A 56,297-nucleotide genomic window follows, 5' to 3' on the forward strand; every position below is an offset into this window, starting at 1 on the left:
AAGCCGGCTTTCTCACTGATATCGCAAAAGGTGAAGTGACATGTGCATTGATTTCACCTGTAAAAGCGACCGAGTTACTCGGAACGATGATGGGTGGCTACAATGTGCAATCATTGATCCAGCTACTCGATATTGAAGAAACAGCCGCGACTGCTGAAAAAGCCTTATGCAAAACATTGATGGTTTACGATGCCTACCATGATGTGGTTGAAAAAGCAGAGAGCAATGAATACGCCATGCGCGTATTACAATCTTGGGCTGATGCAGAATGGTTTACCTCTCGTCCTAAATTAGCTGAACAGATCACGTTAACCGTATTTAAAGTGCCAGGTGAGACGAATACGGATGATCTATCACCCGCGACAGAAGCCTGGAGCCGTCCGGATATTCCACTGCATGCTAAAGCCATGCTTGTCAGCAAAATGGATGACCCTATTGGTGACATAGAGAAGTTGAAAGAAAAAGGCCATCCACTTGCGTTTGTCGGTGATGTTGTGGGTACCGGGTCATCACGTAAATCAGCCATTAACTCTGTGTTGTGGCATATGGGACATGATATTCCCTATGTGCCTAACAAACGCCAGGGTGGCGTTATTCTCGGTAATAATATTGCACCTATCTTCTTTAATACTGCGGAAGACTCTGGTGCAATGCCAATTGAATGTGATGTCCAGAATATGGAAACTGGCGATGTCATTACCATTCTGCCTTATGAAGGCAAAATATTAAACGAAGCGGGTAATGTCATCAGCGAATTTAGTATGCGTCCAACCACGCTGGCTGATGAGGTCCGTGCCGGTGGCCGTATTCCATTAATCATTGGTCGTGGTCTGACAGATAAAGCCCGAGAAACCCTCGGTTTAGAGCCATCAGATATTTTTGTACGCCCAGTCGAACCTGTGGATACGGGTAAAGGCTTTACATTAGCGCAGAAAATGGTCGGTCGTGCTTGTGGTGTTGAAGGTGTTCGTCCTAACAGTTACTGCGAGCCCAAGGTCACCACCGTTGGTTCTCAGGATACAACCGGTGCGATGACACGTGACGAGTTAAAAGAGCTAGCCTGTTTAGGTTTTTCTGCTGATCTTGTTATGCAATCTTTCTGTCATACGGCTGCCTATCCAAAACCGGTTGATATTAAATTACAGCATGAGTTACCGGACTTTATCAGTACACGTGGTGGCGTTTCATTACGTCCTGGTGACGGTATTATCCACTCCTGGTTAAATCGTATGATTTTGCCTGATACCGTCGGTACTGGTGGTGACTCACATACGCGTTTCCCAATTGGTATCAGTTTCCCGGCTGGCTCAGGTTTAGTGGCGTTTGGTGCAGCTTTAGGGGTTATGCCGTTAGATATGCCCGAGTCCGTACTAGTTAGATTTAAAGGTGAAATGCAACCAGGTATCACATTACGTGACTTAGTTAATGCAATCCCATACGCTGCTATTCAACAAGGATTGCTGACTGTTGAGAAAAAAGGTAAGAAAAATATTTTCAATGGTCGTGTGTTGGAAATTGAAGGTTTACCTGATCTCAAAGTAGAGCAGGCATTTGAATTATCTGATGCTTCGGCTGAACGTAGTGCAAATGGTTGTACCGTGCGTTTGAATAAAGAACCTATTATTGAGTTCTTAAATTCAAATATGGCGCTGATGGAATGGATGATTGCGGAAGGTTATCAGGATGAGCGTACTTTGCGTCGTCGTATTGATAGTATGAAAGCCTGGTTGGATGATCCACAGCTATTAGAACCCGATGCTGATGCAGAATACGCTGCTGTCATCCAAATTGACTTGAATGAAATTAAAGAACCTCTGTTGGCTTGCCCTAACGATCCTGATGACATCAAACCGTTGTCTGAGCTTCAAGGTAATAAAATCGATGAAGTGTTTATAGGTTCATGTATGACCAATATCGGTCATTACCGCGCTGCAAGTAAAGTGTTGGAAAATATGCGTAACTTGCCCGTTAAGTTATGGATTGCTCCGCCTACCAAAATGGATAAATTCCAGCTGACCGAAGAGGGTGTATATAGTACGTTTGGTCGTGTTGGTGCTCGTACTGAAACACCGGGTTGTTCCCTGTGTATGGGGAATCAGGCACGTGTAGCTGATGGCGCGACTGTTGTTTCGACATCTACACGTAACTTCCCGAATCGTTTAGGTAACAATGCCGATGTTTATTTATCTTCTGCTGAGCTTGCAGCGGTGGTAGCAAGTATCGGACGACTGCCAACCGTGGCTGAATATCTAGAAGCGGTTGCAGGGATTAAACCAATGGCAGCGGAAATTTATCGTTATCTTAATTTCCATGAAATGGATGAATATCGACGTGCTGCCAGTTAACCTATAGTGGCATCAAGCAAAAAAGGCTGTTTTCTTTATTAGAAGCAGCCTTTTTTATATCCAGGGTAGTAAATGAATACATCTGTACAAGTTATTTCAAACTTTCAATTGGCGCTGGCATTTATCCCGGTCATTGTGGTTTTACTGATGATGGTGCGCTGGTCATTAAAAGCTGGCTTTGCGGTGTATGCATTAATTCGCATGCTGATTCAGTTATTACTGGTGGGGTATGTATTAACAACGGTATTTGCTGCGGAACAATCATGGATCGTCATGCTGGTGATGTTAGTCATGGTTAGCACTGCCAGCTGGATTGCATTGGGAACGGTCAAAGACCAACGGCGCGCACTTTATCCCGTTGTTTTCATCAGTATTTTACTAGGTAGTGGGCTGACATTGCTGCTAATTACGCAAAGTGTGATCGGTCTTTCTCCCTGGTATGAACCACGGTATATGATTCCATTAGCCGGGATGATTTTTGCTAACGCGATGAACAGTGTGAGTTTGGCAGCAGAGCGGTTATCTGCAGAATTATCACGAAATATCGATTTCATCACCGCCAGGTATGAGGCTTTTCAGGCTGCTTTTATACCAACGATTAACTCGATGTTAGCTGTTGGTTTAGTGTCTTTGCCAGGCATGATGACCGGACAAATCTTATCAGGGGTGTCTCCCATCACAGCTGCTCACTATCAAATTGTAGTGATGTGTATGATTTTTGGTGGTTCAGGTTTATCGATTGTATTTTTCTTATGGCTGTTTAAAGCACGAATGAATTAAATTTCACGCGACAGTGCTTCGGTAGCGCTAAGGAGTTTTCCGCTTTGAAATAGAAACTGCCAGCGTCGTCCACCTTTTTGTTGCCATAACACGGCAGCACGAATACCCGTAAGAAGCAGAGCTCTTACCCGATTAATATTATCAGGCTGTTGTAGAAAGCCGGGATCACCATAGACTTGAATGCGTGGTTTTAACTCACTTAAGGTACGTTGATAAATATCAGCAAAACGAGCAATTACTTGTGGTGACAGTATTTCACCGAAGTAATCTATCTGAGAGGGCACCTGCTGAATTTCGCGATCTATTAATGCCAGCATTTCAGGTTGCTTGGCTAATTGACGTTCAAGATGAAGCAGGCTGATAACATAACGCAATAGGTTTACATCTTTCTTGTCTTTTTTCTTGGAAAGCTGGGTGTTGAGTGCCTCAATTCCTGTTCGTAATTGACTGACTGAACCATACACAGATTCAGTATCTGGCGCATTCTCAACCAGCAAACTTTCCAACATGACTTTCATATCAGCACTATTTACCTGACCGGTTTCAGCGACTTGTTGAACTAGTGATGCAGCTTGCACGACGGCTGTAATAGCAATGGTTCGATCACGTAAACGGGGACTTATACTCATGGATGGATTCCTGGTGCATCAGTCGAGACAATAATCCCACCACCCAGACAATCATCGTCCAGATAGAACACAACAGATTGGCCCGGTGTCACCGCACGTTGTTTTTCATCAAACTCAACCTGAATATGACCGTTCTCATCCTGAGTTATCGTACAAGCTTGATCGGGTTGGCGATAGCGTGTCTTTGCTGCTGCACGACATGGGAACTGTGGCGGATGGCCAGCTACCCAAGAGAGTTCGTCTGCGGTTAAGTTTTGACTCCACAACCAGGGATGATCTCCCTGAACAACGTATAGAATCTGATGATCCATATCTTTACCAGCGACGAACCAAGGTTCGCCAGTGCTATCTTTTCGACCACCGATACCCAGTCCCTGACGTTGACCTAATGTGTAATACATAAGCCCCGCATGCTGACCTATCTTTTCACCTTCTGGTGTTCGCATCTCACCAGGCTGAGCCGGAATATAGCGGCTTAGGAACTCACGGAAATGACGCTCGCCGATAAAACATATACCCGTACTGTCTTTTTTATCATGATTAATAAAACCGGCTTCTTCAGCAATACGTCTCACTTCGGTTTTTGGCAAATCACCCAGCGGGAAGCGTGTTCGTGATAATTGTTCCTGACCAAGCGTATATAAAAAGTAGCTTTGATCTTTTTTGTGGTCTCTGCCTTTTAACAGATGAAATTGGCCATTTCGTTCTTCAACACGTGCGTAGTGGCCGGTAGCAATGATGTCGCCGCCAAGCTCAATAGCATGATCGAGAAAGGTTTTAAATTTGATTTCACGATTACAAAGAATATCTGGATTGGGTGTACGACCGGCACGGTATTCGTCTAAAAAGTGTTTGAAAACGTAATCCCAATATTCCATGGCAAAGTTTGCTTCATGAAAGGGGATGCCAACAGTTTCAGCAACAGAGCTGGCATCTTTACGATCTTCTTCGACAGTACACTCACTTTCATCAGCGAAGTCGACCCAGTTCTTCATGAACAGGCCTTCAACATGCTCAAATTGCTGTTTTAGCAATAATGCGGCGACAGAAGAATCGACGCCGCCGGAAAGTCCGACGACTACTTTATTTTCATTGCTCATATTTAGTTACGTAAAATATCCAAAGGATAGCGGTGACCGTCAATATAGTCTTGGAAACAATCGCTTACAAGTGTACTACGCAGATCCGCTTGTCTGCGGCGTACCTCTTCAAAAGGTAACCAGAGGGCCTGGTGGATATCATCATCCAGCGGTTGGTCAGGATCATGATTCGACACTGTTCCTGAAAAACAGTAACGAATATAGGTTTCGCCCTTACGCGGGTGAATCCAGCGATATATTCCGACCAGTGATTGCGGATGAAACGTCCAGGCAGTCTCTTCCTTTGTCTCACGAATCACTGCGTCGATAAGACTTTCGTCTGGTTCGAGATGGCCGGCTGGCTGGTTTAATGTCATTTTGCCGTTGATTTCCTCCTCGACCAGAAGGAATCGATCGTTCTGTTCGACGATGGCGGCGACTGTTGTTCGAGGCTTCCAAATCATCTCGCCATTTTATCACGTCATTGGCATTAACGGAGAGCCATTGACCTGGCTCCAGACTATTTAGTTGCCACGGGCCAATTGCCGCTCGTACTAAACGAAGTGTTGGATGTCCGATAGCTGCTGTCATACGTCTGACTTGACGATTACGTCCTTCTGTAATTTTCAGCTCCAGCCATTGTGTTGGAATAGATTTTCGTTCACGAATCGGTGGCTGTCTATCCCAGATAGTCGGTGGACTTATCAGACGTGCTTTTGCAGGTTGAGTGAGTCCGTCTTTTAGTTCGATACCTGTGATTAATTGTTCTAACGCCTTAGTGTCTGGAATATTTTCTACCTGAACCCAGTAGGTTTTTTCTAATTTAAATCTGGGATTCGCTATTAAGTGTTGTAACTGACCATCATCAGTGAGTAATACAAGTCCTTCACTGTCACGGTCCAGTCTCCCAGCAGGGTAAATATGTTGGAGATTGATATAGTCCTTTAGCGTCTTACGACCAGCTTCATCGGTAAACTGTGTCAGCACATCAAAGGGTTTGTTAAAAAGTATCAGCTTAGTCATGATTAGTGTGTGAACGCGTTTAATGATAAAATGCTCAACTTTTTTATCATAGAGTTGTTTAGTTAAAACGTTTATTGGTCAGGTGATGGTTAAGCATCACGTTTAATATCAATCAACTACGCTTTATCTGGATGATAAAAAATTAAGCTGATGATGGCTTTTAATGGCGGGCCAGGTATTGATACTATACCAGTGCAGGCTAGCAAAAGCCGATGGATATGACATCCTGATATTGTTAGCGTAACAGTTATTATCTCCATATTACTCAAAGAGTCTTTATGGCATTAATAACTGTGGATGTGAAAAACCATAATTAAATCTATCGAGTTTAATGGTGATAGCATCAATAGGTTGTAGTGATTATGCTGCAGCTGTAATCCAAAACATCTAAGTGAGGAACGTAAATGAAAGTTGCAGATAATACTGTTGTAGTCATCGACTATACCCTGACAGATAACGATGGCAGCGTCATCGATAGCTCTGAAGCAGCAGGTCCATTAGCCTACCTTCACGGTGCGGGTAATATTATCCCAGGTCTGGAAGATGCACTGAATGGTAAAGAAGCAGGTGATGCAGTGAAAGCAAGCATAGAACCTGCAAAAGCCTACGGCGAAAGACACGAAGAATTAAAACAAGATGTACCACGCGAATTATTCAGCGGTGTTGATGATGTTCAGGTTGGTATGCAGTTTCAATCAGAAACAGAGCAAGGCCCAGTGCTTGTGACTGTTGTTGATATCAAAGATGAAACCGTCACAGTAGATGGTAATCACCCGTTAGCAGGTGTGCATTTGAATTTTGATGTAACTGTCCGTGAAGTTCGTGAAGCAAGTGCTGAAGAACTTGAGCATGGTCATGTTCATGGCGAAGGCGGTCATCATCACTAATAAGGATTTGTCCTTATAGTTGATGACTTAACTGTCTATGGAGAGACGGGCGTAAGCCCGTTTTTTCGTTTGGAATAGTGAATATGCAGGATTTAGAAACGCTTAATCGTCTGTTTGCTAAAGAGGCTAAAGTGTGCTTTGTTGAGGGGCAAACAGGTATGCCCATCATTGAGGTAAGCACAAAAAAGCTTCTGCGACTATTGCTCTCTATGGAGGGCAAATATTGTCGTATAAATCAAATGGAATGGAACATGATCTTTTTTATTTGAGTGACAAAGCCATCTACCAACAAGGCAAAGCGATACGTGGTGGTGTACCCGTTTGCTGGCCATGGTTTGGTGAAGATCCCAGTAATTTAGGTCGGCAAGCTCATGGTTTTGCCCGTAATTTGCTATGGAATGTGCTTGACTGTCAGTTACACGATGATATTGCTGAAATCACATTAGGTTTGGAATCTACAGCAACCAGTAAACAGTGGTGGCCGAGTGAATTTCGTCTACGCAAGAAAATTGTCATTGGTGATCAGCTCGATATTTCCCTGACTACTGAAAATAGAGGTGAAATACCATTTAGTATCTCAAAAGCGCTACACACGTATTTTTTGGTTGGTGAGATTTCTCAAACCACGGTGGTAGGTTTAGATGGGGTCGATTATCTGGATAAAACTTTAGACTTTTCTAAACATACACAGGTGGGTGACATTACGCCCTTTGCTGAGACCGATCGTGTCTATCTCGAATCTCCTGCTCATGTTCAGATTATTGACCAATCGTTGAGCCGAAAGATTGATATTGAACAATCTGGCGCAGATAATATTGTGGTTTGGAACCCCTGGACCCGAGCTTCGTTGTTGAATGATATGAATGCAGACGATTATGGGCATTTTATCTGTGTTGAGACCGCCAATGCGCTGGCCAACAGCGTTATTATTGCATCTGGTGCATCGCATCAGATGCAGGTTAAATACAACGTAAGTTCAACAGCATCGTCACCTTAATGGAAGAGCTGTTTAAGACAATATGGAGTAACGAAACATGGTTATGGGCCTTAGGCATAATTTCCATCCTGAGTTTTGTTGCTTCATTAGTCTTTATCCCTTACCTGATTGTGAGAATGCCAGCCGATTATTTCACAGCAGAAAAGAGACATAAAACACCTTGGGCTGATAAGCATATTGTTATCAGGACAGTACTTATTACGTTGAAAAACTGCTTGGGACTTGTGTTAGTGGTAATGGGACTAGCCATGCTAGTTTTACCTGGGCAGGGGTTGTTAACTTTATTTATCGGTCTGATCTGTCTGAATTTTCCAGGAAAATATCGTCTCGAAAAATGGTTAATTCAACAAAAAAGTGTCCAACGCTCAATTGACTGGTTACGGCAGCGTGCAGGCAGTGAACCGTTGAAGTATGACTAAATCAGGTCCATTGTTCTCGCAGTGATTCACGATGAATTTTTAACCATTGAATAGCGATGATAGGTATCGCAGACTGAATACGGCTAGTTTCAACCAGCTTATAAGCCTCCTCGAATTTCACAACACTAACCGCAATATCCTCATCCTCTTCGGCAAGACCATGAACGCCACCCACCTCAGAGGTGTCTACTTTGCCACAGAATAAGGTCAGACATTCTGATGTACCACCGGGAGAGGTATAGAAAGCATTAATTTTCATCAGCTCCATCACTTCACAGCCAGCTTCTTCATGAGCTTCTCGGATAGCGACGTCTTCTGGTGTTTCATTTTCTTCAACTGCACCAGCGACAATCTCAAGTAACCAGGCTTCTTCCTGCTGTTTTGTCAGAATGGCTCCGGCGCGGAACTGTTCAATAATCACCACTTCATCACGATAAGGATCATAAAGCAGCACTGCAATACAGTCGCCCCGATGGAAAACTTCTCGATCAACAACCTGGCTCCAACCACCATGATAAAGCGTATGTTGGAGTGTGTATTTCTTTACGCTAAAAAAGCCTTTGTATACGGTTTTCTGATTGAGTACTTTAAACGACTTTTTAGTCATGTGAGTCTATTGTGGATGTGTTGTTGTGATGGATAAATGCCTGCTCATAGTCCATGCCCTTGAGTCGGCGAAGGACAGCAGTGAAAGTTGTCCCATCTTCTATGTGTTCAAGTTTTACAGGTAAATATGCAAGGGAAGGGGCACACCAGAGTGTGGTTTCACGTTCATTGTCCTTGTCACGATGGCGAGTGAGCTTTACGGCATCAATTTCACCCATGGGAGTTTTGATGCGTTCCTCACCCAATATGCGTATTTGATAGGTTTTCAGTTTGCCACCATCAGCAATACGATAAGTAATTTGATCACCTTTATGTTTGATTAAATCGCGCATCAAGCTGATTTGGTAGACCAGTTTATCAAGTGTGTTAGGTTCGATATCCAATTGCCACGGATGTTCTCTATCATCAATCTGGGCTGTCATATCCAGCCAGTTAAATTTCATTTCCAGCCGTTTTTCTTTTTTACCACCTGTTCGAAGGTAGCGATAAAATTGAGGTTGTACCACGTTGTCTTTTAATCTCCACAAACTGGTTTCTTCAATAATGTCCGGTTTGAAGAAGGAAAATACGCCTTTGGCCTGCGAGATAGAAGTAAAGTGTCTGAGACCCGTCTGGTCAGTTTCAAGGGTACGCTTTAATTCTCCCGCTTGAATCCCATTTAATTTGACGGCGTAATTAGCTGAAAAGTCAGGTATATCTGCCGCCAAAGACACTTCTGAGGCAATGAGCAGCAAAAAAACACTGAACAATGTACGCATGATTAGTCCTGTTTAGAGTTCACCAGTTTTTGTATGGCAGCAGGATAGAGCTGATGTTCCTGGTCGAGCACTCTTGCGGCAAGACTTTCAGCAGAATCATCAGCCAGGATATTCACTTTTGCCTGCATAATCACGGGCCCATCGTCCAGTTCAGCTGTAACGAAATGAACACTGGCGCCATGTTCTTTTTCGCCAGCATCAATAGCACGCTGATGTGTATTGAGTCCTTTGAACTTGGGTAGCAGGGAGGGGTGAATATTAATCAATTTATTGCGATAGTGTTCAACAAATCCTGAGGTGAGAATACGCATAAACCCAGCTAAAATGACAAAGTCAGGTTTATAGTCATCAATACGTTCAGCTAAAGCTTTATCAAAACTGTCTCTGTCTGAAAAGGTTTTGTGATCGACCACTGCCGTGGCGATAGACTGAGCTTTAGCATAGTCAAGCCCCGCAGCATCAGGACGGTTGCTGATGACCGCACTGACGGTCGCATCGATCTGTTGAGCATCAATGGCTTCAATTATCGAGCGCATATTGCTACCGCGGCCGGAGATTAAAATCACCAGCCGCGTTTTGTTTTCGTTGCTCATCATCGTTATTGGATATCGACTATTTCGTCAGCTGCATTGGCTGTTTCAATTTGACCGATTAAACTTGCTTGTTCGCCAGCACTATTCAGTACGGCTAAAGCTTCAGATACATCATTCTCTGCAACCACGATTACCATACCTATCCCGTTGTTAAATGTGCGATACATTTCTTTATCAGTGACATTGCCATTGTCTTGAAGCCAATCAAATACAGCAGGACGTTGCCAGCTGCCAGAGTCAATGACGGCTTTCACACCTTCAGGGAGAACACGTGGAATATTCTCCAGCAGGCCGCCACCAGTGATGTGTGATAAAGCATGAATACTGACTTTCTCGTTAAGCTGTAAAAGTGATTTAACGTAGATTTTGGTAGGGGCCAATAACTTCTCCCCCAAAGTAGCACCATCAAATTCAGTTTTTAATGATTGACCGCTACGTTCAAGAATTTTACGGATGAGTGAGTAACCATTTGAATGAGGGCCTGATGCAGCAAGACCTATTAACTTATCACCAGCGGCCACTTTTGAGCCATCTATGACCGCTTCTTTTTCCACTACACCTACACAGAAACCCGCAAGATCATAATCACCTTCTTCATACATGCTTGGCATTTCAGCGGTTTCACCACCTACTAAGGCAGCACCCGCTTGCAGACAGCCTTCTGCAATGCCTGATACGACAGATTCAGCTATGTCTACGTCCAGTTTGCCGGTGGCATAATAATCGAGAAAGAATAAGGGCTCGGCACCTAATACGGCGATATCGTTGACACACATAGCGACTAAGTCGATACCGATGGTGTTGTGGATACCAGACTCAATCGCCAAGCGTAATTTAGTGCCGACACCATCCGTACCGGAAACTAAAACAGGCTGTTTGTATTTATCGACGGGTAGTTCAAAAAGACTGCCGAAACCACCTAAACCTGCCATGACGCCAGGTCGACGGGTTTTTGCTGCGTGGGGTTTAATGCGATCGACTAAGGCGTTACCAGCTTCGATATCAACGCCAGCATCACGATAACTAAGAGAGGTGCGAGAAGAGTCCACACTGTCGGTCATAATGTATTCCTGAAAATGTTGTGCATCACATGCTTAAAACAGCGTGTTAGAATACCACAATGCACCGATTATTTTATGCCCTTATTTTGTTGTTTTTCAGTTTCAGTAGCCATGCTGCTGAGGTGGATGATCTTTATCAGGCAACCGCTCCTGTCTCCACGCAACAACAAAAGGAACGCGACGAACTCGCACCGGAATTACTCAAGCAAGTCCTCATCAAAGTCGTCGGAAATCAATCCAAAGTTAGCGAAGCTAATATTGCTCCAGTATTGGCCAATGCACAGCAACTCGTAGAACGCTATGAATACATACGCAACAATATTGAAGCAGCCGATTTAACTCAGCCGGATCAGCTTTCATTGCGATTGAGTTTTGATAAAAATGCCGTTAATGATGTTATTCAGAAGCTCGGTATGCCACGCTGGGGGAAAGTCAGACCTGACGTACTGGTATGGTTGGCCACCGATATTGAGGGTGAGCAAACCTTACAGGGTTTAGAAAATATTCCACAGTTTATCTTCAAATCTTTACAACAGGCAGCACAAGCGCGTGGATTGCCCATTCTTATGCCATTGATGGATTTGCAGGATCAATCTGCTCTGAGCGTTGAGGACATCTCGTCTATGAATGACGAGGCAATTCAAGCCGCCTCTGAACGTTACAGAGCGGATGAAATTCTGATTATCAATATGTCGGTCAGTAACGATACTGCAAAAATCACCTGGCAATCGGGTACTGATGAGTCGTCTCAACGCTGGCGCTCTGAAGGTTTAGTGGATGCTTCAATTAGTAAAGGCTTGGGTGTGTTGGTGGATACACTGGCAACAGAATATGCCCAACATAGTTTGCCTACTGATACAGGTAACACCTTTCCCATACAGATTGATGAGGTAAATAATTACGGCGACTTTTCAAAAGTCATGGCTTACCTGAATCAAATCGATAGCATAGAAAATATTCGTGTTAACAATCTTGGCGACAATATTCTCGACTTAGATATCCGTTACAGTGGTGATCCAGACGTATTGAACCGCATTCTGTCTGTTGGCGGACTGTTAACTGAGCTGACGTCAGCAGAGCAGGCCACGACAGATAAAAAATATTATCGGTTAACCCCTTGAGCTTACGTGACATTCCTAATCTGATATCAATATTACGGATTTTACTGGTGATTCCTGTGGTATGGGCACTGGTGGATGAACGGTATGCGCTGGCACTGATTTTATCTGCTGTTGCGGGTATTTCAGATGGTATTGATGGGTTTCTGGCAAAACATTTTCACTGGCAGTCTCGATTAGGTTCTATTTTAGACCCAATAGCGGACAAACTCCTTTTAGTGGCAAGCTTTGCCACATTAGCCTGGATGGATCTGCTGCCATTGTGGCTGTTATGGTTGGTGTTGGCTCGTGACGTGATTATCGTTTCTGGTGGCTTGGCATATCACTACTTCATCGGTGAGTTTGAATTGCTGCCCGTGTGGAGCAGTAAGATCAATACCGCTTTGCAAATCATATTGGTGCTATTGGTCATTATTTCGCAACAGTGGTTTGCTGAACTAACACTTCTTATCAGCATTGGCGTGTGGGCCGTGGTAGTGAGTGTGATTTTTAGCGGTCTTGAATATATTCTTACCTGGGGAAATAAGGCATGGAAGCAGAAAGCAAACCATTAATGAGTGATGCCAACAAATTTTTGTTAGTGGTGTTGTTCATTATCGCAGGTTGGTTACTCTTTGAACTTTCTCCTGTGTTGATGCCCTTTTTTATTGCGACACTTTTTGCCTATCTGGGGGATCCCCTGGTAGATAAATTAGAAAGTTGGAAATTATCCAGAACCATGTCTGTCAGCCTGGTGTTTGCTGCTATTTTTATTGTCGTGGCCTTAATGTTGTTGGTGATGCTGCCTCTATTAAGTGCTCAGATAGCAAAATTGTTTACTAACCTGCCTGATTATTTAACTCAGACGCAAAGGCTCATCGAACCATGGTTGAACTCTGTGGGTTTACCTACGGATGTATTCAATTTCCAAACGGTGAAGCAGGCGCTCAGTCAATATTGGTCTGAAGTTGGGCAGGTCGCGGGAGGTATTTTTAGCTACATGACTCGCTCCGGTATGGTATTGGTTCAGTGGTTGGGTAATTTAGTACTAATTCCTGTGCTCACTTTTTATCTCTTACGTGACTGGGACATTTTAGTAGCTAGGTTCAGAGAGTTACTACCACGACGTTATGCTGAGACCTTTATTGAGATGTCATTACAATGTGATGATATGTTAGCCGGCTTTATGCGCGGCCAACTTATGGTGATGTTTTCACTTGCGGTGATATACACGCTGGGTCTTACTCTCATCGGTTTGGAGTTAGCTTTATTGCTTGGTGTGATTGCCGGTCTGGTGAGCTTCGTGCCATATCTAGGGCTGATTGTCGGAATTTTATTGGCGGGTTTGGCCGCATTTTTTCAATTTGGTGAATGGTTACCAGTATTGCAAGTGGCTATTGTGTTTGCTGTTGCACAGGCGATAGAGGGCATGGTGCTGACCCCACGCTTTGTTGGTGAACGTATCGGTTTGCATCCTGTGGCTGTAATCTTTGCCGTGTTGGCCGGTGGTCAGTTGTTTGGTTTTACCGGTGTCTTACTCGCTTTACCCGCAGCAGCTGTGGCGATGGTGTTATTACGCTATGCACATCAACGCTATATTGATAGCCATTTATATTCCTAAGTCTTAGTCGAGTTTATGTCATTAGCTGAAACACAATTAACGCTACGCTTGTCTCCACAGGAGATTTACAGGCTAGATAACTTCTTGTTTGCCAAGCAAGAAACCAAACATGCCTTGCAGACGTTTTGTCAGCTAGAAGAGCTGGATTTCTTATACCTGGCAGGTGAAAGTGGTACGGGAAAAACGCATCTGTTGATTGCTTGTGCTGAGTCCGTTCAGCAAATGGGAAAAAGGGTGATATATCTGTCCCTATCTGAGCTGGTGAAGACGGCAGAGCCTGCTGCCTTGCAGGCTATTGAGCAGGCTGATCTACTCTGCTTGGATGATGTTGATGCTATCGCTGGTTTGCCTGAGTGGGAAGAGGCGGTTTTCCATTGTTTTAATCGATTACATGATGCGAAAGGGCATTTGTTAGTGTCTGCACAACAGACGCCAGCGAATAGTTCAATTGACTTACCGGATTTGCGCTCGAGATTAGCGACAGGGCTTGTGTATCAACTGGTAATGATGACAGATGAACAAAAACAGCAAGCGCTTATTTTACAGGCGCAATCTCGTGGGTTAATGCTGACAACGGATGTTGCCCAATATTTACTCCGTCATTATGGGCGTGATATGCCCGCTCTTATGGCGGTTTTACAAGAGTTAGATAAAGCATCATTACAAGCAAAACGGAAGCTGACTATTCCATTTATTCGACAAGTTTTGGCGAATGGCTAGGCAAACACTGACGTTAATTCTTACTGAATTCTCGGCCATTGTCGCCAATCCAATAAATCAATCTCTTTTACCTCAGTCGTTAAGAAAACTGATAAAAAGAGGCCAATTTATCGCGTCTGAAGATAAATTGATGCAGCTCTTAATAGCATTGTTTTCAAAAGAAACAATGCGTTGTGATGACTTTCCAATGGCCAGCTTAAGAGGTGGAACAGCGTTCAGTCTCTGTGTGGATCCATGTTATTTGCAAGCTGATAGAGATCAGCTGTTATTATTTCATCGAGGCTTAACGCTTAAGCCAGCTGAAGCTGAGCAACTTATTGATACTATTGCCTATCTCTTTGATGATTTAGGTGGTTCTCTGACTATGCATTCCCCCAATCAATGGTTACTGATGATGCCTATCAAGCCAGATGTTGAATTTATGGGTCTTGATAGGGTGGATCATCATGCGGTGGCTGAGTTTTTACCTCGGGGTGCTGATGCTGGGTTATGGATCCGTTTATGGAATGAGATTCAGATGGCGCTATTTGATTGTCCGGTGAATCAAACCAGAGAAGCTGAAGGCAAAGTGCCGATCAATAGTGTCTGGTTCTGGGGGAAGGGTGCCATGCCTACTGAATGGCAGGCTTGGTCACATGTGTCTGGTCAGGATGAAATACTGGCGTCTTTAAGTGACCATAGTGGTTCGACATGGCGAGATGATATTCATGGTTTTTCTGATATTCAGGCAAATCAGGCGCTTCATCTCGTGAACTTTGATTCAGATAAAGATTGGGCTTCGCAATTGGAAGCACTTGATAAAAATTGGTTTACACCTATCTATAAAGCATTGAAACGTTTTCAACTCGATAGCATCAATATTATTATTCCGGGCTGGGGACATTACCAGTTAACCGCTGCATCTGTCTGGAAAATCTGGTTATGAGTGTATTGCCTGACATTGTTGCGCGGTCTCATGATGGCTGGGAAAAGCTCCCTGAAACATGGCCAGACAGTTTGCGAAAAATCATGGCCGCACGCGGGATTACTGATGTGAAGCAGTTATATTTTGAACTGGCTGACTTACCTAGGCCAGAACAACTGCTTGGTATGCAGGCGGCGGTTGAATTATTAGCAACGGCGTTAAAAGAACAATGGAAAGTCACGATTGTGGCTGACTTTGATAGTGACGGTGCCACTAGCTGTGCTTTGGCGATACGTGGTTTACAGTCAATGGGGTTGAAACAGATTCATTATATCGTCCCTAATCGCTTTATCCATGGTTACGGGCTGACGCCGGCTTTACTTGATGATATTCCAGCGCTGGAACAGCCTGACTTACTTGTCACTGTCGATAATGGCATCGCATCCATATCAGGGGTAAAAGCGGCGCATCAACGTGGCATGAGAGTGTTGGTGACTGATCATCATCTTGCCGGTGAGACATTACCGGAAGCCGATGCCATTGTGAATCCTAATCAAGCAGATGATCCATTCCCTTATAAAAACCTGGCTGGTGTGGGTGTCTGTTTCTATGTGTTACTAGGACTAAGGCAGCATTTACGAACAATAGGCTGGTTTGAACAGGCGTCTGTGCCTGAACCCAAAGTGGGGGATTGGCTCGATCTTGTCGCCTTGGGGACAGTTGCGGATGTGGTCCCACTGGATAAATTAAATCGCACCTTGGTCAATCATGGATTGCAGCGGATTCGGCGGGGGAGAGCCTGTACCGGAATACAAGCACTGATTCAAATCGCCGGTCGTGAAAGAGAAAAACTGGTCTCTTCAGATTTAGGATTTAGTATAGCGCCCAGATTGAACGCGGCTGGACGTATGGAAGATATGGGCCTCGGCATTAATTTATTGCTGACAGAGGATGTTCAGCAGGCACTGAATATCGCCACACAGCTGGACAGTATTAATCTGGAAAGGCGCGCTGTTGAGCAAACAATGCAAGTAGATGCATTGAAGATGCTGGAACAGATTGATATTGAAGAAAATACCTTAAGGACCGGCTATTGCTTATTTGATGAAGACTGGCATCAAGGCGTGATTGGTCTTTTAGCCTCTCGCATTAAAGAAAAAACCTATCGTCCGGTGATTGCTTTCGCGCCTGGGAATGACGATGAAGTCAAAGGATCGGCCCGTTCTATTCCTGGCATACATATTCGAGATGTCCTAGCTCGTGTAGCAGCCAAACATCCTGAACTGTTAGAGCGCTTTGGTGGGCATGCCATGGCAGCAGGTTTAACAATAAAGAAAGGGGATTTAGCCCAGTTTAATCAGGCTTTTGAATCTGCACTCAATGAAATGGTGTCATCCGAGACATATTTGCAGCAGTTACCTTCAGATGGTGAACTAAGTGAAGCAGACTGCCAATTATCTTTTGCTGAGCTATTAACAGAAGCCGCACCATGGGGACAGGGATTCGAAGAACCCAGATTTCATGGCGTGTTTAAAGTAAGTCATTTTCGTCTGGTAGGGCAGCAGCAGAACCATCTAAGATTGCAACTTGAGATGAATGGGAACAGGCAAATCAATGCCATGGCATTTGGTCAGGATAAACCGAGCTGGTTAGCTGAAAACAGTTTAGTATTAGTCCGTTATAAAATAGCTGTGAATGAATTTCGAGGCCAAAAATCCTTGCAGTTCCTGGTTGATGAATTAATGCCAGCGAATACAGATACACATAACTGACCATCAGTCATATTAGGTAGATAAGCCATGCCCACTCATCAAATTGCTGTGTTTAGTGCCAAGTCATACGATGAACGCTTTTTATTAAAAGCGACTGTGCCTACGATTGAGTTTATCTGTCATGAAGTCACACTCAACCCATCAACCGCGGTGATGGCACAAGGTTATGAGATTGTCAGTGCCTTTGTGAATGATGATTTAAGCCGGGAAACCCTTCATATCTTAGCGGCAGGTGGCACACGACTGATTGCTTTGCGCTGTGCTGGTTATAATCAGGTCGATCTCAGAGCTGCTAAAGAATTAGGGTTGAGTGTGGTCAACGTTCCTGCCTACTCACCTTATGCAGTTGCTGAACATACTATTGCACTGATGCTGTCATTGAGCCGGAAAATTCCTCGTGCCTATAATCGTGTGCGTGATGGTAATTTCTCTCTGGATGGTTTACTTGGCTTTGATTTTTACCAGAAAAAAGTTGGGATCGTTGGCGGTGGCAAAATTGGTTTATTAGTCGCAGAGAGGATGCAGGCATTTGGTTGTGAGGTGATGGTTTATGAACCTATTAATTCGCAACACTGTATTAAACAAGGCTTCCAAACGTCCGATTTAACCACACTTGTGAAACAATCAGATATTATCAGCCTGCATTGTCCGTTAACCAGTGACACTCGTTACATGATTAATCATGACAGCATTGCCAATATGAAAGCGGGTGTCATGTTAATTAACACCAGTCGCGGTGCGTTAATGGATACCCGGGCTGTGTTAGATGGGCTGAAATCTCAACAAATTGGCTATCTTGGTATTGATGTGTATGAACAAGAAGGTAGTTTGTTTTTTGAAGACCATTCACTGGATATTATTCAAGATGACTTGTTTCAACGCTTGTTAACCTTTCCAAACGTGTTAGTGACGGGTCATCAAGGCTATTTCACACAGGAAGCCGTTCAACATATTGCCGAAACGACAGTGACGAATGTGTTGGCTTATCTCAATGGTGAACGTTTACAAAATAGAGTAGGCGTGTGACGGCAGTAACAACACTATTCGAGCGCATCGAAACGACGATGCCTGATTTTAAGGCGCGTCCACAACAGGTACAAATGAGCGAGTTTATTGCTCAGGCCATGTTAAAACCACCACAGAAGCGCATTGCTGTCGTCGAGGCACCGACTGGCGTGGGGAAAACACTGGCTTATCTGACCGGCACGATTCAAACCGCATTGTTACAGAAGAAAATGCTGGTGATTAGTACGGCGACAGTTAACTTACAACAACAGCTTATTCAAAAGGATTTACCGCGCTTCTCTGCCGCGCTGGAAGAACCTATACGCTTTGTTCAGGTAAAAGGGCGTCGTCGTTACGTCTGTCCGAGTAAATTAAGTCAAACCGCTACGACTCCTGAACAACAATCCCTCAATATCCATGTAGATGAAAAGTATCAGCAGGTGCTTCATCTCGCCCAGGCGAAACAGTTGATGAGCGAGTGGGAGCAGGAAAGCTGGGATGGCGATCGAGATAGCCGTCGCGATAAAATTGATGCAGAACTGTGGCAGCAGATATCGACAGACTCAGAAGGCTGTGCCGGAAAAAGCTGTTCCTTTTATATGCGGTGTCCCTACTATAAATTACGTCGTGAAATGACGGCTGCTCAGGTTATCGTGGCAAACCATGATTTAATTTTAAGCGATGCCGATCTGGGGGCGGACTGGTATTGCCAAATCCGGAAGAAATCCTGTTTGTATTTGATGAAGCCCATAACTTGCCACGAAAAGCGTTGGATCATGCCGCCAAAGCATTAAATTTTATTCAGCTTTATCAAACTACTGAAACAGCAGACAGTGTGCTGAAAAAATTCCATCCGCTTTAGCTTATCGACAACATGATTTTGGTTATATGCTGTCAGAATTACGACGGGACTTACCGGCAGTCATCAGCCATCTGCAACAGATTGAGACGATTTTGCACAGTGATGGCGTCGTGCAGGATTTATTAGAAAAGCATATCAGTGAGCCGCGTATTTTCTGGAATAGTCCCTTGGTGAATGCCTTATTAATCCCGTGTCAGGGGGTATTGCAGCGAGCCAATTCCATATACAAACATTACTCGGTATTAGCAAAATGGATCAAAGAGGGACTGGAAAAAACACAATTATCCAATAAAGTGGGTGAGGCCTTATTGCCACAAGTGGGCACCGTCCAGAATATATTCGGTTACCTGATTGATTTTATGGCTTTATTTCTCGAGCCAGATCAGGAGGACCGCCCGCCTAATGTGCGTTGGCTTTCGGTGGAATCGTTTTCTAAGCAGCAAACCTTGGTCATCCATGCTGGCCCGATGACCGCTGCCTACTTTCTTGATCGAAGTTTATGGTCACGTTCCTATGGTGTGGTGCTGACCTCGGCGACTTTACGGGGTATGGGCTTGTTCCACCGTTTTAGACTTGACTGCGGTTTGCATCGCTTTGATGAACAGCATTTTCTCGCCGTGCCATCGCCGTTCAACTATCAAAAACAAGCGATCCTGCATATTCCTGATATGCGCTTTCAGCCAAATGAACAACAGCAGCAATGGCAACAGGAAGTCGTTACAAAACTGACCGATATTATTGATACAAAAGAGGCAACTCTGGTGCTGTTTACCTCAAAACTGGTCATGGAGGCGGTATACAGACAATGTCCAGCAGCAATTACAGCCATAACTATGGTGCAGGGCGATAGTTTGTCACCTAAAAATATGGTGCATCGGCATATTCGTCAGATCGAATCAGGGAAAGGCAGTATTATTTTTGGTTTGGATCGGTTTGCAGAAGGCGTGGATCTCCCCGGTCATCTATGCACGCATGTGATCATCACTAAACTGCCATTTCCGGTATTTACCAGACCTATAGAACAGGCGAAACAAGAGTGGATAATCCGTAAAGGGGGCCAGCCTTTCACTGCGCTGTCATTGCCAGCCGTGAGCGTAAAACTCATTCAGGCATGTGGCAGGTTACTGAGAAAGGAAACCGATTCGGGAAGAATTACTATTCTTGATAAACGTTTATTAACAAAAGGTTATGGTAAAAAACTGCTGGCACATCTACCCGATTATCAACTTGAACAGTCTTAATTGCTAATCCTTCAGGTCATATCTTCCCGTAGAGCAGGAAGCGCTTCCTAAATCAAAAGGATTTTCTGTCATGGCGAATGGGAGGTTCTGCTGCATCTATTTCATTCTCATTATTCTATTCTATTTCCTAAGCTAGATAGTCCTAGAACAACTGAATTTTATTTAACCTGAGGAAGGAATCTGAAATGAAAAAAACAACTCTTGCTGCTTTAACTGCATTGAGCCTTGTCGTAGCGCCTGCATTTGCTGATATTGAAAGCAGAACATTTTCTGAGCAATTACAGTTACAAAAAACACAGTTACGCCCACATGCTTTCAACTTTTTCTCTGACCGTTACATGCAAGTGCAAGCAAAAAAACAGCCTGTTGTTTTAAGTTTCAAAGAGCAGTTGGATAGCCAAAAATCACTGCTGCGCAAGCAACAGTTCAACCCTGTCAGTGATGCTTATTTACAGACGCACGCTCGTCAATCATAAGCACGTTTCAGATTGAAATAAAAAACCCGGCGAAAGCCGGGTTTTTTTATGCCTTATTCAGTACGGCTGGTGACTTCTAATAAGTGATAACCAAACTGTGTTTTTACAGGGCCTTGTACAGTTTTGACTGGAGCAGAAAAAACCACTTTATCAAACTCAGGCACCATCATTCCGGGACCAAATTCCCCTAAGTCTCCACCTGAACGACCAGAAGGGCATGAAGAGTGTTCTTTAGCAATATCAGCAAAATCGGCACCTTGTTCGATTTCACGTTTAAGTTCTAAACAGATTTCTTCACTATCAACCAGGATATGTCTTGCTGTTGCTTTTGCCATGTTATCTCTCTAATTTTTGATAAAAGCCGCATTATATCAGTTTAGGCAAATTTACGGAGGCGACTCAGTAAGGCTTGAGCTGTGACTTCTGATGATTGTGGGTTTTGTCCAGTGATTAATAAACCATCCTCACAGCAGAACGGAGCCCAGTCATCAGCTTTATGGTAGTAGCCACCAGCGTCTTTTAATTCATCCTCAAGTAAAAATGGAACAACATCGGAAAGGCCCACAGCATCTTCTTCTGAATTTGAAAACCCAGTGACTGACAGGTTTTTAACCAATGGTTCTTCGGTGAGTGTTTTTACATTGAGTAACACGGCTGGTGCATGGCAGACTGCGGCCACTGGTTTATCTTGAAAGATGAATTGCTGAATGAGTTCAATCGATTTCTCAGAGACAGTCAGATCCCATAAAGGACCATGGCCTCCTGGATAAAACACCGCATCATAATCATCTGCCTGAACACTCTCTAAGACCAGAGTATTGGCAAGTGCTGCTTGAGCTTCTTTATCTTGCTTGAAGCGTGTTGTTGATTCTGTTTGTGCGTCTGGATCGTCACTTTTGGGATCCAGTGGGGGCTGGCCACCCTTTGGGCTGGCCAGCGTGATGTCAACGCCAGCATCTTTGAATACATAATACGGAGAGGCAAACTCCTCTAACCAGAAACCGGTTTTTTTACCTGTATCACCTAAGGTATCGTGAGATGTCAAAATCATTAAAATTCGCATGTGTCTCCCTTTTTGTATGTTGTCTTATGGGGCTGTATTGACCACTAACATTTGTGTGGCGCCTTTTTGAAACTGGTAGTCGACTGTCTGTTGTTTTACCTCGTGCCCTTGTCGACTTAATTCTTTTACTATTAAGCCTAGATGAGGTGAGGGTGTATTGTCCAACCCAACAAGAGGGTAGACTCTGACTTGGCTCGCAACTCGACAAAGTTCATGCATCGAATCGAGATGAAATTGAGCATCGAAATGTTCACTATATAAAAACAAAAAATGTGAGCATAGCGCCAAGTCGAACTGCTTATTTGCAAAAGGTAATTCTGGTAGTTGAGCAGAAATGTAAAAGGGAGATGATGCCGGCATGGCATAGTCATCTAAAAACAGTTGCATCGATCGCATTCTCTGCTGATACAAGGCCTCGGGATTAGCGAAAGCTGTCCAGAAAAAATCATCTTGATGTGCTTTTACCTGACCGATAACTTCCTCTGCCACCACATTAATACGTGTTTTAATCTCCTCAGCAGTAAACTGATATAGGGGATCCACAGACGTGACCTTTGCCCCTTGTTTTCTTGCTTCAGTATTAAAACTGGCTGGTCCATCAGCACACGCCAATATAGACGATTGCAACTCACTTTCGCGAAGTAGAAACATGTCTTGATATTCCTGCAGACTTCGTCCCCAGGGCACGGTCGTATTCAGTTGCATATAAGATTGTAAGTATAGGTAGTGATTCTCAAGTAGCGTAATGACCACTATGAAGAATTATTTAATAATAAATGGTTATTCAGTAATGACTAAGGTGATATCTTCAAAATCGATTTCATCACCTGGGATAATTTTTCTGCGCTTGCGTGTTTCTAATTCACCATTCACAGAAACGAGGCCTTGTTCTATGAATAGCTTGGCCTCAGCACCACTGGCTGCAATACCTTCAAACTTAAGCACTTTATATAACTCTACGGGTGAGCTGGTCAGCTCCACTTCGATTGTCTGGGACATAGTCGCTTCTCTCAAAAAATACCCATCATAAAGGGTATCTATGACAGGGTGATAACGATTTGTGAGGTCAACACCACTAATTTATCTCGTACTGTGAATTAAGTCGCGCACTATTAACTCAGATACTTATATATTGGCTGAGTTAACACGGAGTGTTTGCGAATGAAATTACTGGTAAATCTAATACAAATTTTGGTGATTGGCGTGATCATTTATCCCATCTTTTATATATGGGAGACGGAGCATATTGATAATTTCTGCCGTGAAATCAAACCAGGCATGACAGATGTAAGACTGATGGAAGTTGCTGATGAATATCATCTCAAGCTGAGCGGTTTGGAAGAAGGATATGTAGAAAAAGGGCATTGGTTGGCCGAAGTTAGAGCCAAGTCGACCTTTTCTGATTACCGTTGTGCGATTAGCGGTATAGCCAATAAAGTCGCTAATGCCAGAATCATCGATGAAGAATAGACACCTTATCAAAGAGATAAGGTGTCTATTAGTCTTTTATGCACCAACGTAATTAATCAGAATACCCGCAGCCACGGCTGAGCCGATGACACCGGCAACGTTCGGTCCCATCGCGTGCATTAACAAAAAGTTATGCGGATCAGATTCCAAGCCAAGCTTATTCGATACACGAGCTGCCATAGGTACAGCAGAAACACCCGCCGAACCAATCAGTGGGTTGATAGGTTCTTTAATCAGCTTGTTTAACACTTTAGCCATGATGACACCTGATGCCGTACCAATAGCAAATGCGCCCATACCCAGAACCAAAATCCCTAGAGTTTGTAAATCCAGGAATTTATCAGCACTTAATTTTGAGCCTACAGCTAATCCTAAAAAGATGGTGACTGTATTAATCAGCGAGTTTTGAGTCGTATTACTTAAACGATCCACTACCGCACATTCTTTCATTAAGTTACCAAAACAGAACATACCGAGTAATGGCGCTGCATCGGGTAGTAAAAAGGCGACAAGAATCAGTAATAACAATGGGAAGACGATTTTCTCACGTTGTGAAACGTGACGCTGTTGTACCATTTTTATTTTGCGCTCTGATTCGCTAGTCAGCGCACGCATGATAGGAGGTTGAATTAATGGCACTAATGCCATGTATGAATATGACGCTACAGCAATAGCACCCAATAAGTCTGGGGCAAGCTTACTCGCCACATAAATAGATGTTGGTCCATCTGCACCACCGATAATACCAATCGCTGCTGCGTCAGCCAGACTAAAGTCAAAAATACCATAATGAGCTAAAACAACAGCGCCCATCAATGTCGCAAAAATACCAAACTGAGCGGCAGCTCCAAGAAACAGCGTTTTGGGGTTGGCAAGCAATGGACCAAAGTCCGTCATGGCACCGACACCCATAAATATAATGAGTGGGAAGGCACCACTTTCAATACCGACACTGTAGAAAATATGCAAAATACCATTGGCTTCTGCCAAACCAGCACCTGGAATATTGGCTAACACACCACCAAAACCGATAGGTACCAGCAATAACGGCTCGAAGTTTTTCTTGATGGCCAAATACAGCAGCAACATACCAATAAGAATCATGACACCTTGGCCTGGTGTCATTTGGTTAAAACCTGTTACTTGCCAGAGATGAAGTAGTTTATCCATGATATCCCCCAATTAAGCGATAGTGGCCAGCTGATCACCGACTTTGACGGAATCACCTTGTTTAACAAAAATGGACGATACCGTCCCGGACTTGGAAGCCACAATTTGTGTTTCCATTTTCATCGCTTCGAGAATTAACAGGGTGTCACCTTCGTTGACTTGTTGACCTACGCTGACTTCGATTTTCCAGATATTGCCTGACAGCGGCGCTTCAACGGGGTCACCTTCGCCTGCTGGCGTGCTCTGAGTCGGTGCAGGTGATGAGGATTCAACATGACTGATATCACCTCCTTCATTCACCTGAACGACGTAACTTTGACCATTGACTTTAATGGTATAAGTTTCATGTTCCTGACTTGCAGAACGGTTGGCTGATGGTGTGTTATCGATAACAGGAACAGGTTCAAATGCGTCTGGGTTGTGACGGTTTTTAAGAAATTTAAGACCAATTTGTGGAAACAGGGCATACGTTAAAACATCATCGACTTGGTGTTCGCCTTCTGCCAGGTCAATTTGTTCTTCATCGGCGACAGCAAGGAGTTCGGTGGTGAGTTTTTCCATCTCTGCTTCAATGAGATCAGCAGGACGACAACTGATAGGCTCGGCGCCTTCCAGAACGCGATCTTGCAGCTCTTTATTGAATGCCGCTGGCGCTGCACCATATTCACCTTTCAAAATGCCGGCGGTTTCTGCTGCAATGGTCTTGTAGCGTTCGCCAGTCAGCACATTGATAACGGCCTGTGTACCGACAATTTGTGAGGTAGGCGTGACTAGAGGAATAAAGCCTAAGTCTTCACGAACACGTGGAATTTCTTTTAAAACTGCATCCATTTTATCTAACGCATTTTGCTCACGCAGCTGACTTTCCATATTCGTCAGCATACCGCCAGGCACCTGTGCAACCAAAATACGTGAATCTACACCACGTAATGAACCTTCGAACTGGGCGTATTTTTTCTCACATCACGGAAGTAGGCGGCGACTTCTTCAAGGAGTTCGATATTAAGACCCGTATCGCGATCCGTATCCTCAAAAATGGACACCACAGATTCTGTTGCCGAGTGACCGTAGGTCATCGACATCGATGAAATAGCCGAATCAACATTATCGATACCGGCTTCCACACACTTCATAATTGTGGCGGTTGATAAGCCAGTAGTGGCGTGAGACTGCATATGAATTGGGATATCAATCGTTTGCTTAAGGCTTTGAACTAATTCATAAGCCACATAAGGCTTAAGCAAACCAGCCATATCTTTAATACATAAAGAGTGGGCACCCATGTCTTCAATACGTTTAGCCATGTCTAACCACAAATTTAGATCATGAACCGGACTGATGGTGTAAGCGATAGTGCCTTGAGCATGACGGTCATTTTCCAGCACAGCTTTGATGGCTGTTTCCAGGTTACGCGGATCGTTCATCGCATCAAACACGCGGAAGACGTCAACGCCATTGATCGCCGCTCTTTCGACAAACTTTTTAACGACATCATCTGCATAGTGACGATAGCCTAATAAATTCTGACCACGTAGCAGCATTTGCTGACGAGTATTAGGCATGGCTTCTTTCAGTGAACGAATACGATGCCAAGGATCTTCACCAAGATAACGAATGCAGGCATCAAAAGTGGCACCACCCCAGCTTTCTACTGACCAGAAGCCTATTTGGTCAAGCTTATCAGCGATGGGTAACATATCATCGAGTCTAAGACGTGTTGCAAAGAGTGATTGGTGTGCATCACGTAAAACGACATCTGTGATGCCTAGAGGTTTTTTTACTTCGGTCATATTCATGGCCTTTTAATTGGTTCGAAATAGCCTAAATCTGGGGTTATTTGTGGCGTGAACGAAATTTGTGTACTGCCGCTGAGAGCACAGTAATAAGGTTTTTGTCATCATTAGCATGTTGGGATTGATTCATCGCCGGACTGATGACGGCCGTAGGTGAAGAAATACCTTCTTCTGGTAAGACACCTACATTTTTTTCGTAACTGGTGATAATGCGTGACATGATGGTGGTGGCAAACACCAGCAACGTCAGAAATATAAAGACGAAGCTCATGCCGATAAGCATCAGGTTTAAACCTTCTGTCATTAAGTTTGATGTTGTCATTATTATGGTCTCTCTCCATTGGTTTTCTTAGGTCATTAAATCAATGACTTACAAAAAAGCAGCCGGCAATTATACCATTGTTGAACCTCGAACGAATCACTGAGCCGGAACTCCTTATTTTTAAAAGAGTAATAGTAAAAAATACGGTTCTGTTGTAACCGTAATCGATTCAGAATGCGTATGATATTTTCCTATCTGACAAAACCCTGCCAAACTAACTGTAAACGATAGCAAGCTACAAAAGGACACGTATGACACCTGATGAGTCTGACTTCTGGTTTTTGCCACTGGGAGGAACCGGCGAAATAGGCATGAACCTGAATCTTTATGGCCATGATGGCCGTTGGTTAATGGTGGACTGTGGGGTGACGTTTGAGGCAAAAACAGATATTGACGGTGAACCAGTAGAAGGTGCTCAAGCCCATGTGCAGATGGCTGATCCACAATTTATTGTCGATCGAAAAGAACAACTGGATGGTCTGGTCATCACCCATGCTCATGAAGACCACATCGGTGCTGTTCCTTATTTGTGGGAACGGTTTCGTTGTCCTATCTACACCACAGCTTATACGGCAGAAATTCTGCGCAGAAAACTGGCTGAAGCCGGGTTAATCAAAAAAGTGAAAGTCCATGTGGTTGAGGCACATGCATCAAGACAAATAGGCGTCTTTAATGTGCAGTGGATCCAGCTAACACATTCCATTCCTGATCCGTTTGCTTTATTGATCACCACCCCTGTTGGTAAAGCGTTTCATACCGCTGACTGGAAGCTTGATTCCGCACCGGTGGTGGGCGAACCCTATAAAGAAGAAGATTATGCGCGGCTGGGTGAGCTGGGCGTTGATGTGATGGTGTGTGATTCGACCAATGCCAATGTACCTGGTTGGTCAACATCTGAAGCAACGTTGTACAAAGGCCTGAAACATCATGTAGAACAGGCAAAAGGGCGGGTTGTAGTCACCTGCTTTGGCAGCAATATTGCCCGTTTACGAACGGTAGCAGATATTGCTAAAGAAACGGGAAGACACCTCGGCTTATTAGGTCGCTCGCTATTAAACACGTATTCAGCAGCCAAACGTGTGGGTCTATGGAATGGCATTGAAACCTTTGTCGACCCGCATCATTTAGGTTTTCTGCCGCGCGATACTGTTCTATTAGTTGCAACGGGAAGTCAGGGAGAACCCAGAACAGCGCTAAACCGACTCAGTCAGAACAGTTTCCGTGATATTGAACTAGAAGCTGGGGATACGGTTATTTTCAGTTCCAAAGTGATTCCTGGTAATGAATTACCGATTGAAGCATTAATTGAACGGCTCAAAGGCATGCAGGTGGACGTGATTACGGTGGATAACAGCCGACTGGAAATTCATGCTTCTGGTCATCCGGCGATGGAAGAGTTGAAAGCCATGTATCGCTGGGTTAAACCCGCTTGTGCTATTCCTGTTCATGGTGAGTTTCAACACCTTAGAGCCAATGCCAGACTGGCAAAGTCAGTGGGGGTGCCCGAACAGCTTGAAGGGAAAAATGGTGATTTATACTACATAGCACCTGTCAAAGGAATACGACGTGGGGCTGTGAAAACTGGCCGCTTGGGTCTTGTTCAGGATAAACTGAAAAAATTGTTTTAAAAATGTGCTGAAAAAGGATTGAAAGTTTTTGAAATGATAGAAGAAATCAGACGGTTTATCCGTCACCCCAGTAGTGTGCCTATTCAGGTTAAGCGAGGCGAAGAGAAAAAACAGGTACCTTTGAAAGATGTCAGCAAGGGAGGTCTATGTTTTCGTTCACAAGTGACGCTTGCTACAGGCAATGTCGTTGAAGTAAATATTCTCACCTCAAAACCCACCTTTACTGCAAAAGGCATAGTGAGTTGGTGTAAACTGGAAGGAGATGAGTATCTGGTGGGTATTTCATTTCAGAATAAAGCCGTCCGATATGCTCTCAGGATGGTCGAACAAATTTGTTATATAGAAGATTATAAAAAGCGCATCAAAGCTAAAACAGGACGTCAACTGACAAGTGACGAGGCAGCACAGGAATGGATCCAAAAATATGCGGCGGATTTTCCACCTTTAGCTGATTAAATGCTGCTAGGCTTTTGCTTCAAACCTTTGTGCTCTACGGTCTGAAGAAACGCGGCGTTCTATGAAGGGTTTTTGATTACGTTTTCTACGGTCATAACGTTGGCGACGATCTGCATCGTTGGTCAGTTTCGCTTCCTGTGCAGCAGGGCGAGCAGGTTCGACCTGTGATGGCGGGCTAATGGTGATCATCGCATTGTGATAAAGCTTAGGTATTTCGTTCATTGTCTTTGAAAAGTCAATTTATATACATAACTATCGGAATACTTTGAAGAAGCTTTAGATATTATTTGCCATCAGAAAAATGCATATTGAATTGTCCATCGCTAATTCGCTGTTTATTCTCAACAGGGTATTGGTAAAGGTAAGCCCAAGCCGTCGATATTTTGAGAGTGCTATTTATGGTTTGAACCGTGACCTGCTGACGTTGATACTCATGTGGTTCAGGAAAAGCAGAAGAACATTCTTCATAATCATCGAGCTGATTCAGTAGCCAGCCAGTTGAAGACAACTTATATAAATCACCGTATACGATGTCGTGTTCATTATTAGATAAAATGGCACCAGGATAATAGTCAATGAGATAGAGTTGTGCTTGCAGAGTGGCACGACAGATGAACTCGCTGTGTTCTGCAAGTAACTTTGCCATGGGATGATGTGTATCTTTCATCAATGTGCCGTATACGAATAACAGTTCACTTTGTTCGGTCATTACTTTAAAAATACTCTTTATTTATATGAAAAATATAACAAATAGGTGTTAAGTTGAGCAGTAAGTTAAAGGTCGGTCTTGCTTTGGGTAGCGGCGCTGCACGTGGTTGGGCGCACATCGGTATTATCAAGCAACTGGACAAACTTGGCATCACTCCAGACATTGTAACGGGTACGTCAATAGGTGCTTTGGTTGGGGCTGCTTATGTCGCTAACAATCTCGGCAAACTGAATGACTGGGTGTTGCAATTGGATAAATTAAAAACGGCTCAATACTTTGCCATTAACCGGTCTCTGCAAGGTTTTGTAAACAAAAACCGTCTGCGTACATTTCTTAATGAATATGTGGTGGAACAGGAGCTTGAGATAGAGAATATGCAGAGCCGTTTTGCTACTGTTGCAACAGATTTGTATAGTGGCCGCGAAATATGGAATACACGTGGCAATATGATGGATGCAGTATGGTCTTCCATGTCTTTACCTGGCTTGTTTCCGGCAATAAAGCATAATAATCGATGGTTGATTGATGGAGGGCTCGTTAATCCTGTGCCGGTGTCTTTATGCCGAGCCATGGGCGCGGATGTGGTGATTGCTGTGAACCTCAATAGCGGCATTGTGGGCAAACACTTCAGAACAGATATTGATGATGTAGAGCCATCAATAGCATCAGAACCACCGAAAAGTTGGAGTGGAAAAGTCAGTCATATGGTGACGGACTACACCAATAATTTGTTTCCCAAACGTCGTGAACAAAAAGAAGAGGCGCCCGCTTTATTAGATGCCATTGCCGCATCGATTAATATTACACAGGACAGAATTACCCGCAGCCGAATGGCCGGTGATCCACCCGAAATTATTTTAAATCCTCGCCTTTCTCATATCGGTATTCTGGAGTTTTATCGTGCAGATGAAGCCATCAAAGAAGGGATCGCCTGTGTTAAGCGTCAGCAAACCGAGCTAAGTTATTATCTCTCGATGGATAAGTAATTACAGACTCGGACTATCCCAGTCTTTTAGCCGGCTAAAATATTCTTGTAAAAATTCAATCAGAATCCTGACGCGGTGTGATAAAAAGCGTGTCTGTGGATAGATGGCATAAATACCAATATCTTTCTGAACCAGAGCCTTATCGAGAACGGTTATCAATTTGCCCGATTTGAGCGCAGAAAATGCAATAAAATCAGGGCTCAAAATTAACCCTTTTCCATCTATACAGACATCCCGTAGATATTCGCCATTATTTGAAGACAGCACTGTAGGCAAGTTAACAGACATCACCTCACCTTGATGGTCCAGTAATGACCAACTGCTACTGACATGTGAATATTGCAGCTTTACGTGCCCGTACAACAAGTCTTCAGTTTGTTCAGGTAAGCCATTTTGAGTAAAGTAATCAGGACTGCCGCAGATATAAAGGCGGGTAGAGGCCAGTTTACGGGCGATCATACTTGAGTCAGTAAGATTAGATATACGTATGGCCAAATCTAAACCTTCAGCGACTAAGTCCTGATGTCTGTCACTAAAATCAATATCAAAAATGATGTCTGGATGCATTTGATTAAACTCGCGTAAAGCCGGGCTCAAGTGCAGCAAACCAAAGCTAATGGGGGCAGACAATCTGATACGACCAGATAATGAGGTTTGCTCACTACCTAACGCATTTTCAACCTCATAAATATCATCGAGAATACGGACACAGTGTTGGTAATAACTTCGACCGGCATCAGTGAGCGTTTGTTTACGTGTTGTTCTTTTCAGCAAGCTGATACCCAGTCGTCTTTCTAAATCGGTTAACCGTTTGCTGATAGCCGACTTCACCGTATTCATTTGCTCAGCGGCTTTCGTAATACTGCCAGCTTCCACTACCCGCACAAAACACTGCATTTCTTCTAACTGACTCATCTCTATTGTTCTCTATCTGGTAACAATGAGTTCATTTATACACTGTTTTATAAAAATATGGAAACGATAAACTTTGAACCATCTTTACAACACAACAATAAGGAAAATCACATGAATGCAGTCACAGGATTAGCAACAGTGACAGGTCGGTTTTTGTTAAGTCTGATGTTTATTTCAGCGGGTATAGGAAAACTCGGTGCAGGTTATGAAGCGACTCAAGGTTATATGAGCATGATGGGCGTCCCTACATCAATGCTACCAGTGGTGATTGCCACTGAAATTCTCGGTGGCTTGGCTATCTTAGTTGGTTTTAAAACACGAATTGCTGCGTTTTTGCTAGCAGGTTTCACGCTGATAGCGGCAGCTATTTTCCATAATAATTTTGCTGATCAAATGCAGAGTATTTTGTTTATGAAAGATTTAGCCATTGCCGGTGGTTTGTTGTTACTGGTAGCCAATGGTGCGGGCAGTTTAGCGGTTGACAATATCAAGTAATGCAAAGAAAACAGGAGAGTAGACATGAATAGCACAATTTTACACATTAATAGTAGCGAACGGTTTCAGGATTCGGTCACGCGTCAGGTATCAGCTGAGCTGGTATCAGCATTACAAAAACAATCGGGCTTTGTCATCAAATCCCGTGATTTAGCGAAAGGTATTCCTTTTATCAATGAAGATTGGATTCATGCCAATTTTACCGACCCCGAGCAACGTACTGAACAAAACAAACAGGCGTTAAAAACGTCGGATCAATTAGTAGAAGAGTTGCAGGCTGCTGAGATTCTGGTGATTGCATCGCCTATTTATAATTTTAGTGTGCCAGCCGTATTAAAAGCCTGGATCGATCAAGTTGCCAGAGCAAGAGTGACGTTTCGTTACACAGAAAATGGTCCTGAAGGTTTGCTGAAGGCGAAACAAGCGTATCTGGTGATGGCTTCTGGCGGCGTGCCTCTGGGGAGTGAAGTGGATTACGCTTCTACTTACCTGAATCAGGTCATGAATTTTCTGGGTATTCATGATGTCACTGTGGTGGATGCTGGCAGTCTGATTCAAGACACAGAAACATTGACTCAAAAAGTTGCTGATCTTGTCAGCTAATATTTATCAGGAGAATGTGATGACTCAGACAAGGGAATTAAGACAAATCATCTATGGAGACAGGGTCTCAGATGGTGCAGGTGTACAGCTTACTCGTATTATCGGCTCACCACAGCTCAATATGCTTGACCCTTTTCTGATGTTTGATGCCTTTGGTTCCGATAAACCTCAGGACTATATTGCTGGCTTTCCTCCACATCCTCACCGTGGCTTTGAGACGGTGACTTATATGTTAGAAGGGCGTATGCGTCATGAAGATAGTGCGGGTAATGCCGGTGTTATTGAAACGGGTGGTGTGCAATGGATGACAGCAGGTAAAGGCATTATCCACTCCGAAATGCCAGAGCAGAAAGAAGGACGTTTAGCTGGGTTTCAATTATGGGTGAACCTGCCGGCAACAGAAAAAATGAATGAACCGAAGTATCAGGAGTTTGATGCTGAGCAGATTCCAGTGGCCAGATTAGACAATGGTACCGCAATCAAGGTCATTGCTGGGCAGACAGATAGTGGCGTGAGTGGTGTGATTAATAACCCGTTTGTTAATCCTCTGTACCTACATGTGTTTTTACCTGCAGGAGTCACGTTTGAGCAAACAGTGAAGGAAACGGACAACACGTTCCTGTATCTGATGAAAGGTCAGATACAGGTCGGCGATAAACAGCGACCACTCAATGCTGAACAACTCGCCGTATTGGAGACCGGATCAAAAGTCCGCGTCAACAGTGAACGTGATACGGAGTTTGTGCTTGTATCAGGACAGCCTGTGAATGAACCTATTGCCAGAGGCGGTCCGTTTGTGATGAACACGCGCGAGCAGATTGAACAAGCTTTTGATGATTATCGTCACGGCCGGTTCGCTTAAGGTTTGTTTGTTTGACTATGGAAAAGCCACTGATTCGTCAGTGGCTTTTTTGTTTAAGTATTTTTTAAGTTGCAGGGATTAATCTTGGCCAAAATTAATTTGGTCGAGGTTTACCATGCGTCGTGCAATTCCTTCTCAGAATTTAGTCTTATTGTTCTCAGTACTTCTGATGCTTGCTTATAACAATGGCTTGTGGGCAGGCATTGTTCAGGCGAATCAGTTAATCACTAAACATAATCTTTTGTTCTTAGGTTCTTGCGCCATCTTTATGACGGCGTTGTTTAATCTGATATTCAATTTGGTGTCATCCCGATACCTGATAAAACCAGTATTGATTTTCATTGTGTTGTGTTCTGCTGCAGCCAGCTATTTTATCGATAGCTATGGTGTACATATCGACAGCTCGATGATTCAAAACGTGTTAGAAACCGATACAGCAGAAACAAAGGAATTATTGAGTAAACGTTTTATTATTCATTTCTTGCTATGGGGTGTTTTGCCAGCATTTTTGATTGCTAAAGTGCGGATTGTTCATGTTCGTTGGACAAAGCAATTATTGATGAGCTCGTTTTCAATCACCATGAGTATTTTAGCCATGGGGTTGGTTGCTGCTTTTTTCTATCAGGATTACGCGTCAACATTCCGAAATCATCGTGATTTACGTTATTTAATTAATCCGACCAGTTATATTTATGCGGTCACTAAAATTGCCAAACAGCAATTTGCAGAAGCGGATAAACCATTAATCCCTATTTCACAAAATGCCGCACTTGGCAGCTTAGCGCATGAGAAAAAGCATCGCACAGTGACCGTGATGGTCGTCGGTGAAACAGCGAGAGCAGAATCATTTCATCTGAATGGTTATGAACGTGAGACAACACCAGAGTTAGAGAAAACTAACAGCCTGTATTTTAATAATGCCTCGTCTTGTGGCACAGCCACGGCGACGTCAGTGCCATGTATGTTCTCACAGTTTTCTCGTGATGATTATGACGATGAAAAAGGCCATGGTTATGAAAGTGTGCTGGACGTTATTTCCGCTGCAGGTGTCAAGGTAAGTTGGTTGGATAATAACAGCGGCTGTAAAGGTGTGTGTGATCGTGTAGAACACCAGAAAGTAACTGACGTTAATCTGACAGATTTATGTCCTGATGGTGAGTGTTATGACGAAGTATTACTGACTAATCTAAAAGCCTTGGTGGCTAAGTCAGATGATGATCAGTTGATTGTCTTACATCAGAAGGGTAGTCACGGACCTGCCTATTTCAAACGTGTGCCGTCTGCATTTGAGAAATTTAAACCAATCTGCGAAACCGCTGAACTACAGAAATGTTCAAATGAAGAACTGAGAAATGCCTATGATAATACGATTTTATACACCGATCATGTGTTGGCTCAATTGATTCAGTATCTGGATAATTTATCTTCTCAATCGATTGATACCGCTATGATTTATGTCTCAGACCATGGCGAGTCTTTAGGTGAACATAATCTGTATCTACATGGTACACCCTATTTCGCTGCTCCCAGCCAGCAAACCCATGTACCTATGGTGGTGTGGTTGTCAGATAACTATAAACGTGACTATCACATCGACCCAGTATGTATGAAAAATGAAACCGGCAAAGCGGTCAGCCACGACAATATTTTCCATTCATTATTAGGGATGAATAATGTCTTACTGCCAGGTAAATACGATCCAGATTTAGATATCTTTGCCAGCTGTCAGCATAGCTAAATCTATGCTGAATCATTTAGTACGCTTATGGGGACTGTATTTTGTTCTGCTCAGTTTTATTGCCGTCACCGAGCTGGATCAATTAGTGGCCACCATCTGGTATCAGCTTGAAGGTGGTCAATGGCAACTAAAGCATTATTGGCTGACACAAACGTGGTTACATGATGGCGGCCACGACCTGGCAGTACTCCTGTTTATCACTGTATTACTAAGCTATGTCATCAGTGTTTTGACGCGATATTTATCACCATATCGCCATGCTTTAGCGTATCTAAGTATCAGTATTCCTGCATCAACACTGACGGTGAGTGCCATAAAAAGACTGACGCAGGTCGACTGTCCCTGGTCTGTGATGGAATTTGGTGGGGGACGACCCTATCAGTTTTGGTTGCATAGTGTATGGTCGCCAATGCAAGGTGCAGATCATTGCTTTCCTGCTGGGCATGCCAGTTCTGCCTATATGTTTTTTGGCCTGTATTTTGTCAGCACGCAGCTTTTTCCTCAGCATGCTAAAAAAGTGTTGTATGGCGTCATCTCTTTTGGCGTTATCTTCGGTCTCGCACAACAATTACGTGGCGCCCATTTCATCAGTCATGACATCACCTCGGCATTTATCTGCTGGACAGTATCCTGCTTGTTATGGAAGTTCTGGCCTGTTAAGCAACTGAAACTAGGTCATTTTGATAAATAGATTGATCTCTGTCATTTCAGTTATTTCGCTATTGTGTATTATTGGGGTAATGTTTACACCAATCTCTCTTCAATAACAAAGACAACACATGCTGCGACTACGAAATTTGATTTTATTACTGATAGTGGTTGCCGTCGCTGCGGCCAGCTATTACTGGAAGTCTGAACAAGAGTTGAGTTTACCCACTGGCTTTGCTGCTGGAAATAGCCGAATTGAAGCGACCGAAGTTGATGTGGCGACAAAAACGGCGGGTAAAGTTGAACAAATTGAGGTGAATGAAGGCGATTGGGTCACCCAAGGTCAAGTTCTGGCCGTGATGGATACCGAACAAGCTGAGGCGAATCTGGCAGTAGCTAATGCGAATCTGAATAAAGCGAATGAATCCAAAAAATACGCACAGGCTATTTTGGCGCAGCGACGCAGTGAAGTAACGCTAGCAAGAAAAGAACTTGAACGGACTCAGGTCTTGGTCAAAAAAGGTCACCTGAGTCAGGAAGTGATGGATCAGAAAGAAACACAAAAAGCGACGGCTCAAGCGACCATGCAAGCTGCATCGGTACAAGTTGCCGAAGCTCAAGCAGCAATTGAAGCAGCTAAGGCCGAGGTGACAAAAGCACAAGTGGTGATTGCTGACAGCCAACTCACCACACCTCGTAACGGTCGAGTGCTTTATCGCTTGGCTGAGCCGGGTGAAGTTCTGCCTGCTGGTGGTAAAGTCATTACGCTGATTGATGTCAGTGATGTTTATATGTATCTGTTTTTACCTACAGACCAAGCAGGACAAACCCGTGTAGGAGCAGAAGTAAGAATTGTCCTGGATGCCTATCCCAATGTATCTATTCCGGCTCATGTGTCTTTTGTCGCACCACAAGCGCAGTTTACCCCCAAGTCTGTTGAGACAGAGGAAGAACGTGAAAAGCTGATGTTTCGGGTGAAAGTCAAAATTGAAGAAGACATTCTAAGGAAATATGCAGAGCAGGTGAAAACCGGGGTTCCCGGTGTGGCGTATATCAAGCTGGATGACAATGCACAGTGGCCAGAAAAAGTGCCACCTCTCGCCACTTACTAACACGTTATGTCAGCCGATATAGTCGTTAGCCTTGATAATGTCAGTCATCGATATGGTGATACACAGGCATTGGCATCGATGTCAGTTGATATCCCAGCTGGTCAACGCGTTGGGTTTATTGGGCCTGATGGTGTTGGCAAGTCCACATTACTAGGACTTATTGCGGGAGTAAAAAAGATACAAAGCGGGCAATGTCAGGTCTTAGCTGCTGATATGGCTGATAATCGCGAGCGTCATGCTATTTGCTCAAGAATTGCTTATATGCCACAAGGTCTGGGTAAAAATCTTTATATGACCTTGTCTGTGCATGAAAATCTGATTTTCTTTGCTCGTCTGTTTAATTTACCCCCTCATGAACGTGAGGCACGTATCACGCTTTTATTGAAAAGCACGGGGTTGAATGAGTTTCGTGATCGACCTGCTGGTCAATTATCTGGCGGCATGAAACAGAAACTGGGTTTATGTTGCGCGTTGATTCATAACCCGGATTTATTAATTCTGGATGAGCCTACCACGGGTGTTGATCCGCTATCTCGCCGTCAATTCTGGACATTGATTGATCGTATTCGTGCCCAGCGACCACAGATGAGTGTCTTGATCGCCACAGCTTATATGGATGAAGCGGCTAATTTTGATTTTTTGGTTGCGATGGATGAGGGGCAAGTACTCGGTACTGGCAGTCCTGCCGAACTTATCAAACACACCGGACAAAGTAATCTCGACGAGGCATTCATCGCTCTGTTACCTGAGAATAAGCGGCAGGGCCATAAAACAATCACTGTTCCGCCACGACAACAGTCTGAGAAGATCGCGATTTCAGCCAAAGACTTATCAAAGACCTTTGGTGATTTTACGGCGGTTAATCAGGTCAGTTTTGAAATAGAGCGTGGTGAGATTTTCGGGTTCCTGGGTTCAAATGGTTGTGGTAAGACCACGACCATGAAAATGTTAACAGGCTTATTGCCGACCAGTGCTGGTGAAGCACGCTTGTTTGGTGAAGTTGTCGATGCTAAAGATATCGCTATACGCCAACGTGTTGGTTTTATGTCACAAGGCTTTTCTCTGTATGAAGAGCTGACGGTCAGACAAAACCTGGTATTACATGCCAGGTTGTTTGATTTGGCAAAAGCTTACCAACAACAACGTATTGATAAGTTGCTGAACGATTTTGACCTTAAACGTTATCAGGCTCATGTCGCTAAGGATCTACCATTAGGCATCCGTCAACGTTTATCACTGGCCGTTGCGATCATTCATGAACCCGAAATTCTCATTCTCGATGAGCCCACATCTGGTGTTGATCCGATTGCACGTGATGAGTTTTGGCAGATATTGATTAGCTTGTCACGAGAGCAGGGTGTGACCATCTTTGTCTCAACTCATTTTATGAATGAAGCCCAGCGCTGTGACCGAATATCGCTCATGCATGCGGGAACGGTACTTGCCACGGATTCACCCGACGCACTGTGTAAGAGCAAGGGGGCGATAATCTTGAAGATGCGTTTATTGCCTACTTGACAGAGCAGCAAGTTGAAGAGAGTGATGATAGCGAGTTGTTATCCGATAAAGCGATGTCTAGCCAACAAGATAAAATCCATCATGGTGGTTTTTCATTAACACGATTACTCGCCTATAGTCTGCGTGAGGCTTTAGAAATTACACGAGATCCGGTGCGTTTGGTCTTTGCTTTTTTAGGGACGGTGATTCTGCTTTTTGTGTTGGGATATGGAATCAGCCTTGATGTGGAAGATATTCCCTTTGCGGTGATGGATCGGGATCAGTCTCCTGAGAGCCGAGATTACATTCAAAGCCTGGCGGGCTCGCGCTATTTTGAAGAAAAAAGCCACTCTATAGTGACACTGACATGGATGAACGCATGCGAAGTGGTGAACTGGGTGTGGCTATCGAAATACCGCCTGACTATGGCAAAGATATGCGTCATGGTAAGCAGCCCAGTGTGGGTGTTTGGGTTGATGGTTCGATGCCATATCGTGCTGAAACGATCAAAGGCTATATGCAGGGCTTTCATCTCAGCTATTTGTCAGCACTCAGTATCAGAGAGTCAGGTATTCAGGTAACCCCTAGCTATCAGTTAGTGTCGAGGTATCGCTACAACCCTCAGGTTGAGAGTCTGATTTCAATGGTGCCTGGAGTGATTCCCATTTTATTGTTGATGATTACCTCAATGCTCACCGCCTTGTCGATTGTCAGAGAAAAAGAATTGGGATCCATCACTAATTTCTACGCCACGCCGGTCAATAGACTTGAGTTTTTATTAGGTAAACAATTGCCATACATCATTATTGGCATGATGAATTTTCTGATGTTGATGTGGCTGGTCTATATGGTCTTTGATGTGCCCTTAACGGGTAGTTTTTGGGCCTTACTGGTGGGGACTTTTCTTTATATTATTGTGGCTACTTGCATGGGGCAGTTTATCTCTGCCTTTACCAAAACCCAGATAGCAGCCATCTTTCTGGCCATGATTAGCAGTATTGTGCCTTGTGTGAATTACGCAGGACTTATCAATCCGATTAACTCTCTTGAAGGCGCTGGCTATGTCATAGGGCATATGTATCCGGCCTCTTATTATTTGTTGATATGTCGTGGCGCGTTTACCAAAGGATTGGGTTTTGAGGAATTAACAGCTTTTTATTGGCCTATGATCATGGCTATTGTCGTCATCATGTCTCTGAGTTTTGTATTACTCAAGAAACAGGATCGCTGAATGAGTAGTATGAAAAATATTGTCAATCTTGGCGTAAAAGAGTTACGGACATTGGTGCAGGACCCCGTGATGGTGATGGTCATTTTGATCGCTTTTACATTGATGGTCTACTCAGCAGGCAAAAGCGTCTCAACAGAACTCCAGAACACACCCATTGCCATCGTAGATGAGGATCAATCACCGATATCTATCAATATTGCAGAGGCGTTCTATGAACCGCATTTTAAACCGGCAGAACAGATATCGCTCGCACAGATGAATCAATCTCTTGATACAGGAATGTATACCTTTGTATTAGATATTCCCCCTGATTTTCAAAAAGATTTATTAGCTGGTCGCCAGCCTGAAATTCAGCTGGCTATAGATGCCACCATGATGAGTCAGGCGTTTATTGGCGCTGGTTATATTAGTGAAATCATTGATAGAGAAGTGCAACATTTGCTGAAAACTACTAACACAGCATCGTCAACAGCTGTGCAACAAATTATTCGCATGCGATTTAATCCCAATCTGAATAGTGCCTGGTTTAGTGGCGTGATGGAGCTGATCAATATGATCACTTTACTGTCAGTCATTCTGACAGGTGCCGCATTAATTCGTGAACGTGAACACGGCACGCTGGAGCATCTCTTAGTGATGCCTATTACACCTTTTCAAATTATGATCGCCAAGATTTGGTCGATGGGACTGGTGGTGCTAATCACCAGTACCTTTTCACTATATGTGGTTATTCAGGGCTGGCTGAATATGACTATTGCGGGTTCTATTGCGTTATTTCAGCTGGGCACCGCTTGCTTTTTATTCTCGACCACATCGTTAGGGATTTTATTAGGCACACTGGCTCGTAGTATGCCCCAGCTCGGTCTCTTATTGCTGTTATTGATATTGCCTTTACAAATGTTATCGGGCGGCATGACACCTTTTGATAGTATGCCCGACATTGTTCAACATATTATGCAGTTCGCTCCGACCTCACATTTTGTCAGTACCAGTCAGGCTGTGCTTTACCGGGGCGCTGATTTTGCCATTATCTGGCCGGATTTATTGGCTAACTTAATGATAGGTAGTGTCTTTTTTTGATGGCACTGTTCTTATTCAGAAAAAGCCTGGCAACGGTATAAGCCCTGCTGTTAGTGACATGTAATGGACAAGTTTTTCAAGGTACTTCAGTATGTGTAGGTAAAGCGCATTGAGTTTGAGTCAAGGCCATAAAATTAAGTCTTAAAAAGATAAGGTTATGAAGCTAAGTTGTTTTCTGTGGGGCGCAAATACTAACAGAACTCAGTAACAAGCCATAACCAAAGTAAGGAGGGGATAGACCATGAATTTAGAAGAGAAAATCTGCCAAAGCTGTACAGAAGACAATAATTTGGATTTTGACTTTACCATGGCCTTTCAACCTATCATTAATTGCAGCAATGAGACGATTTATGGGTATGAGGCTCTAGTCCGAGGTATCAATAACGAGTCGGCATATTCTGTAATCTCTCGAGTCAATGATAGTAATCGTTATCTTTTTGACCAGCTCTGCCGGGTGAAAGCTATCTCGCTGGCATCAAAATTAAATATTACTTCCATGCTGAGCATTAATTTTCTGCCTAACGCGGTTTATGTACCAGAACGGTGTATTCGCACCACCTTCGAAGCGGCAAAACAATATGATTTTCCCACAGAGAGAATCATGTTTGAGTTTACAGAAGTGGAAAAAATAGATGATACAGAACATGTCAAACGTATCGTTGATTATTATCAGTCGCTAGGGTTCAAGACTGCAGTGGATGATTTTGGTTCTGGCTACTCTGGTCTCAATCTGCTTGCTGACTTCCAGACAGATATCATTAAACTCGACATGGCGCTCATCAGACATATTGATTCGAATAAGGTACGTCAAGCTATTATCAAGAACTGTATAACCATGTTCGATGAGTTGAATATTACAACCTTGGCGGAAGGCATTGAAACCTATGAAGAATATGCCTGGTTACGAGATGCCGGAATTGAACTCATGCAGGGATATTATTTTGCCAAACCTAGTTTTGAAAGCTTACCTGAAATAGATCATGGGCACTACCGACAGGCCAGCCAATGATTCATGAGCGGGCTGTATTCAACAACAGTATATGTCCGCTAAACACAAGCATGAACGATAGCTTACATAGAGTACGGTCTCACATGCTCTCAACATAAAAAAACGCATGATAATTAAGAGAACACATTACGATGATTAACTGGTTAGCCAATCTTGGTGATGTCACCCATGCTGTACAGTTGGCATTGACACCAGCTTTCCTTCTCACCGGCATGGCCGGTATTCTCAATGTAATGGCGAACCGGCTCGCGCGTATCATAGACCGAGCAAGAGTGTTAACCGATAAAATGACCTCAGGGAAGGAACTGTCTGAGCCTTGTCGAGAAGAAATAGCTGTATTGGGTTTACGCCGACGAGCAGCCAGTAATGCCATTACCATGTGTGTGTTGTCTGCTTTGTTAATCTGCTCCGTTGTCTCTGTGATGTTTTTAGAAGCCCTGCTTGATTTCAATTTACGTTGGATGATAGGCGCGTTATTTATGGGCTCGACGATGGCCTTGGTTATTGGTCTGGCTTTTTTCTGCGAGAAGTGCATTTAGCCACACGCAATAGTTATAAGATGATTCCATCAATGCAAAATAAAAAGCATTGATAAAACTGGGGTAGTAACCAAGGTGGATATAGACAAGCAAAGTGTACTCCTTATGGTTTCAACTCCACTCTAATTAACATTGATTTATTGATAAGACTTGGCATCACTATGGAACAGGACGCAGTGGGATTAACGGACGCGATCAGTATATTGTCGGCACAGATGAATGAACTATGGGAGGCCACGATAAGGGTGATGCCTTCTTTTATTATTGGTCTACTGGTCTTTCTTATCTTCTTTTTACTGGCAAAGCCCTTTTCTACTCTGCTGGTGCATCCCATTGCTTATATCAGTAGCAGTAATCTGGTTCAGAACGTGATCAGGCGCATTATCAGTCTATTTATTATCTTAGTCGGCTTGTATATCTTTCTGAATATTGTTGGTTTAACGCAGGCCGCACTCGCCATTGTCAGTGGTACTGGTTTGCTGGGTATTATCATTGGTTTTGCGTTCAGAGATATCGCCGAAAATTTCATTTCAAGTTTGCTGCTGAGTGTTCAACGACCCTTTTTAATTGGTGATGTCATCGAAGTGCAAGGGTTGAAAGGCGTTGTAAATAAGGTGACGGCCCGTGGCACAACCTTGGTTGATTTCGATGGCAATCATATTCAAATACCCAATGCGACCATCTATAAAAATGTGATTAAAAACTTCTCGGCGAATCCCTGGGTAAGAGGCAGTTTTATTATAGGCATTGCCTATGATGCCAGCATCCAGCAATCCAGGCAGACCATTTTGTCGGTATTAAATGAACAAAATGAAGTGCTAAAAGATCCTGAACCACAGGTGCTGATTGACTCATTAGGCTCATCCACGATTAATATCGTGATTAATTTTTGGGTCGATGGCCACCAATATGCCTTAAATAAGGTGGCTTCAGTGCTGATGCACAAAACCGTACGAAAATTGGAAGCGGCAGGTATCAATATGCCGGATGATGCTAGAGAGGTCATCTTTCCTCAAGGATTGCCTGTTGTGCAAACGGGGCAGCCACAAGCAGTGATGTCAGAGTCGTCTAGTACAAAATCTCTACATACTGACAATGCTGATGTGAGCACACAAGAACTGGCCAGTGATACACAAGATATTATTGAGCAGGCAAAAAATGCACGTGATCCTGAGGAAGGAAAAAACATTATCTAAACAGAGTTATCTCTGAACTCGTTATTGTTTTAGACTCAGGCAAACATTATTAACAGGAGCCCAGAATGGGGCAGGCAACATCACCAGATTCAACTTTCTGGCAGCGATTACATCATAAAATTGACCATCTTTATCATGGCTCAAGCACCGGTGCCCGACGATTTCGTTGGGGCTTATTAGCATTTGATGCCATTACTATCCTGTATTTCTTATTAGCCTCTTTTTATCATCATATTGATGATTTTCATGTGCTTGAAGAGGCGATTGGTGTTATCTACTTGCTGGAGTTATTGGCCAGGTTATATATCTGTAAGTCAAAACTACGTTATCTCATTCACCCGGTTGGACTGGCCGATATTATTGTTATTATTTCCCTGCTGGCACCATCCTTGGCCGAGAATTTTAGTTTCTTACGAGTGATCCGTACGCTGCGATTACTACGCTCTTACCACATGCTGAAAAATCTTCGTAAGCAGTCACGTTTCGTGCGAATGCATGAAGATGTGTTGTTTAGTATCGTCAATCTATTTGTGTTTATCTTTGTGATTACTGCCGTTGTTTATGTGAGTCAGGTACACATAAACGACGATATTAATGATTATATCGATGCACTTTATTTCACTATAGCCACACTCACGACGACAGGGTTTGGTGATATAACGCTGGTGGGACATGATGGACATATTCTGGCGGTTCTTATCATGATCTTTGGTATCTCATTATTTTTAAGGCTTATTCAAACTATTTTTCGTCCTGGCAAAGTACGTTATGAATGTCCATCATGCGGCTTAAACCGTCATGATCATGATGCGATTCACTGTAAACATTGCGGTGAAGTCATCCATATCACCACAGAAGGCGAGTACTAAACATCTCGGTTGTCATATGATTTGAGATGGCTACGAAGCGAAGTATATCGATACTTGACGACGTGGCTATTGGGCTCGGACATCGTTGTAGTGTTCTTGCCTGCTTGTAGATTAACTTCAATCTTGTCTTTCTCATTATGTTGCTGTCATGATTTAATAGGATTGCCCCAAGGATGTGGGCAATTGGAAATAATTAAGGAAAATAAAATGAACAAATTTCTTCTAGGAAGCATTATTCTTCTCATGTCTGGCTGCCTGACCTTATCAGGTGAATACCAAGCCTTCGTTTTTGATGCCGATGGCAAGCAGCTCAATCAAAACTTGATTCTTAGAGCGAGTGGTTCTGGAATTTATTCCCTACGAAATTCCGTCTGCAACGCTTATCCTGGGGCAACAATTACCATTATCGATGTAGAAACAGGGGAAGAGTTAGAAAGTGAAAGTCCCTATCAATGTTAGGTATCTGATCACCTACGCCAAATGGGGCATGCCATAATGCAGGTGTTATTTGTACACGGTATGGGCCGCTCCCCCTTATCTGGCTGGCCAATGCTGCGCCGCTTCAGACAGCATGGAATACGAACACAATCATTCAGTTACTGTGTGTCGAGACAATCCTTTGCGTCAATTCAGTTACTGTGTGTCGAGACAATCCTTTGCGTCAATTCAGTCTCGCCTGGAAAAGCGTATCGAAGCTATAGCCAGTGACGGTGAATATATTCTGATCGGGCATTCATTAGGTGGTGTGTTACTTAGGGCTGCTCTGGCAAATATGGACGACTCAGTCAAAGCACCCAAACAGCTTTTTCTGCTCGGCTCGCCTGTTAAAAAATCCAGATTAGCCGTTTATTTTCGCCGATATTGGATGTTTCGTTTCTTAACACAAGACTGCGGTGAGCTATTAGCCTCGAGTGAACGGATGCTGGATATTCCTGCGAGTGATTGCCCCGCAACGGCTGTTGTTGGCGTAAAAGGCATCAATGGGAAAAGCAGTCCGTTTAGAGATGAGTTAAATGATGGGGTGGTGTCTTTGTCTGAAGTCAGTGCGGATTGGATTGAAGAACAAATTCAGTTGCCTGTGATCCATAGTTTCTTACCTTCCAGTAAGCGAGTATCCAGCGTTATCCTGTCCAGGATTGTTTGATTCTATGCTTTAGCAAGGCTCTGGAGTTTATCCAGAGCCTATGTTGTCATTTAGCGATGGTATTCACCCGCACGTTCTGGCTGGTATAGGATTTCATCCACGTGCACGCGAATGGTTTGACCATCACGACCTGGCCAATCAATTTCATCACCCTCAACTAAGCCCAGCATGGCACTGCCAGCAGGCGCCAGTATAGATATGGTCTTGCCATCTGTTGTCATATCTTTTGGATAGACCAGCGTCAGGCAAAAAGTTTGATCTGAGGAAGATACCGAAAATTTAACGGTGGAGTTCATCGTTACCACATTAGGTGGGATTGCCGTAGGTTCAACAATGTCGGCGCGATCCAGTTCTGCTTCCAGATAGGATGTTCGTTCAGCTTCGACAGGCGTTAACCCATCCAAAATATGTTCTAAACGGTGTAAGTCTAGCTCTGAAACAATAATATTCGGTTGTGATACATTCATTTAATAACCTCTCAACATTAAGATGTAGCTGTACTGCGACAACGTGTTATAAATAAAAAATGGAAAATAAAAAGGCGCGAACATCTCACTGTTCTGAACGTTATCATGCCACAAAGTCTGAGCACTGATAAGCCTTATTCTGGCTTTATCTGGAGTATGAAAATCAGCCTAGAATACGCATTCTAACGTGCTGTTAATCAATGTTATTTCTGCCTGATTCGGACAGAGGTGAAAAGCACTAATCCCTATTTATAGGTATGAAAAATGATTTTCTGCTGAAGTGGCGGCAAAGTGCTTAGTCATTCGATAAATCAGTAGCTAACTCACTGCGATTACGTCCATTCATTTTTCCTTGATAAAGTGCAAGATCGGCTGCTTTAATAATGTCGTCGATATGTTGATGTGGTAACTGGGTGGAAGCAATACCGATGGTGACGGTGAGTGGCTGATCAAGCTCATCCAAATTAAGATCTGATACAACATGTCTTAGTTTTTCTGCGAGAGTGAAAGCGGCTTTATGTGATGTGTCAGGTAATAACAGGATAAATTCTTCACCGCCAAAACGAGCTAAAACATCTGTTTGACGAATATGGTGCTTTAAACAATCGGCGACATATTTCAAACAAGTGTCACCGATATCATGGCCATAGCGGTCGTTGATGCTTTTAAAAAAATCAATATCAATGAGTAAGATACTGAGAACTGCATGCTGCCGTTTGGCCGCAGCAAGACTGGCTTTAAGCTTGATGTCGAAGCCGCGTCGATTAAGGAGTGAGGTTAAAGGATCCTGCTGAGCCAGTTGTTCAAGTTCGTTTGTCAGTGCTCGGTATCTGTTTTGAAAGAAAAGACCAAAGTAGGTACTGACAAGGACGCTCATTGCCAACCAAAAACCTCGAGAAATAGACTTAGTCTGGTTGTAGGCTTCACCAGTCAAATCCACAAAGAATTTACCCAAAGCCGTACAAAGAATGATTGCTATCAGCAATCCCATTCCGATGATAATAGATTGTTTCTTGCTGCCGAATAATGTAGCCATGATGGGATAGAGTGGAAGTAAAAAAGCAAACTGACTGTTCACGCCACCAGAAATGGCAATCAGGGGAATAATGGAAATAACAGCAACAAAAAAAGCGCCGCCATTTCATAGGCAGGAAAACGATGACTGCGTATGAATAAATACACCGAAAATATAAGCACCGTATTGATAATGCCCATCACTGTAAAGTAGCTGGGTAGTTCTACAAAAAGAGGCCTGAAAATTGTACCTGAGGCCACAGCAATCAATGATATTAATGTAAATTGTAAAATCAGTTTATGGTTGAGATGGGCGTGCGATTGACCTGACATGGAGTGTCCCTGACCATGGTTTGTAAATTAGCAGTAAGTTAGCATACTTCATTCTAAACCGATCACGCTGCTGACGTATTCGTTAAAGATGTTGATTAATTGACATCGCTAGAACATGAATAGCTAACAAGGAAGACACATTGAATAGTCAAAAACGACGTGCCGTTGCCACATTTTTTGCAGCAGGTGCCATAGATAAACAGCAGATACCAATGGCACTAAGACGCTTAGGTTTAATGCCTGACAACCGCGTTTGGTTGCGGCTGTTTGACCAGATTTTACTGGCCTCTGGCATAGTGGCGATGGCTTTATCAATGATTTTCTTTATCGCTTATAACTGGTCTGATATGGGCCGGTTCAGCAAATTCTTGTTGCTGGAAGCTAGTATCATTTTATCTGTCATGCTCTATTGCTATTTTGTGGCCAGAAAACTGGTCAGCAGAATGGCTTTATTGCTAGCCAGTTTATTGGTGGGGGCATTAATGGCCTTTTATGGTCAAACCTATCAAACGGGGGCAGATAGTTGGCAGTTGTTTTTCTACTGGGCCTTAGCTATTACACCGTGGGTAGTTATTTCGAGATTCTCCAGTTTATGGCTACTCTGGTTGATGTTATTGAATCTTGCTTTAGTGTTGTATTTTGATACTTTTCATTCAATTTTTGGTTTGGTTTTTGACGCTCAAAATACTTTATTTTGGTGTTTGTTTGGCCTTAATAGTCTGGCATTGCTTATATGGGAGTGGTGCAGTAAGAAAATGGTGGCGCTGACTGAGCGTTGGCCACAACGGGTTATTGCCATCATAAGTGGTTGGGCTATTACGGCATTAGCGATTTATGTCAGCCTGGATAAACCGGAAGAACAGCTGCTGCCCTTGCTTATCTGGGTAGCTTGGTTGGTCATTTTTATGGTCGCTTATCGTCAATTTCGGCTTGATATTTTTATGCTGGCTGGTGGTTGCTTGTCAGCCATTTTGGTCATCATGACACTGCTAGGCCAACATATTATTGAGTCAGGCGACGAGGCCGAACTATTACTGTTGTCGGTGTTGATCATGGCCATGGGGGCGGGTGCAGCCTACTGGTTGAAACAGGTGCACAGGGAGAGTGAGTCATGAGCACTGAGGATAAAGTCTGGCTTACATTAAGCCAATCTGGTCTTGTTTCTGGTGCTCGACCCGAAGGCCTGAGCATATCCACGCCTTGGTATATCAAAACATTACTGGCCGTATCAGCTTGGTTAGCGGCAGTATTTTTGTTTGCTTTTCTGGCCGTGCTGTTTAATGGACTATTAGATTCAGTATTGGCAGATACACTGATTGGTAGTGTTTTTATATTAATCGCATATCACGTGCTTAAGAGTGAGCAGTCGGACTTCGTCGAGCATCTGGGGCTAGCGTTCAGTATTGCTGGGCAGATTTTGTTAATTATGGCTATGTTGCAGTTGGGTAGTAATGCCGATCATATCAAGTGGCTTATTGCGCTTGGTTTAAATGTATTTCTTATTTTTCTTATCCCCAATTTTGTGCATAGAGTGCTTTCTTCATTTCTTGCCTGTATTTGTCTAGCGGGTTGTTTGGCTCAATACGGTCTCTTTAGTATGTGTTTGCCACTGATCCTGTTTATTTGTGCCTGGTGCTGGATTCATGAGTTTAAAAATGCAAAGTGGTATCGATATGTGACGGCTTTAGGTTATGGCTCTTTGTTTTCCTTACTGCTCATCGAAACAAACACATTTTTTCAGTCCGGTTTATTTTATTGGGGACATCAGGTAGCAGTTAAGCAGCTTGGCCATTTTTACTATTTGAATGCAATGTTGACTGGCGCGGTTGTTATATATTCCTCAATAATGATTATTAATAAATATCAATCATTAATGATGAAAAGCTCTTGGTATATATTAGCTTTTGTGTTGGTGCTCTCAGGCATCACGTGGTCAATCAATGGTATGCACACAAGCATGGTTGTTTTGGCTCTGGGGCTGGCGACAACACATCGAATATTGATTGGACTTGGTAGCCTATGCCTTTTATTCAGTATTAGCCATTATTACTATTCACTTGATACAACATTGTTAATGAAAGCGTTAAGTCTAGCCATCTTAGGGGGAGTCTTGCTCGGCATACGTTGGTGTTTGCCCAAACTGTTTGGAGAATCAACATGAAACTGCATAAAGTGATGGCTGTCACGACCTTGTTGTTGATTTTACTCACGGTGAATGCATTGGTGTATCAGCAGGAAAAGCTATTGTCTGATGGTGAAAAGATATTGTTGAAGTTGAGAGTGGTGGACCCTCGCTCGTTGATGCAGGGTGACTACATGGCCCTGGATTATGAACTTGCAGCACAGATTCGTATGAACTTGGCAGAACAGCGTCATGATGTGGACAGGCCATTGCGCCCTCAAGATGCGTTTGTGGTCGTCAAAGTCGATAAAGACAACGTGGCAGAGTTTGTCCGAATCGATAATGATCAGCCATTAGCCGGCAACGAACGCCGTCTCTTTTTTCGGGTACGTAACAACAGCATCAAATTTGGTACGAATGCTTTCTTTTTTGAGGAGGGCACGGCGTCAAACTATCAGGATGCACAGTTTGCTGAGTTTCGAGTCAATCAGGAAGGGGACTTATTACTGGTCAGTGTACAGTAATAAAATCACCCAACCCTTTATTAAGCACGTCCTGACTTTAATTTTGTATGTAAGGATCCCAATAAATTCTCTGTGTCCTCCCAGCTAAGACATGGATCAGTAATAGATTGGCCAAATAGGGGGGATGACCATCTTCCTGCTTACCGTCCTCAATGTAACTCTCCAGCATTAGCCCCAACACATTGACATTGCCTGCTATTCGTTGGTCAATGACATCGTGTGAAATAGTCGCTTGTTTGCGATGTTGTCTGAGCGAGTTGTCATGGTTACAGTCAACTAAAACCTTGGGGCGACACTGATTGAATAAGAGCAAAGATATGGCTTGTTCTATCGACTCTTTATCGTAGTTTGTCAGTCCATTCCCCCGCGCAGAACGAGATGTGTGTCTATGTTTCCAGCTGTATTTTTCATACCAATTTGACCATCACCATTGACTGTCAACGTGTGGTGCTGACTTGAAGAAGCTCGCATAGCATTGATGGCATTGTGAATACGACCATCGGTACCATTTTTAATGCCGACTGGGCAGGGTAAGTCACTGACGAGTTCGCGATGAGGCTGTGATTCTGAAGTACGTGCTCCAATGGCTACCCAACTCACAAGATCATTAATGTAGTTCATGACAAGTGGATGAAGTGCTTCAGTAGCAATAGGCAAGCCAAGTTCAGCTAATTGCAGCAAAATACGTCTTGAGCTGTGTAAACCCAATGCCATATTACCTTGACCATTACGTAATGGATCATAGGCTAGCCCTTTCCAGCCAAGCGTTGTTCGGGGTTTTTCAACATACGCACGCATCACTATGAATAACTCGTCTTTAAGTTCAGCCGAGAGTTGTGCCAGTCGTCGACCATATTCCAGAGCGGCTTCCTCAGAGTCTATTGAGCAAGGACCCACAATGATCATCAGTCGATCGTCTGCATCGTTAAGTAGCCGCCGGATGGATTGACGTTGTTCTGCTATCTGATGTTCCAGATTGTGTTTGATAGGAAGGGCCGCTTTGAGCTCAGCAGGTGTGGGTAGTCTGAGGCTCTCCGAATCGCATTCATGTTGTAACGTATCGATAGAAGCGGTCATGATAATGGTCCTTTTAAGCAGTCAGGACGAGACTGAGTCAAATGGTGCATCTGTTATTTCTCTACGCATTAAAAAACCCCGTTGGCTGACTGACCATCCGGGGTTTTTTTAATGGTAGTCAGCATGATGCCGGACTACCTTAACGATTTTAAGTGTTAGAGGTGAGCCGGCTTTTGGCTATAAAAATAGCCATATGCAAACCACCAATACATCACAACACTCTCTGACAGCGTCAAGGAGAGTAGAACGGATTTTGCTGTTGTTGTTAATGTATTCATAACGCTATGTTAATTCATCTGGTGAAATTTGGAAACCAACTGATTTCTTCGAAACAGTCATTATTGACACCATGGGCAGGCAAGAGGTTCACCGATAAAAATGCCTTCACCTGGCTGTTGAACTGATTTCCAATAGGCTTCAATAAGTGTGTCACCATCCATATAACTGGGAATTAGGATATAGGGATTAGGAAATTTTTGTGGGTAATTGCAGGGTTCAACTACCGTGCCATAACTCCCTGTTGCTCCAGCCTCAAGCCAACGATACGCTTTCATTTGCCCTTGTTTGTGGATGCCTGCACCACCGACAGAAGTTAAATGATCGGCAATCGCACCAGGTAAAAAGAGATTACTACTGATATCGGGTACCTGAACATAGCCCGTCATATAAAACATGACATCGCGTTTATTTCTTATGCTGGTGCCTTTTGTTCGTTTGCGGTCATCAACATAATGAATTTCTATGCCGTTTCTTTCTGGCCAGATATCGGCAATTTTTTTAAACATCCGCCAACGCGTGCTACGTTGATTATCCTGTGTACGGACAAGATAAGCATGACCTGAAGGCGCACTTTTATCAGCTCTGATGCCTCGTTCAATCAGTTTTTTGGCATCGATAAGATGACGTCCGCTCAACATCATACTCAAAGGTCTATCAGTGTTTTGCCAGAGATGTTCTGATTTAGCATTATAAAAAGGGCTGTCTGCGGTAGGGTGACAACCCGATGGCCGCTGCTTGTTATGACTACAATAGCTTTCATCAAAGCCCAGACTCAATGCACTGGTTAGTGACATACAGCCGACGCGATAGGGGGCATGCCATGTCAGTAACAAAACCTTAATGTTCTCTGTCAAATGCGGTTTGATTTGAGACTCAATCACTGCAAATTGTTCGGGCGAAAGCGTCGATGAAGCTTCCTCAATAGATAGTCCGAGCATTTGTTCGGCTGGCACACTGCGTTTTTCAGTATAGAAGTCAGCAATCTTTTCAGATAAGGCATCCCCTTGTTTGTAGAGAATGAGGACATTTTTTCCTGATAGTGATGTGGCGGCATTAGCTAGAGATGCGGCGGTGAGCATCAAGCACAAGCCAGCAATTGTCAGTAAGTGTGATGGAGACAGCAACATATTCACCTGTAAAAGTTCATAGTTAGTCTATGTCAGTGTTTTAGGGCAATCAATCAAAACTATTGAGAGTGAGCATCATCGCTTTAGTCATGTTATTCATAAATTGTTTATGCCTGTTTAATGAATATAACCGCTGCCATATAAATGTTTATCTTTGGTATATAAATGCTTGTGTGCATTCAATACCGTGTTTAGTATGTGAGAATAACCCGAAAAGCTGGAAAAGGTATTTCCAAGGATATGAAAACCAATCATAAAGATGCAGAAAAGTGGAAAGAAAAGTTCACGGAGTTAAGTCAGACTTTAGATAAGCAAAAAGCCTATGAACTCTTACTTGAGCGCGGTCTTTCCAGATTAGCACTGGTCTCACATGGTTTGGATATGGCGTTGGATGACCAGCTTGATAAGCTTAGAAAACATCTTCGCACCTCAGTCAGAGATAAGACGCTTGTTGAAAGCATCCTTGAAGAAATCGAATCGGCTATCAGTCGTATGGATGAGGATAAACTCTCTCAGTCGACATTAACGACCTTACTGATTAGTCTGATAGATAAGATTGACTGGCCAGAAAATAAGAAAAAGCATGTGCTGAAATTACGAAAGCGTGCTGTAAAAAAAGCTGACGATGCCTTACCTCAAATGCTTGATGAACTTACTGAACTGATTGATGAGTGCATGTCCTCAACACCAAAAGAGGATGAAGAACGAGGTCTGTTTTCCAGATTTTTCCAGAATAAACAAAGTCAGCATAATCTTAATAAAACAACCATTACAGCGCGCGTTTCGCACGCCAATCTATCTACTACATCCGATGAGAAAGCAGATACTACACCGTCAGAAGCGATAGAGGATAAGGTTATCACGCCTCAAGCGCTTCTGATCGAGCTACTGGAGCGTTTATCTTTACCAACAGAGTTTAGCTCAAAAGCCTCAGAGCTCAGATTGAGAATTCATGATGGTCTCAAAGCAGAGGATGTCCCGAAAACGATTTCATCCATAGCTGACATAGTCAGTCAGTTAAGTTCATCGGTGATGGCAGAGAAAAAAGAATATGAAAGCTTTCTTAGAGATTTAACAAAAAAAATTACCTCACTGGATAAATACCTATACGAAGTTGTACAAGAAGATCTCTCTGCCTACGAAGAGCGACACAAGTTAGCTGGTGATGTTGAACAGACCATGGTCGGACTGAGAACAGATGTTGAGAGTGCGGCAAACTTCGAAGACATCAAACATCTACTCAGCCAACGACTAGATCACCTCAATGAACAAATCACGCATTATCAACACGCTGACAATACCCGTTTTGCCAATTCACAAAAACAAATTGAAGCACTGACGCAACGATTACATGAAATGGAGTCTGAGGCTAACGAACTGCGATTGGCCACCAGTAAGGCTCGGGCATTGGCGATGAAGGATCCGCTGACAGGTATCTGGAACCGACAGGCGCTGACTGAGGTTCTACAGACAGAATACAGCCGCTGGACGCGTTACCAAAAATCACTAACCATGGTCATTTGGGACGTCGATTATTTTAAATCCGTTAATGATAAGTTTGGTCATAGTGCAGGTGATGTAGTGTTAAAGACCATCGCTCGTATCTTTAAGGATTCCACAAGACAAGCGGATTTTATAGCACGTTATGGCGGAGAAGAGTTTGTTGGTCTATTTCCTGAAATTGATTTAGAACAGGCTCTGGACATGGCGAATAAAATCCGTCAGACCATTGAAAAAACACAGTTCCAGCATAATGGTATCTCTGTACCGATTACTGCGTCAGCAGGGTTAGCTTGTTTTGAAAAAGGTGACACTATCGAGGATGTATTCAAGCGAGCAGATAAAGCGTTATACGAAGCCAAAGGTCAGGGAAGAAACAATTGTCAGGTAGAGCGTAGGTCAGTTTAGGAACTATTCCGGGTGTGATCACTGTCAACTTATACACTTGATGAAATAAATGTCGATTTGTCTTTGACAAGCGAGTGATTTGTTTATCAAGTTTTTTAATTCATATAAGGAGACAGTATGAGTATTGTGAAAACGGGTTCAGCCATTTATAAAAGTTTAGGCAAAAAAGGTGAAGCCAGCGTTAGTACAGAAACGCCAGCACTGAATGAGCACCCTTATGGTTTCACCAGTCGCTTCGAAGGTGGCAAAGGGACTAACCCGGAAGAACTCCTTGCTGCAGCCCATGCCGCCTGTTTTACCATGGCTCTCTCATTTGCCCTTGAAGGCGAAGGTTACAAAGAAGGCGATTTGCATACGGATGTTTCCATTTATCTCGACGAAGACGGTGATGGTTTTAAGATAAGCCGCTCAAAGCTTTCCTTAACAGCGAACGTGAAAGCGATTGATGAAAAAGACTTTGACCGTATTGCCCATGAAACGAAATTGGGCTGTCCCGTCAGTAAATTATTCAATGCAGACATAGAGCTTGAATACACATTAAACGCCGCATAGTCAGCTGACAAATACCATTTAAAGGCTCCATTTAATCCATAATCAACGGTTAATGGGGCCTTTTTTATGCATGAACAGTTATGTGTTGTGACATAACTGCAGCTTCACATAATATGTGTTTAAGCTAGGTATTATCTAATGGTTTAACGCGCGTTATTGCACACTCAAGTGGCTGCAAGGTAGAACTTAATATCGGTAAGTTTAAGTGTCAGGTTTCAGGCTGGTTCTGAACAGAGAGACTTAATTGAATACCACTATTTAATGTGTCAGGAATTGTTAATGATGAGTGAGTTTATGGAATCGAACCTAATCCCCAAATATAAGAATGATAAGAAAACACTGACCAAATCAGTTAACACAATATTCAGTCAGCTGATCGTTGGCTGTTCAATAGTCATTGGTCTCGCTGTTAGCCCAGCGGTTTTTGCCATGACGGATCCGGTATCTCCTCCCTCAGGAGAAAAATTCACCTATGCTTGGCTAAAAGGCTATGCAAGGGCCTTGTCAGAAAAAGCCTATGTTAGTCATAAAGGTGAGTTACCTGAGAGCATTAAAGGTATGAGCTGGGATGATTATCAGCAGCTACAGTTCAACAAAGATAAAGCTTTATGGCGTGATGATGACAGTGAGTTTCGTGCTGAGCTATTTCACTTAGGCTTATATTTTGATACACCGGTGCATATTTCAGAACTCAAAGATGGCGAGACGACACCTATCGAATACACATCAACGATGTTTGACTACGGTAAGACAAGCATTGATGGTAAAGCCTTGCCTGAGGATCTTGGTTATGCAGGCTTCAGAATGCAATTTCATACCGATTGGAAACGTGACGTCATTGCTTTTCTGGGGGCCAGCTATTTTCGTGCAGTAGGTAAAGAAATGCAGTACGGCTTATCTGCAAGGGGCTTAGCGGTTGATACAGCTTTGCCTAGAGACGAAGAGTTTCCGATGTTTACCCATTTCTGGCTAGAAGAGCCTAAACCTGGCAGTGATATCACGACGGTATATGCCTTACTAGACTCTGAGAGTATTACTGGGGCTTATCGCTTCGATATTCAGCCGGGTGACCGATTGAAAGTGAAAGTCGATGCAGCGCTATACCCACGTAAAGCTATTGAACGTTTGGGCATCGCACCACTGACCAGTATGTATATGGTGGGTGAAAACGACAAACGTACTGCTTGGGATTGGCGGCCTGAAATTCATGATTCCGATGGTTTGTCAGTACATATGGGCAATGGAGAGTGGATCTGGCGACCACTGACCAACCCACGACATCTTAGATTTAATGCCTATGCTGATAACAATCCAAAAGGGTTCGGTCTGATGCAACGTGATCGTAATTTTGATCATTATCAGGATGATGGCGTATTTTATGACCGTCGTCCCAGCCTGTGGATTGAGCCTGAAGGCAACTGGGGTAAAGGATCGATTCAACTGGTTGAAATTCCAACCATGGATGAAACCTTTGATAATATTGT

Annotated in this window: 63 protein-coding genes and 1 pseudogene (2 of these 64 only partly in view); 41 read left to right on the forward strand and 23 right to left on the reverse strand. The window is 43.5% G+C overall.

The genetic code is table 11. The features are described from left to right. Together acnB and QUE24_RS14295 are read left to right on the forward strand one after the other, a co-directional pair. Nucleotides 1–2,345, forward strand: partial view of a bifunctional aconitate hydratase 2/2-methylisocitrate dehydratase gene (gene acnB, locus QUE24_RS14290; RefSeq protein WP_286304460.1) — the 3' portion only. Its footprint begins 187 nt before the window's first position; 2,345 of the gene's 2,532 nt are visible here — the last part of the coding sequence; its start codon lies beyond the left edge, outside the window; it ends in the stop codon at nt 2,343–2,345. Between the two features lie 72 nt (nt 2,346–2,417). Further along, nucleotides 2,418–3,125, forward strand: a complete 708-nt coding sequence (locus QUE24_RS14295; protein WP_286304461.1) for an ABC transporter permease — start codon at nt 2,418–2,420, stop codon at nt 3,123–3,125. Here QUE24_RS14295 and hflD read toward each other — a convergent pair. The 4 genes from hflD to QUE24_RS14315 are packed head-to-tail and all read right to left on the reverse strand — an operon-like array spanning nt 3,122 to nt 5,856. Then, a complete protein-coding gene (hflD, locus tag QUE24_RS14300) occupies nt 3,122–3,754 on the reverse strand; it encodes a high frequency lysogenization protein HflD (protein ID WP_286304462.1) in 633 nt (210 codons plus the stop codon). The genes QUE24_RS14295 and hflD overlap by 4 nt on opposite strands. Further along, on the reverse strand, nt 3,751–4,854 hold the full coding sequence (gene mnmA / locus QUE24_RS14305) for a tRNA 2-thiouridine(34) synthase MnmA (protein WP_286304463.1): 1,104 nt from the start codon (nt 4,852–4,854) through the stop codon (nt 3,751–3,753). Before mnmA ends, hflD begins: the two co-directional genes overlap by 4 nt. Nucleotides 4,855–4,856: 2 nt before the next feature. Then, complete coding sequence (locus QUE24_RS14310; RefSeq protein WP_286306135.1) at nt 4,857–5,237, reverse strand: NUDIX hydrolase; 381 nt, start codon at nt 5,235–5,237, stop codon at nt 4,857–4,859. Next, nucleotides 5,143–5,856 (reverse strand): pseudouridine synthase, encoded by a 714-nt coding sequence (locus QUE24_RS14315; protein ID WP_286304464.1) that lies wholly within the window; start codon nt 5,854–5,856, stop codon nt 5,143–5,145. The genes QUE24_RS14310 and QUE24_RS14315 overlap by 95 nt, the downstream gene beginning before the upstream one ends. A 404-nt stretch (nt 5,857–6,260) precedes the next feature. On the opposite strand from QUE24_RS14315, the gene slyD reads away from it, so the two are divergent. From slyD to QUE24_RS14335, 4 genes are all read left to right on the forward strand, one after another. Then, nucleotides 6,261–6,743 carry a peptidylprolyl isomerase gene (slyD, locus tag QUE24_RS14320; protein ID WP_286304465.1) on the forward strand — a complete coding sequence of 161 codons (483 nt, stop codon included), beginning with the start codon at nt 6,261–6,263 and terminating at the stop codon, nt 6,741–6,743. 83 nt (nt 6,744–6,826) lie between these two features. Beyond that, nucleotides 6,827–7,012 (forward strand): hypothetical protein, encoded by a 186-nt coding sequence (locus QUE24_RS14325; protein ID WP_286306149.1) that lies wholly within the window; start codon nt 6,827–6,829, stop codon nt 7,010–7,012. Next, on the forward strand, nt 6,967–7,740 hold the full coding sequence (locus QUE24_RS14330) for a D-hexose-6-phosphate mutarotase (protein ID WP_286304466.1): 774 nt from the start codon (nt 6,967–6,969) through the stop codon (nt 7,738–7,740). Before QUE24_RS14325 ends, QUE24_RS14330 begins: the two co-directional genes overlap by 46 nt. Beyond that, nucleotides 7,740–8,159, forward strand: a complete 420-nt coding sequence (locus tag QUE24_RS14335; RefSeq protein WP_286304467.1) for a PGPGW domain-containing protein — start codon at nt 7,740–7,742, stop codon at nt 8,157–8,159. The genes QUE24_RS14330 and QUE24_RS14335 overlap by 1 nt, the downstream gene beginning before the upstream one ends. Nucleotide 8,160: 1 nt before the next feature. On the opposite strand, the gene QUE24_RS14340 is transcribed toward QUE24_RS14335, so the two are convergent. The 4 genes from QUE24_RS14340 to purM are packed head-to-tail and all read right to left on the reverse strand — an operon-like array spanning nt 8,161 to nt 11,177. Further along, nucleotides 8,161–8,766, reverse strand: coding sequence for an NUDIX domain-containing protein (locus QUE24_RS14340; RefSeq protein ID WP_286304468.1), 606 nt, complete (start codon nt 8,764–8,766; stop codon nt 8,161–8,163). Further along, nucleotides 8,759–9,523 carry a DUF3108 domain-containing protein gene (locus QUE24_RS14345; protein ID WP_286304469.1) on the reverse strand — a complete coding sequence of 255 codons (765 nt, stop codon included), beginning with the start codon at nt 9,521–9,523 and terminating at the stop codon, nt 8,759–8,761. Before QUE24_RS14345 ends, QUE24_RS14340 begins: the two co-directional genes overlap by 8 nt. Nucleotides 9,524–9,525: 2 nt before the next feature. Beyond that, complete coding sequence (gene purN / locus QUE24_RS14350) at nt 9,526–10,119, reverse strand: phosphoribosylglycinamide formyltransferase (protein WP_286304470.1); 594 nt, start codon at nt 10,117–10,119, stop codon at nt 9,526–9,528. A 2-nt stretch (nt 10,120–10,121) separates the two neighbouring features. Continuing rightward, the gene (gene purM / locus QUE24_RS14355) at nt 10,122–11,177 is read right to left on the reverse strand and encodes a phosphoribosylformylglycinamidine cyclo-ligase (protein ID WP_286304471.1); all 1,056 of its coding nucleotides are present in this window, start codon (nt 11,175–11,177) and stop codon (nt 10,122–10,124) included. A gap of 59 nt (nt 11,178–11,236) precedes the next feature. Between purM and QUE24_RS14360 the strand changes: the two genes are divergently transcribed. The 10 genes from QUE24_RS14360 (at nt 11,237) to QUE24_RS14405 (ending at nt 20,875) form a co-directional block, all read left to right on the forward strand. Continuing rightward, nucleotides 11,237–12,298 carry a DUF2066 domain-containing protein gene (locus QUE24_RS14360; protein ID WP_286304472.1) on the forward strand — a complete coding sequence of 354 codons (1,062 nt, stop codon included), beginning with the start codon at nt 11,237–11,239 and terminating at the stop codon, nt 12,296–12,298. Then, nucleotides 12,295–12,849: a CDP-alcohol phosphatidyltransferase family protein gene (locus QUE24_RS14365; protein WP_286304473.1), complete on the forward strand. Its 555-nt coding sequence runs from the start codon at nt 12,295–12,297 to the stop codon at nt 12,847–12,849. Before QUE24_RS14360 ends, QUE24_RS14365 begins: the two co-directional genes overlap by 4 nt. Beyond that, nucleotides 12,825–13,895: an AI-2E family transporter gene (locus QUE24_RS14370; protein WP_286304474.1), complete on the forward strand. Its 1,071-nt coding sequence runs from the start codon at nt 12,825–12,827 to the stop codon at nt 13,893–13,895. Before QUE24_RS14365 ends, QUE24_RS14370 begins: the two co-directional genes overlap by 25 nt. A gap of 15 nt (nt 13,896–13,910) precedes the next feature. Continuing rightward, entirely contained in the window at nt 13,911–14,615 is a 705-nt protein-coding gene (hda, locus tag QUE24_RS14375) for a DnaA regulatory inactivator Hda (protein WP_286304475.1), read from the forward strand. Beyond that, nucleotides 14,608–15,540 carry a hypothetical protein gene (locus QUE24_RS14380; protein ID WP_286304476.1) on the forward strand — a complete coding sequence of 311 codons (933 nt, stop codon included), beginning with the start codon at nt 14,608–14,610 and terminating at the stop codon, nt 15,538–15,540. Before hda ends, QUE24_RS14380 begins: the two co-directional genes overlap by 8 nt. Further along, complete coding sequence (gene recJ, locus QUE24_RS14385) at nt 15,537–17,291, forward strand: single-stranded-DNA-specific exonuclease RecJ (RefSeq protein WP_286304477.1); 1,755 nt, start codon at nt 15,537–15,539, stop codon at nt 17,289–17,291. The genes QUE24_RS14380 and recJ overlap by 4 nt, the downstream gene beginning before the upstream one ends. Before the next feature lie 27 nt (nt 17,292–17,318). Then, nucleotides 17,319–18,317, forward strand: coding sequence for a 2-hydroxyacid dehydrogenase (locus tag QUE24_RS14390; protein ID WP_286304478.1), 999 nt, complete (start codon nt 17,319–17,321; stop codon nt 18,315–18,317). Continuing rightward, nucleotides 18,314–19,090 carry a DEAD/DEAH box helicase gene (locus tag QUE24_RS14395; protein WP_286304479.1) on the forward strand — a complete coding sequence of 259 codons (777 nt, stop codon included), beginning with the start codon at nt 18,314–18,316 and terminating at the stop codon, nt 19,088–19,090. The genes QUE24_RS14390 and QUE24_RS14395 overlap by 4 nt, the downstream gene beginning before the upstream one ends. A 94-nt stretch (nt 19,091–19,184) precedes the next feature. Beyond that, nucleotides 19,185–20,399 (forward strand): helicase C-terminal domain-containing protein, encoded by a 1,215-nt coding sequence (locus QUE24_RS14400; protein ID WP_286304480.1) that lies wholly within the window; start codon nt 19,185–19,187, stop codon nt 20,397–20,399. Between the two features lie 185 nt (nt 20,400–20,584). Next, complete coding sequence (locus QUE24_RS14405) at nt 20,585–20,875, forward strand: hypothetical protein (RefSeq protein WP_286304481.1); 291 nt, start codon at nt 20,585–20,587, stop codon at nt 20,873–20,875. A 53-nt stretch (nt 20,876–20,928) separates the two neighbouring features. Here the strand turns inward: QUE24_RS14405 and QUE24_RS14410 are convergent, their stop codons facing one another. The 4 genes from QUE24_RS14410 to QUE24_RS14425 form a co-directional block, all read right to left on the reverse strand. Next, nucleotides 20,929–21,210 carry a peptidylprolyl isomerase gene (locus QUE24_RS14410; RefSeq protein WP_286304482.1) on the reverse strand — a complete coding sequence of 94 codons (282 nt, stop codon included), beginning with the start codon at nt 21,208–21,210 and terminating at the stop codon, nt 20,929–20,931. Between the two features lie 41 nt (nt 21,211–21,251). Continuing rightward, nucleotides 21,252–21,938, reverse strand: coding sequence for a type 1 glutamine amidotransferase domain-containing protein (locus QUE24_RS14415; protein ID WP_286304483.1), 687 nt, complete (start codon nt 21,936–21,938; stop codon nt 21,252–21,254). 24 nt (nt 21,939–21,962) lie between these two features. Further along, nucleotides 21,963–22,643, reverse strand: a complete 681-nt coding sequence (locus tag QUE24_RS14420) for a class I SAM-dependent methyltransferase (protein ID WP_286304484.1) — start codon at nt 22,641–22,643, stop codon at nt 21,963–21,965. A gap of 75 nt (nt 22,644–22,718) precedes the next feature. Further along, the gene (locus QUE24_RS14425) at nt 22,719–22,937 is read right to left on the reverse strand and encodes an RNA-binding S4 domain-containing protein (RefSeq protein ID WP_286304485.1); all 219 of its coding nucleotides are present in this window, start codon (nt 22,935–22,937) and stop codon (nt 22,719–22,721) included. A gap of 162 nt (nt 22,938–23,099) precedes the next feature. On the opposite strand from QUE24_RS14425, the gene QUE24_RS14430 reads away from it, so the two are divergent. Next, nucleotides 23,100–23,408: a hypothetical protein gene (locus tag QUE24_RS14430; RefSeq protein WP_286304486.1), complete on the forward strand. Its 309-nt coding sequence runs from the start codon at nt 23,100–23,102 to the stop codon at nt 23,406–23,408. Nucleotides 23,409–23,444: 36 nt separating this feature from the next. Here the strand turns inward: QUE24_RS14430 and QUE24_RS14435 are convergent, their stop codons facing one another. The 3 genes and pseudogenes from QUE24_RS14435 to QUE24_RS14445 all read right to left on the reverse strand — a co-directional run bounded on the left by QUE24_RS14435 (nt 23,445) and on the right by QUE24_RS14445 (nt 26,693). Then, nucleotides 23,445–24,578, reverse strand: a complete 1,134-nt coding sequence (locus tag QUE24_RS14435; protein ID WP_286304487.1) for a sodium ion-translocating decarboxylase subunit beta — start codon at nt 24,576–24,578, stop codon at nt 23,445–23,447. Nucleotides 24,579–24,590: 12 nt separating this feature from the next. Next, nucleotides 24,591–26,368 (reverse strand): annotated as a pseudogene (gene oadA / locus QUE24_RS14440) (sodium-extruding oxaloacetate decarboxylase subunit alpha). A 43-nt stretch (nt 26,369–26,411) separates the two neighbouring features. Beyond that, complete coding sequence (locus tag QUE24_RS14445; protein ID WP_286304488.1) at nt 26,412–26,693, reverse strand: OadG family protein; 282 nt, start codon at nt 26,691–26,693, stop codon at nt 26,412–26,414. Nucleotides 26,694–26,944: 251 nt separating this feature from the next. Between QUE24_RS14445 and QUE24_RS14450 the strand changes: the two genes are divergently transcribed. Both QUE24_RS14450 and QUE24_RS14455 read left to right on the forward strand, forming a co-directional pair. Then, on the forward strand, nt 26,945–28,321 hold the full coding sequence (locus tag QUE24_RS14450) for a ribonuclease J (RefSeq protein ID WP_286304489.1): 1,377 nt from the start codon (nt 26,945–26,947) through the stop codon (nt 28,319–28,321). Nucleotides 28,322–28,354: 33 nt separating this feature from the next. Further along, a complete protein-coding gene (locus tag QUE24_RS14455; RefSeq protein WP_286304490.1) occupies nt 28,355–28,777 on the forward strand; it encodes a PilZ domain-containing protein in 423 nt (140 codons plus the stop codon). Between the two features lie 6 nt (nt 28,778–28,783). Here the strand turns inward: QUE24_RS14455 and QUE24_RS14460 are convergent, their stop codons facing one another. Next, nucleotides 28,784–28,999 carry a hypothetical protein gene (locus QUE24_RS14460; RefSeq protein WP_284212909.1) on the reverse strand — a complete coding sequence of 72 codons (216 nt, stop codon included), beginning with the start codon at nt 28,997–28,999 and terminating at the stop codon, nt 28,784–28,786. A gap of 61 nt (nt 29,000–29,060) precedes the next feature. Further along, on the reverse strand, nt 29,061–29,486 hold the full coding sequence (locus QUE24_RS14465) for a gamma-glutamylcyclotransferase family protein (protein ID WP_286304491.1): 426 nt from the start codon (nt 29,484–29,486) through the stop codon (nt 29,061–29,063). A gap of 53 nt (nt 29,487–29,539) precedes the next feature. Here QUE24_RS14465 and QUE24_RS14470 point away from each other — a divergent pair, with 53 nt between their 5' ends. Next, nucleotides 29,540–30,472, forward strand: coding sequence for a patatin-like phospholipase family protein (locus QUE24_RS14470; RefSeq protein ID WP_286304492.1), 933 nt, complete (start codon nt 29,540–29,542; stop codon nt 30,470–30,472). Here QUE24_RS14470 and QUE24_RS14475 read toward each other — a convergent pair whose 3' ends face one another. Next, entirely contained in the window at nt 30,473–31,387 is a 915-nt protein-coding gene (locus QUE24_RS14475) for a LysR family transcriptional regulator (RefSeq protein ID WP_286304493.1), read from the reverse strand. Between the two features lie 111 nt (nt 31,388–31,498). Between QUE24_RS14475 and QUE24_RS14480 the strand changes: the two genes are divergently transcribed. From QUE24_RS14480 to QUE24_RS14545, 15 genes are all read left to right on the forward strand, one after another. Beyond that, on the forward strand, nt 31,499–31,882 hold the full coding sequence (locus QUE24_RS14480; protein ID WP_286304494.1) for a DoxX family protein: 384 nt from the start codon (nt 31,499–31,501) through the stop codon (nt 31,880–31,882). A 24-nt stretch (nt 31,883–31,906) separates the two neighbouring features. Continuing rightward, nucleotides 31,907–32,485, forward strand: coding sequence for an FMN-dependent NADH-azoreductase (locus tag QUE24_RS14485; protein WP_284212902.1), 579 nt, complete (start codon nt 31,907–31,909; stop codon nt 32,483–32,485). A gap of 19 nt (nt 32,486–32,504) precedes the next feature. Further along, complete coding sequence (locus tag QUE24_RS14490; protein ID WP_286304495.1) at nt 32,505–33,347, forward strand: pirin family protein; 843 nt, start codon at nt 32,505–32,507, stop codon at nt 33,345–33,347. 115 nt (nt 33,348–33,462) lie between these two features. Further along, complete coding sequence (locus QUE24_RS14495) at nt 33,463–35,085, forward strand: phosphoethanolamine transferase (protein ID WP_286304496.1); 1,623 nt, start codon at nt 33,463–33,465, stop codon at nt 35,083–35,085. A gap of 4 nt (nt 35,086–35,089) precedes the next feature. Further along, complete coding sequence (locus tag QUE24_RS14500) at nt 35,090–35,776, forward strand: phosphatase PAP2 family protein (protein ID WP_286304497.1); 687 nt, start codon at nt 35,090–35,092, stop codon at nt 35,774–35,776. Nucleotides 35,777–35,864: 88 nt separating this feature from the next. Continuing rightward, nucleotides 35,865–36,845 (forward strand): HlyD family secretion protein, encoded by a 981-nt coding sequence (locus QUE24_RS14505; RefSeq protein WP_286304498.1) that lies wholly within the window; start codon nt 35,865–35,867, stop codon nt 36,843–36,845. A 6-nt stretch (nt 36,846–36,851) separates the two neighbouring features. Then, a complete protein-coding gene (locus QUE24_RS15890; RefSeq protein ID WP_350226592.1) occupies nt 36,852–38,363 on the forward strand; it encodes an ATP-binding cassette domain-containing protein in 1,512 nt (503 codons plus the stop codon). A gap of 346 nt (nt 38,364–38,709) precedes the next feature. Further along, the gene (locus QUE24_RS15895; protein WP_350226593.1) at nt 38,710–39,573 is read left to right on the forward strand and encodes an ABC transporter permease; all 864 of its coding nucleotides are present in this window, start codon (nt 38,710–38,712) and stop codon (nt 39,571–39,573) included. Further along, on the forward strand, nt 39,574–40,653 hold the full coding sequence (locus tag QUE24_RS14515; RefSeq protein WP_286304499.1) for an ABC transporter permease: 1,080 nt from the start codon (nt 39,574–39,576) through the stop codon (nt 40,651–40,653). A 241-nt stretch (nt 40,654–40,894) separates the two neighbouring features. Beyond that, nucleotides 40,895–41,662 (forward strand): EAL domain-containing protein, encoded by a 768-nt coding sequence (locus tag QUE24_RS14520; protein ID WP_286304500.1) that lies wholly within the window; start codon nt 40,895–40,897, stop codon nt 41,660–41,662. Between the two features lie 131 nt (nt 41,663–41,793). After that, on the forward strand, nt 41,794–42,201 hold the full coding sequence (locus tag QUE24_RS14525) for a DUF2721 domain-containing protein (RefSeq protein ID WP_286304501.1): 408 nt from the start codon (nt 41,794–41,796) through the stop codon (nt 42,199–42,201). Nucleotides 42,202–42,362: 161 nt separating this feature from the next. Beyond that, nucleotides 42,363–43,397 carry a mechanosensitive ion channel family protein gene (locus QUE24_RS14530; protein ID WP_286304502.1) on the forward strand — a complete coding sequence of 345 codons (1,035 nt, stop codon included), beginning with the start codon at nt 42,363–42,365 and terminating at the stop codon, nt 43,395–43,397. A 65-nt stretch (nt 43,398–43,462) separates the two neighbouring features. Beyond that, nucleotides 43,463–44,266 carry a potassium channel family protein gene (locus QUE24_RS14535; protein WP_286304503.1) on the forward strand — a complete coding sequence of 268 codons (804 nt, stop codon included), beginning with the start codon at nt 43,463–43,465 and terminating at the stop codon, nt 44,264–44,266. A gap of 207 nt (nt 44,267–44,473) precedes the next feature. Further along, nucleotides 44,474–44,725 carry a hypothetical protein gene (locus tag QUE24_RS14540; RefSeq protein WP_286304504.1) on the forward strand — a complete coding sequence of 84 codons (252 nt, stop codon included), beginning with the start codon at nt 44,474–44,476 and terminating at the stop codon, nt 44,723–44,725. A 49-nt stretch (nt 44,726–44,774) separates the two neighbouring features. Continuing rightward, a complete protein-coding gene (locus QUE24_RS14545) occupies nt 44,775–45,410 on the forward strand; it encodes an alpha/beta hydrolase family protein (RefSeq protein WP_286304505.1) in 636 nt (211 codons plus the stop codon). A 50-nt stretch (nt 45,411–45,460) separates the two neighbouring features. Here QUE24_RS14545 and rnk read toward each other — a convergent pair whose 3' ends face one another. Then, nucleotides 45,461–45,877, reverse strand: a complete 417-nt coding sequence (rnk, locus tag QUE24_RS14550; RefSeq protein ID WP_286304506.1) for a nucleoside diphosphate kinase regulator — start codon at nt 45,875–45,877, stop codon at nt 45,461–45,463. Nucleotides 45,878–46,172: 295 nt separating this feature from the next. After that, nucleotides 46,173–46,955: a GGDEF domain-containing protein gene (locus QUE24_RS14555; protein WP_286304507.1), complete on the reverse strand. Its 783-nt coding sequence runs from the start codon at nt 46,953–46,955 to the stop codon at nt 46,173–46,175. Nucleotides 46,956–47,364: 409 nt separating this feature from the next. On the opposite strand from QUE24_RS14555, the gene QUE24_RS14560 reads away from it, so the two are divergent. The 3 genes from QUE24_RS14560 to QUE24_RS14570 are packed head-to-tail and all read left to right on the forward strand — an operon-like array spanning nt 47,365 to nt 49,870. Then, nucleotides 47,365–48,339, forward strand: coding sequence for a DUF2157 domain-containing protein (locus QUE24_RS14560; protein WP_286304508.1), 975 nt, complete (start codon nt 47,365–47,367; stop codon nt 48,337–48,339). Continuing rightward, nucleotides 48,336–49,385: a DUF4401 domain-containing protein gene (locus QUE24_RS14565; RefSeq protein ID WP_286304509.1), complete on the forward strand. Its 1,050-nt coding sequence runs from the start codon at nt 48,336–48,338 to the stop codon at nt 49,383–49,385. The genes QUE24_RS14560 and QUE24_RS14565 overlap by 4 nt, the downstream gene beginning before the upstream one ends. Further along, complete coding sequence (locus QUE24_RS14570) at nt 49,382–49,870, forward strand: GDYXXLXY domain-containing protein (RefSeq protein ID WP_286304510.1); 489 nt, start codon at nt 49,382–49,384, stop codon at nt 49,868–49,870. The genes QUE24_RS14565 and QUE24_RS14570 overlap by 4 nt, the downstream gene beginning before the upstream one ends. A gap of 37 nt (nt 49,871–49,907) precedes the next feature. Here QUE24_RS14570 and QUE24_RS14575 read toward each other — a convergent pair whose 3' ends face one another. The 3 genes from QUE24_RS14575 to QUE24_RS14585 all read right to left on the reverse strand — a co-directional run bounded on the left by QUE24_RS14575 (nt 49,908) and on the right by QUE24_RS14585 (nt 52,353). Next, entirely contained in the window at nt 49,908–50,183 is a 276-nt protein-coding gene (locus QUE24_RS14575) for a hypothetical protein (RefSeq protein WP_350226594.1), read from the reverse strand. A 38-nt stretch (nt 50,184–50,221) separates the two neighbouring features. Beyond that, on the reverse strand, nt 50,222–50,947 hold the full coding sequence (locus QUE24_RS14580; protein WP_286304511.1) for a 3-deoxy-7-phosphoheptulonate synthase: 726 nt from the start codon (nt 50,945–50,947) through the stop codon (nt 50,222–50,224). A 338-nt stretch (nt 50,948–51,285) separates the two neighbouring features. Next, entirely contained in the window at nt 51,286–52,353 is a 1,068-nt protein-coding gene (locus QUE24_RS14585; protein ID WP_286304512.1) for a TIGR03790 family protein, read from the reverse strand. A 240-nt stretch (nt 52,354–52,593) separates the two neighbouring features. Here QUE24_RS14585 and QUE24_RS14590 point away from each other — a divergent pair, with 240 nt between their 5' ends. The 3 genes from QUE24_RS14590 to QUE24_RS14600 all read left to right on the forward strand — a co-directional run. Continuing rightward, nucleotides 52,594–54,261, forward strand: coding sequence for a GGDEF domain-containing protein (locus tag QUE24_RS14590; RefSeq protein WP_286304513.1), 1,668 nt, complete (start codon nt 52,594–52,596; stop codon nt 54,259–54,261). Between the two features lie 117 nt (nt 54,262–54,378). Beyond that, complete coding sequence (locus QUE24_RS14595; protein ID WP_286304514.1) at nt 54,379–54,813, forward strand: OsmC family peroxiredoxin; 435 nt, start codon at nt 54,379–54,381, stop codon at nt 54,811–54,813. A 279-nt stretch (nt 54,814–55,092) separates the two neighbouring features. Next, a protein-coding gene (locus QUE24_RS14600) for an OpgD/OpgG family glucan biosynthesis protein (protein WP_286304515.1) crosses the window boundary here: on the forward strand, nt 55,093–56,297 show its 5' portion. Its footprint extends 457 nt past the window's final position; the window shows 1,205 of its 1,662 coding nt (coding positions 1–1,205); the start codon lies at nt 55,093–55,095; its stop codon lies beyond the right edge, outside the window.

It is taken from the genome of Methylophaga marina (assembly GCF_030296755.1).
Lineage (GTDB): Bacteria > Pseudomonadota > Gammaproteobacteria > Nitrosococcales > Methylophagaceae > Methylophaga > Methylophaga marina.

What these genes read in the sequence shown, in the direction of transcription:
- QUE24_RS14295 (WP_286304461.1), top strand. Translation starts at nt 2,418, where the DNA reads ATGAATACATCTGTACAAGTTATTTCAAACTTTCAATTGGCGCTGGCA.
- hflD (WP_286304462.1), bottom strand. Translation starts at nt 3,754, where the DNA reads ATGAGTATAAGTCCCCGTTTACGTGATCGAACCATTGCTATTACAGCC.
- mnmA (WP_286304463.1), bottom strand. Translation starts at nt 4,854, where the DNA reads ATGAGCAATGAAAATAAAGTAGTCGTCGGACTTTCCGGCGGCGTCGAT.
- QUE24_RS14315 (WP_286304464.1), bottom strand. Translation starts at nt 5,856, where the DNA reads ATGACTAAGCTGATACTTTTTAACAAACCCTTTGATGTGCTGACACAG.
- slyD (WP_286304465.1), top strand. Translation starts at nt 6,261, where the DNA reads ATGAAAGTTGCAGATAATACTGTTGTAGTCATCGACTATACCCTGACA.
- QUE24_RS14325 (WP_286306149.1), top strand. Translation starts at nt 6,827, where the DNA reads ATGCAGGATTTAGAAACGCTTAATCGTCTGTTTGCTAAAGAGGCTAAA.
- QUE24_RS14335 (WP_286304467.1), top strand. Translation starts at nt 7,740, where the DNA reads ATGGAAGAGCTGTTTAAGACAATATGGAGTAACGAAACATGGTTATGG.
- QUE24_RS14340 (WP_286304468.1), bottom strand. Translation starts at nt 8,766, where the DNA reads ATGACTAAAAAGTCGTTTAAAGTACTCAATCAGAAAACCGTATACAAA.
- QUE24_RS14345 (WP_286304469.1), bottom strand. Translation starts at nt 9,523, where the DNA reads ATGCGTACATTGTTCAGTGTTTTTTTGCTGCTCATTGCCTCAGAAGTG.
- purN (WP_286304470.1), bottom strand. Translation starts at nt 10,119, where the DNA reads ATGATGAGCAACGAAAACAAAACGCGGCTGGTGATTTTAATCTCCGGC.
- purM (WP_286304471.1), bottom strand. Translation starts at nt 11,177, where the DNA reads ATGACCGACAGTGTGGACTCTTCTCGCACCTCTCTTAGTTATCGTGAT.
- QUE24_RS14360 (WP_286304472.1), top strand. Translation starts at nt 11,237, where the DNA reads ATGCACCGATTATTTTATGCCCTTATTTTGTTGTTTTTCAGTTTCAGT.
- QUE24_RS14370 (WP_286304474.1), top strand. Translation starts at nt 12,825, where the DNA reads ATGGAAGCAGAAAGCAAACCATTAATGAGTGATGCCAACAAATTTTTG.
- hda (WP_286304475.1), top strand. Translation starts at nt 13,911, where the DNA reads ATGTCATTAGCTGAAACACAATTAACGCTACGCTTGTCTCCACAGGAG.
- QUE24_RS14380 (WP_286304476.1), top strand. Translation starts at nt 14,608, where the DNA reads ATGGCTAGGCAAACACTGACGTTAATTCTTACTGAATTCTCGGCCATT.
- recJ (WP_286304477.1), top strand. Translation starts at nt 15,537, where the DNA reads ATGAGTGTATTGCCTGACATTGTTGCGCGGTCTCATGATGGCTGGGAA.
- QUE24_RS14390 (WP_286304478.1), top strand. Translation starts at nt 17,319, where the DNA reads ATGCCCACTCATCAAATTGCTGTGTTTAGTGCCAAGTCATACGATGAA.
- QUE24_RS14400 (WP_286304480.1), top strand. Translation starts at nt 19,185, where the DNA reads ATGCTGTCAGAATTACGACGGGACTTACCGGCAGTCATCAGCCATCTG.
- QUE24_RS14405 (WP_286304481.1), top strand. Translation starts at nt 20,585, where the DNA reads ATGAAAAAAACAACTCTTGCTGCTTTAACTGCATTGAGCCTTGTCGTA.
- QUE24_RS14410 (WP_286304482.1), bottom strand. Translation starts at nt 21,210, where the DNA reads ATGGCAAAAGCAACAGCAAGACATATCCTGGTTGATAGTGAAGAAATC.
- QUE24_RS14415 (WP_286304483.1), bottom strand. Translation starts at nt 21,938, where the DNA reads ATGCGAATTTTAATGATTTTGACATCTCACGATACCTTAGGTGATACA.
- QUE24_RS14420 (WP_286304484.1), bottom strand. Translation starts at nt 22,643, where the DNA reads ATGCAACTGAATACGACCGTGCCCTGGGGACGAAGTCTGCAGGAATAT.
- QUE24_RS14425 (WP_286304485.1), bottom strand. Translation starts at nt 22,937, where the DNA reads ATGTCCCAGACAATCGAAGTGGAGCTGACCAGCTCACCCGTAGAGTTA.
- QUE24_RS14430 (WP_286304486.1), top strand. Translation starts at nt 23,100, where the DNA reads ATGAAATTACTGGTAAATCTAATACAAATTTTGGTGATTGGCGTGATC.
- QUE24_RS14435 (WP_286304487.1), bottom strand. Translation starts at nt 24,578, where the DNA reads ATGGATAAACTACTTCATCTCTGGCAAGTAACAGGTTTTAACCAAATG.
- QUE24_RS14445 (WP_286304488.1), bottom strand. Translation starts at nt 26,693, where the DNA reads ATGACAACATCAAACTTAATGACAGAAGGTTTAAACCTGATGCTTATC.
- QUE24_RS14450 (WP_286304489.1), top strand. Translation starts at nt 26,945, where the DNA reads ATGACACCTGATGAGTCTGACTTCTGGTTTTTGCCACTGGGAGGAACC.
- QUE24_RS14455 (WP_286304490.1), top strand. Translation starts at nt 28,355, where the DNA reads ATGATAGAAGAAATCAGACGGTTTATCCGTCACCCCAGTAGTGTGCCT.
- QUE24_RS14460 (WP_284212909.1), bottom strand. Translation starts at nt 28,999, where the DNA reads ATGAACGAAATACCTAAGCTTTATCACAATGCGATGATCACCATTAGC.
- QUE24_RS14465 (WP_286304491.1), bottom strand. Translation starts at nt 29,486, where the DNA reads ATGACCGAACAAAGTGAACTGTTATTCGTATACGGCACATTGATGAAA.
- QUE24_RS14475 (WP_286304493.1), bottom strand. Translation starts at nt 31,387, where the DNA reads ATGAGTCAGTTAGAAGAAATGCAGTGTTTTGTGCGGGTAGTGGAAGCT.
- QUE24_RS14480 (WP_286304494.1), top strand. Translation starts at nt 31,499, where the DNA reads ATGAATGCAGTCACAGGATTAGCAACAGTGACAGGTCGGTTTTTGTTA.
- QUE24_RS14485 (WP_284212902.1), top strand. Translation starts at nt 31,907, where the DNA reads ATGAATAGCACAATTTTACACATTAATAGTAGCGAACGGTTTCAGGAT.
- QUE24_RS14490 (WP_286304495.1), top strand. Translation starts at nt 32,505, where the DNA reads ATGACTCAGACAAGGGAATTAAGACAAATCATCTATGGAGACAGGGTC.
- QUE24_RS14495 (WP_286304496.1), top strand. Translation starts at nt 33,463, where the DNA reads ATGCGTCGTGCAATTCCTTCTCAGAATTTAGTCTTATTGTTCTCAGTA.
- QUE24_RS14500 (WP_286304497.1), top strand. Translation starts at nt 35,090, where the DNA reads ATGCTGAATCATTTAGTACGCTTATGGGGACTGTATTTTGTTCTGCTC.
- QUE24_RS14505 (WP_286304498.1), top strand. Translation starts at nt 35,865, where the DNA reads ATGCTGCGACTACGAAATTTGATTTTATTACTGATAGTGGTTGCCGTC.
- QUE24_RS15890 (WP_350226592.1), top strand. Translation starts at nt 36,852, where the DNA reads ATGTCAGCCGATATAGTCGTTAGCCTTGATAATGTCAGTCATCGATAT.
- QUE24_RS15895 (WP_350226593.1), top strand. Translation starts at nt 38,710, where the DNA reads ATGGATGAACGCATGCGAAGTGGTGAACTGGGTGTGGCTATCGAAATA.
- QUE24_RS14515 (WP_286304499.1), top strand. Translation starts at nt 39,574, where the DNA reads ATGAGTAGTATGAAAAATATTGTCAATCTTGGCGTAAAAGAGTTACGG.
- QUE24_RS14520 (WP_286304500.1), top strand. Translation starts at nt 40,895, where the DNA reads ATGAATTTAGAAGAGAAAATCTGCCAAAGCTGTACAGAAGACAATAAT.
- QUE24_RS14525 (WP_286304501.1), top strand. Translation starts at nt 41,794, where the DNA reads ATGATTAACTGGTTAGCCAATCTTGGTGATGTCACCCATGCTGTACAG.
- QUE24_RS14530 (WP_286304502.1), top strand. Translation starts at nt 42,363, where the DNA reads ATGGAACAGGACGCAGTGGGATTAACGGACGCGATCAGTATATTGTCG.
- QUE24_RS14535 (WP_286304503.1), top strand. Translation starts at nt 43,463, where the DNA reads ATGGGGCAGGCAACATCACCAGATTCAACTTTCTGGCAGCGATTACAT.
- QUE24_RS14540 (WP_286304504.1), top strand. Translation starts at nt 44,474, where the DNA reads ATGAACAAATTTCTTCTAGGAAGCATTATTCTTCTCATGTCTGGCTGC.
- rnk (WP_286304506.1), bottom strand. Translation starts at nt 45,877, where the DNA reads ATGAATGTATCACAACCGAATATTATTGTTTCAGAGCTAGACTTACAC.
- QUE24_RS14565 (WP_286304509.1), top strand. Translation starts at nt 48,336, where the DNA reads ATGAGCACTGAGGATAAAGTCTGGCTTACATTAAGCCAATCTGGTCTT.
- QUE24_RS14570 (WP_286304510.1), top strand. Translation starts at nt 49,382, where the DNA reads ATGAAACTGCATAAAGTGATGGCTGTCACGACCTTGTTGTTGATTTTA.
- QUE24_RS14580 (WP_286304511.1), bottom strand. Translation starts at nt 50,947, where the DNA reads ATGACCGCTTCTATCGATACGTTACAACATGAATGCGATTCGGAGAGC.
- QUE24_RS14585 (WP_286304512.1), bottom strand. Translation starts at nt 52,353, where the DNA reads ATGTTGCTGTCTCCATCACACTTACTGACAATTGCTGGCTTGTGCTTG.
- QUE24_RS14590 (WP_286304513.1), top strand. Translation starts at nt 52,594, where the DNA reads ATGAAAACCAATCATAAAGATGCAGAAAAGTGGAAAGAAAAGTTCACG.
- QUE24_RS14595 (WP_286304514.1), top strand. Translation starts at nt 54,379, where the DNA reads ATGAGTATTGTGAAAACGGGTTCAGCCATTTATAAAAGTTTAGGCAAA.